The following is a 57,671-nucleotide window of genomic DNA, read 5'->3' on the forward strand; positions in this document are numbered from 1 at the left end:
CGACTTTACCTATCCGCACAACGCCGACGAACTGGCCTATGGCATCCGCGGCGAGCTGTTCCAGCCGCTGGCGCGCGAAACGGTGACGGTTCGTCACAACGTGGGCGATACCGCCGTGCCCTATCGGCAGTACGGCTCATTCTTGTTCGGCAACAACGTGGGCGGCGCGGGCATCCACTGGAATGGCCAGCATTACCGGCCTTCGCCGGAAGACCTGGAGTTCCATAGCCATATCAGCAAGCGCTACGGGCAGAAGTTCATGCCCGAGGACATGCAGATCCAGGATTACGGCGTGAGCTACGACGAGCTGGAGCCATACCTGGAGCAGTTCGAGTACCTGTGCGGTACCTCGGGCACGGCCGGCAACCTCAATGGCGAGATCAGGCCGGGCGGCAATCCGTTCGAAGGTGCGCGCAGGAAGCCCTACCCCAACCCCGCCGTGGGCGATACCTATGGTGCAAAGCTCTTTGCCGAGGCGGCGCGCAAGGTCGGCTATCACCCGTTCCCGCAGCCTTCGGACAATGCCTCGCAGCCGTATACCAACCCGCACGGCGTGCGCCTTGGCCCGTGCAACCTGTGCGGCTATTGCGAGCGCTTCGGCTGCTTCATGTATTCCAAGGCATCGCCGCAGACCACCATCCTCCCGGTGCTGATGCGCAAGCCCAACTTCGAACTGCGCACGCATAGCCATGTCACGAAGATCAACCTGGATTCCACCGGCAAGCGCGCCACCGGCGTGACCTATATCGACGCGCAGGGCCAACAGGTGGAGCAGCCGGCCGAGCTTGTGATCGTCTCGGCGTTCCAGATGCACAACGTGCGCCTGATGCTGCTGTCGGGTATCGGCACACCGTACGACCCGGGCACGGGCAAGGGTGTGATCGGCAAGAACTACGCGTACCAGATGATGAGCAGCATCGGCGTGTTCTTCGACAAGGACGTGGCGATCAATCCCTTCGTCGGCGCGGGTTCCGGTGGCGTGCAGATCGTCGACGATTTCAACTCCGATCATTTCGACCACGGCCCGCACGGGTTCGTTGGCGGTGCCTATATCTATGGGGGACAGACTGGCGGTCGCCCGATCCAGCAGCTGATCGTGCCGCCAGGCACGCCGTCGTGGGGCGCGGGCTGGAAGAAGGCAGCCAAGGACAGCTATCTGCACGCCACCACCGTGGCCACGCATGGTTCGGTGATGTCGTATCGCGACCGCTACCTCGACCTGGACCCGACCTACAAGGATGCCTTCGGCCAGCCACTGCTGCGCATCACCTTCGACTGGCACGACAACGAATACAAGATGTCGCAGTTCGTGACGGAGCGTGCGCAGGACATCGTCAGGCAGATGAACCCCAAGGCCACCTCGCTGACGCTGCGCAAACCGGGTGACCACTACGACATCCGCCAGTACCAGACCACCCACACCACCGGCGGGGTGATCCAGGGAACGTCGCCGGACCTCAGTGCGCTCAACCGCTTCCAGCAAAGCTGGGACGTGCACAACGTGTTCGTTACCGGCGCGTCGGCGTTCCCGCAGAACCTGGGCTACAACCCGACCGGACTCATCGGCGGCCTTACCTACATGTCCGTCAAGGCCATCCGCGAGACCTACCTCAAGCAACCTGGTCCCCTGGTGCAGGCATGAACACCTTCGGCAAACGTCGTCGCCGTGGCGGTGGAGGCCTGTTCCGCCTCATCGTCGTGCTGATCGTGCTGGTGGTCATCGCGTGGGTGGCCGCGATGCTGTTTCCCGGCGGTGGCGGCGACCCGGCTGCCAAGGCGGCGGAGTCCACGCCCGACCAGCTCAGGCAGGGCGAATACCTTGCACGCGTCGGCGATTGCGCAGCCTGCCACACGGCGCCGGGCGGCCAGCCATTCGCGGGTGGCCTGGCCATTGCCTCGCCCATCGGCACGATCTACAGCACCAACATCACGCCCGATCCTGACACCGGCATCGGCAAGTACACCTACGGGCAGTTCGAGCGCGCCGTGCGACGCGGCATCGATGCGCAAGGCCACACGCTGTACCCGGCCATGCCGTATCCCTCGTATGCCAAGGTCAGCGATCAGGATATCCAGGCGCTGTACGCCTACTTCCTGCACAGCGTGCAGCCGGTGAAGCAGGCCAACAAGGCCGAGGGCATTGCGTGGCCGCTCTCCATGCGTTGGCCGCTCACCTACTGGCGATGGTTGTTCGCGCCATCGGTGAAGCCGGTGGAAACCGCTGGGGCAGGCAATGCCACGTTGGCCCGCGGGCAGTATCTGGTGGAAGGCCTGGGCCATTGCGGCGCCTGCCACACGCCGCGCTCCTTCACGCTGCAGGAAAAAGCGCTGGGACCGGACCAGGGCACGACCTACCTCAGCGGCGGCGAAAGCGACAACTGGGTCGCGCCCAGCCTGCGCGGCGAACTGGCCAGCGGCCTGGGCAGCGTGCCCGAAAACGAGCTCGCCACCCTGCTGAAGAACGGCCGCTCGGATCGCAGCGCCGTGTTCGGCGGCATGAGCGACGTGGTGGAACACAGCACGCAATACATGAACGATGCCGACCTCGCGGCCATCGCCCATTTCCTCAAGTCCTTGCCGGCGGCGCGACAGGAGCAGGCGCTGACCTACAACGGGGCCACCCGCGCCACCCTGGCCAGCGGCAATGCCGGCGCGCCGGGCGCACAGCTCTACGTGGACAACTGCGCCACCTGTCATCGCACGGATGGCCACGGCTATGCGCAGGTGTTCCCTGCCTTGGCCGGCAATCCGGTGCTCAATAGCGACAATGCGGGCTCGGCGGTTCGACTGGTGCTGCACGGCGGCACCATGCCGTCCGGTCGTGATGCGCCCACGCAGTTCAGCATGCCGGCGTTCCGCGAGCGGCTGACCGACCAGCAGATCGCCGACATCCTCACCTTTGTGCGCTCCAGCTGGGGCAACCGGGGCGGTGCGGTGACGGCGCAGCAGGTGTCGCGTCTGCGCAAGCTGCCCCCGGGCGGTCAGCCGTTGATGACGGGTTATGACCCGCGCCAGCGCGGCTCCGATGATCCCGGCCCCCTTGCCGAGGACCAGGCCGGGACACCGGTAACCACCAAGTAGCGCACCAGCGTGGCGGCACTCAACGTGCCGCCACCGACGTGGTCTCCACGTTGCTGCCGGGCCAGCCGCCACCCAGTGCGCGGAACGTGGCGACCGCTGCGCGTGCATCGTCCGCGTGCACGCGCGCGAGCTGGTCGCGCGAGTCGAGCAGTTCGCGGTCTTCGTCGAGCACTTCGATCAGGCTGATCGCACCACCCTTGTAGGCATCCTGCGCGGCATCGCGCGCCATCTGGTGGGCCTGCACTTCCTGCTCCAGATCCCGGTGCTGGGTTTCCAGTTCCGCCAGCGCAACGATGGCGTTCTCCACGTCTTCGGTGGCGCGCAACATGGACTGGCGATAGACGGCCAACGCCTCGGCATGGGCGCCCCTGGCCTGCGCCACTTCCGCATCCACCCGACCGAAGTCGAACAGGCGCCAGTGCAGGCCCAGCATGGCCTGCGGCTGGAACGCCTGCGAAGAGAACAGCGAGCCGCTCTGCAGGCTTTCGAAACCGAGCAGGCCGCCCAGCGAAACTTTCGGGTAGTACTCGGCCACGGCCACGCCGATGCGTGCATTCGATGCCGCCAGCCGGCGCTCGGCAGCGATGACATCGGGGCGGCGGCGCAGCAGCATGTCGGGACCGCCGTCGGTGCCGATGGCGGGTACGGTGAAGTTCTGCGCGCTGTCCTTGAGTTCGGCGGCATAGGTGCCGGGCGCTGCGCCCATCAGCACGTCGAGGCGGTTGAGCTGTTGCTGCAGCGTGATACGCAACGGCGGCAGGGTGGCCTGCGCCTGCAGCACCAGCGCCTGCGCCTGTGCCACTTCGCGCGAGGTGGCGAGACCGCCGGCCAGGCGCAGCTTCACCAGCGCCAGCAGCTGCTTCTCGGTATCGATCTGCTGTTGCGCCAGACGGAGCCGCTCCTGTGCGCCACGTACCTGGAAGTAGCTATCCGCTGCCTCTGCCGCCACGGAAACGCGCACACCGTCCTGGCCCGCTTCCGCAGCCTTCGCTTCGTCGGTCGCCGCCTCGGCGCCGCGATGCAGTCCACCGGCGATATCCAGTTCCCAACTGGCGCCAACGCCGAGCGTCTCCAGTGTCTGCGTGCGCTGGTAACCTGGCTGATGGCTGGCGAGCTCGCCCAGCGGCCCCTTGGTGGACTGATGCATCTGCACGACCTGCCCGTCGAGGCTGCCTTGCGGCGCCAGCTGGGCACCGGCTTCGCGGGCGGCGGCGCGGGCCTGGTCGACGCGCGCCATGGCGGCGGCAAGATCCAGGTTCTGCGCCATCACGCGACTGATGATGCGCGTGAGTTCCGGATCGTCGAAGCCCTGCCACCAGGCATCCAGCGCAGGTGGCGTGCGGGTGGCGTCGCGTGCCTGCAGCAGCGGCTGGCTGGTGTAGTCCGCGTTGGCCTTGATCTCGGGCCGCACATAGTCGGGGCCGACGGTGCAGCCGGCCAGGCCGATCAGGGCAGCCGCGAAGGCGCCAAGGTGCAGCGGGGAACGACGCGACGACGTTGACGCACCGTGGGTGGACGAAATCGAAGTGTTCATCGTGATGTCTCGAAGGGAAGCAGGGAATCAGTGCGCATCGGCCGACGGACCCGCTGGCGGCGCCACCTTGCGCATCAGCGGCACCATCGCGGTGGCGACGACGAAACACACGCCGATGACGAGGAAAGCGTCGGAGAACGACAGCGTGAGTGCTTCGCGGTAAGCCAGCTGCCATAGTTGATGCAGCGAACCGTCGGCGGCGTCGCCGGCGTTCTGCCCCAGCTCGGCCAGATGACCGGTGGTGGTCGCCAGGCAGCCGTTCATGGCTTCGTTGCTGCTGTTGAGGCGTTCGGCCAGGTGATAGAAATGTGCGTTGGTGCGGTCGTTGAGAATGGTGGCGCACACGGCAATGCCGATGGCGCCGCCCAGGTTGCGCATCAGGTTGAACAGGCCCGAGGCCAGTCGCAGGCGCGCCGGTGCCAGGCCGCCCAGGGTCAATGTGACCGCCGGTGGCACGGCGAGCTGCTGCGCCATGCCACGCAGCGCCTGCGGCAACAGCAGTTCATGCGCGCCCCAGTCGTGCGTGATGGGCGCGAAATCCCACATGGAGACGGCGAAGATCGCCAGGCCCGCCATCATGATCCAGCGCAGGTCGTAGCGCTTGGCCAGGTAGGTGTACAGCGGGATCGAAAGGATCTGGAACACGCCGGTGGAGAACACCGCTTCGCCGATCTGCAGGGCGCTGTACCCGCGCACTCGCCCGAGGAAGAGCGGCGTGAGGTAGATCGTCGCGAACAGGCCGATGCCGGTCACGAAGGAAAAGAAACTGCCCAGTGCGAAGTTGCGATCTTTCAGCGCGCGCAGGTCCACCACCGGGTGCGCATAGGTCAGGCTGCGCGTGATGAATGCGACGCCAGCCAGGCCGGATAGCCACGCATTGGCAAGAATCACGCGGTCGCTGAACCAGTTCCAGCGCGGGCCTTCTTCCAGCGTGTATTCCAGGCAGCCCAGGAACACGGCGAGCAACACCATGCCCACATAGTCCGCGTTCTTCAGCAAGGAGAAGTCGGGGCGGTCGATGTTGACCAGCAGCGGCACCGCCACCGTGACGAAGATGCCCGGCACCAGGTTGATGAAGAACAGCCAGTGCCACGACGAATGGTCGGTGATCCAGCCACCCAGCGTGGGGCCGAGCGTGGGTGCCAGCGAGGCGATGGCGCCAATGGTGGCGGCGGCGACCACGCGCTGCTTGTTCTCGAAGAACACGAAGGCGGTGGTGAATACCGTCGGGATCATCGAGCCGCCGAGAAAACCCTGCAGCGCGCGGAACACGATCATGCTCTGGATATCCCACGCCGCGCCGCACAGCATGCTGGTGATGGTGAAACCCGCCGCCGATGCCGCGAACAGCCAGCGCGTGGACATCACCCGCGAAAGCCAGCCTGACAGCGGAATCACCACGATCTCCGCGATGAGGTAGCTGGTCTGCACCCAGGCCGTCTCGTCGGAGCCGGCCGAAAGGCCACCGCCGATGTCGCGCAGCGAGGCGGACACGATCTGGATGTCCAGCAGCGCGATGAACATGCCCACGCACATGGTCGCGAAGGCGAAGACTTTCTTGGTCATGTCCATCGTCGCCGGATCCATCGGCGCAGCGAATGGCGCGCGCGAGGCAACCGCGTTCATGGCGTGGCCGTCCGGGCGCGCGTATCCACGTCAGCCACCACGGAAAGCCCCGGACGCAGCACGCCGAGCTGGTCATCCGCCGTGTCCAGCACCACGCGCACAGGCACGCGCTGCACCACCTTGGTGAAGTTGCCGGTGGCGTTTTCCGGCGGCAACACGCTGAACTGCGCGCCGGTGGCTGGCGCCAGGCTGGCCAGATGGCCATGGAACACGCGACCCGGCACGACATCGGCGCGTATCGTCACCGCCTGGCCGGCACTCATGCGGGCGAGCTGGTCTTCCTTGAAGTTCGCATCCACCCACAGGCCATGCGCGGGCACCACGGAAAGCAGTTGCGAACCGGCGGCGGCGTACGCACCGGCGCGGGCACGACGGTTGCCGACCACGCCATCCACCGGCGCGCGAAGTTCGGTGTAACCCTGGTTGAGGCGCGCGATGTCCTGCTCGGCCTTCGCCTGCTGCAGGGCGGCGCGTGCCTGCTGCTTCTGCGACTCGATCACGTCGACCTGGCGTTGCGCGGCAAGCAGCGCCGCCTGTGCCTTGTCCGAATCCGCGCGGGCGCTTTTGTAGGTGGCATCGGCACGTTGCGCGCTTTCGATGGAAACCGCCGACCGGCTGGAAAGATCGCGATAGCGTGCTTCATCGTCGCGCGAGCGCTGCGTTTCCGCATCCGCCGCGGCGACACTGGCCTGCGCCTGGCGGATCACCGCCTCCTGCAGTTTCCCGGTGGCATCGAGATTGGCCAGCAGGGCTTCCTGCGCGGCGACCGCGCCATCGGCCTTGGCGAGCGCGGCGCGGTAATCGCGATCGTCGATCTTCACCAGCAGGTCGCCGGCATGCACGACCTGGTTGTCGGTAACGGCGACCTGGGCGATGTAGCCGGGCACCTTGGGCCCGATCACGGTGACGTCACCGCCGACATAGGCATCGTCGGTGTCTTCAATGAAGCGACCCACGCTCCACCAGTGGCCACCGTAGGCGATGCCGGCAATGACGCCGACACCGATGGCGATGCTGAGCAGGCGTTTCTTCCTGCTGCGCGGCGGGGATTCGACAAGAGCGGGGGTATCCGCGCGTTCGGCGGCAGTGGCGACGGTCATGGGGGTGACTCCGGAAGGTGGGGATCGCAAAGGGATGGGCGCGGCTGCGCAAGGCGTGAGTTCCTGAAAGCGATGCGCGAGCGCATGCGTTCGTCGGCGGCAGGGCCGGCACGCATCTGGTGGCGTTCGCGGGTAATGGGTTCGCCCGTGCGGCCATCGACCATCACCGGTTCCACCAGGTGGCCGGTCATCCGGTCGATGAGTTCGACGGCATGGCCATCGGGGGAGAAGTGCCGGTTGCCCCACGCCATCATGGCCAGCAGCACCGGGCGGAAGTCACGGCCGCGTTCGGTGAGCAGGTATTCGTGGCGAGGCGGCCGGCTGCTGTAACGGCGGCGCTCGAGCATGCCCGTGTCCACCAGCAGCGCCAGGCGCCGGCTGAGGATGTTCGGCGCAATGCCCATACTGGCCTGGAAATCGTCGAAGCGGCTCAGCCCGTAGAAGGCATCCCGCAGGATCAGCACGCTCCAGGCGTCGCCCGCCTGGTCGACGGCTCGGGCAATGGGGCAGGCCATGGTCTGGGTACTGTGGTGGCGCATCGAGGCGGCCTCGATCCTTTTAGATGATGCGCATCATATAAATCGCAACTTGCGGAATGCAAGTGACTTTTCGTGATGACAGCGTGAATTCACGGCATGCAAAAAAAGTCGCCATCGGCCCTTGAAAGGCTGTTGCCTGCCCGTTATATGATTTGCGTCATATCAATTGACAGTGACTCGTCGCCCCCATCCTCCAGCGGACACTTACCCATGAAAATCCAAGGCTCTACCGTTCTCGTCACCGGCGCCAACCGCGGCCTCGGCCTTGCCTTCGCCCAGGCGCTGCTCGCCGCTGGTGCGCGCAAGGTCTATGCCGGCGCGCGTGATCCGTCCACCGTCACCCTGCCCGGCGTGGTGCCGGTGAAACTGGACGTGACCAACCCGGCCGATGTCGCGGCCGCTGCAGCGCTGGCCACGGACGTGGACATCGTCATCAACAACGCCGGCATCACGGGCGACACGCCGCTGCTCGATGCAGCCCATGGCGATGCCCATCTTCGCCGCCTCATGGAAACCAACCTCTACGGCATCCATGGCGTGAGCGTGGCCTTTGCGCCGGTGCTGAAGAAGAACGGCGGTGGCGCGCTGGTGAACATGCTTTCGGCGTTGAGCTGGCTCAGCCTGGACAGCACCAGTGCGTACTCCGTTTCCAAGGCCGCGGCATGGGCGCTCACCAACAGCCTGCGCAACGAACTGCGCGCGCAGGGCACGCAGGTGCTGGGCATCCACGCCGGCTATATCGACACCGACATGGTCAGCCACGTCACCGCGCCCAAGACCAGCCCCGCCGATATTGCCCAGCGCACGCTGGAAGCACTGGAACGCGGCGATTCGGAAATACTTGCCGATGAAACTTCCCGACAGGTAAAGGCAGGTTTCAGCGCGCCGCGCGCGGCCTATCTCGGCGCGGCCTGACCACCGCACAACGGGCGCCCGGCCGCGATGGACGGCCGGACGTCCAGCCATTCGCCGCCGAATGGCCAAAAAACCCGCATTCGCTGCACTGCACTACTGGACGAAAAAGCTCAGGGGCGTCACCCTTACTGTCTCCCCATGTGCAGGATCGTCCATGAGAACACCAGCCCGCGCCGCCCCGACTCTGCTTGCTGACCTCGGTGGCACCAACGTGCGATTCGCGCTGGCTGATACGGGCCGTGCCAGCCCCTTGATGGACGACAGCGTGCGCCGCTACCGGGTCAAGGATTACAGCTCGCTGGCCGACGCCATCCGCCAGTACTTCACCGATACCGGCCTTACCGCTTCGCGCGCCGTCATCGCTGCGGCAGGTCGCGTGAGCGAGGGCGAGACGGTCAAGGTCACCAATAATCCGTGGCAGGTTGCAGCCCATGGCCTGCAGGCCGAGCTCGGCATGGAATCGGTGCACCTGGTGAACGACTTCGCAGCGCAGGCCATGGCCGTGCCGCTGCACCTGCAGCAACAACTCGCCTCGGTGGGCCCGCAGGCCATGCCGACGCCGGGCACGCATGACACGCAGACCTTCGTGGTAGTTGGCCCGGGCACCGGCCTGGGCGTGGCTGGCCTGATGCGTCGCGAAGGCCGCTGGATCGTGCTGGAAACCGAAGGTGGCCACGCCGGCTTCGCCGCGCACACGGCGGAAGACGTGGAAATCCTGCATCGCCTCAACGCGCGCTTCGGCCGCGTGTCCAGCGAGCGCATGATCTGCGGCAACGGCCTGGTGAACCTCTACCTCGCACTGGCTGACATCGCCGGCCAGCCGCCGGAGGAATACACCCCCGAAGACATCACCGCACGCGCCGAAGCAGGCACCGACGCCCTGTGCGTGCGCACGGTGGAAACGCTGGCCGGCATTTTCGGCAGCGTGGCCGGCGACCTGGTGCTGAGCCTGGGCGGCTGGGACGGCGTGTTCCTCACCGGCGGCATGCTGCCGATCCTGTTGCCGTGGCTGAAGCACGGCGGTTTCCGCGAACGCTTCGAAGCCAAGGGCCGTTTCCGCGAAACGCTGGAGCAGGTGCCGACCGTGGCGATGATGCATCCGGATCCGGGCCTGCTCGGCGCGGCCGCACTGGCCGTGCTCGATGCCGGCAAGCCGCTGGTGGCCAACGGCTGACGTTACCGCCAGCCGCCGGCTTCCCGCTCAACGGTACTGTCGCGTCACCACCATCGTGCGACGACCGCCCGCGCGGTCCACGAAATAGTCCAGCATGGCGATGCCACTGTGGCCGCTCGCCATGCCCATCTGCTCCACATACACGGCGTGCGACGAAGCCGGCGCGCCGCAAGCACCGATGCCGCCCTGCACGCCCAGCGGCGGCAATCCCGAGCTGCACGCCGGGTTGACCACGCTGCCGACAAAGACGATGCGACCGTAGGCCTCGCCGGCATGGCTGCTGCCTGCGGCCGCGCAGGCCGCGACGCCAAGGACCACGAGCTGACCGAAGTGTTTCATGGCATTCCCCTCAGAATGGATGGTCGGTGCGTCGCCCGCACGCACCGCCGGAGGGCTGCCTTCAAGACACTCGCAGGGAGGCGGATGCGTTGACCGCAACCGCCCCGTCGCGACCGGCATGCCTTGCCCCCCGGCAGGATGCGTCCGTTCGACGCGGCAGACGCTAGGCGCGATGCGGCGCGTTTTCTGTCAGCCCCTACAAGCCCCTACAACGCCACGTGCGCTGCATCACGCTTCGCGGGAAACACACGCCCCGGTGCTAGGCTTTAGTGCCCTTCCCCATCAAGCGATACCGCCATGCCCCGCGCCGACACCGCCTTCCTGTTCGATCTCGACGGCACCCTCGTCGATAGCGTCTACCAGCACGTGCTGGCCTGGAAGGAGGCGCTCGACCGCGAAGGCGTGGAGCTTTCCGTATGGCGCATCCACCGCAAGATCGGCATGAGCGGCGGCCTGTTCACCAACATCCTGCTGCGCGAAACCGGCATCGAGATCACCGAAGAACGCCTCGCCCGCCTGCGCACCTGGCATGCCGAGGCGTACAACCGCCAGGCCACGCAAGGTTCGGTGCGCCCGCTGCCCGGTGCACGCGAGCTGCTCGCCTTCCTCACCGATGCCGACATCCCGTGGGCCATCGCCACCAGCGGCCGCATGCAGACGGCTGCGCACAATCTCGAAGCGCTCGGCGTGGACCCGTCGAAGGTGCCGGTGGTGACGCGTGACCAGGTGCGCCACGCCAAGCCCGATCCCGATCTTTTCATCACCGCCGCGCAGCGACTGGGCGTGGACATCCACTACAGCCTGGTCATCGGCGACAGCATCTGGGACATGCTTGCCGCGCAGCGCGCACGCGCACTCGGCGTCGGCCTGCTCTCCGGCGGCTATGGCCAGGAAGAACTCGAAGACGCCGGCGCGTTCCGCGTCTACGAAGACCCCGCTGACCTGCTCAAGCACATCGACGAAGTCGTGGCGCGGAGCTAAGAGCGAGGAGTGAGTGGAGAGGAGTGAGTAGTGAGAGAGAGCCGGGGGACGCGACTCTCACTTCTCACTCCTCTTAACTGACTTCTCATACTCCCCGTTAGGCGCGATTCATCGCGACGGCGACGCAAGCGGTTAGTCTCGAAAGTCGTTCAGAAATACTGGAGGCCGCCATGCGCCGTTTCCTCGCCGTGCTTCCTCTCGCGCTGCTCGTCGCGTGCTCGCCGTCCACGCCGCCGCCCGACCAGAAACCGCCTCAGCCCAAGGCCACCGCGCAGAGCACACCCGACAACGCCGAACTCGGCTCGCCGCAGTGGTACGAATGGGTAGACGACCGCCTGCACATCACCGACGACGGCCACGGCCCCGATCGCGGCTCCGCCGAATGGAACGAAGCGGTGCAACGTAAGCTGGGCCAGGAAGCACCACAGACCCAACCGGGTTCGCCGCAGTGGCAACAGGCCGTGGATTCGCTGCTGCGCACGCGGCCGGCGATTGAGTAGCACAGCCATTCCACGTCGATTGTTTGTGGGAGCGCACCCTGTGCGCGACAGCCTGACGGAGTGGTATCGACAGGGCGCTGCGGTCGCGCACAAGGTGCGCTCCTACAGGGGTGTCTCGCACCGTGTGAAGTCCGTTTCTCTCTCGCCTCAGTGCTCACCCCAGTCCTCTCCCGAACGGGAGAGGACGAGCGACAGGGGATGTTCAACGTGAACACCCGAGTGGCAAGGAAGGATGTGCCTCGTGAGGCACGACGCTCCGCGTTAAGTCCTCTGCGCTTCGGCGCGTTGCGAAGCGCATCGAGGTATCCGCTGTGTAGAGGCGGAGGTTGCCAAGCAACAACGTTCCTCAGCCGTTCGGGCTTATCTCACCGGAATGCTGCCAGCTTTTAAGGCCATTTCTTTGGGTTACTTTTCTTTGGGCCAGCAAAGAAAAGTGACTCGGCCTCCGGCAGGAGGTCGAAACGCCCCCGCTGCGTAAGCGGCAACCTGGCGCCTGCGTGACTACCGAAGGCCGAGAGCAAAGGCACTGGATCCCAGCTCGACCAGCCCTCCGGCAGTTGAAAAGCGCCTCGCTGGGATGACGGTCAAAAGAATGAAGCTGTGGGGCGATAGACCAGCCACCCAGGCTCTGGATGACTCGCTGCGCTCGCCCCTTCGGGGCCGCCCTACGGGCGTTCTGCGACGCGAAGCTGGTCCCGTGGGGCGCGCTTCGCGCTCGTCCGGCCTGTGCCGGGATGACCAGATAGAAACGGTGAGGCAAGGTCACCCCTCATCCCAACCCTCTCCCCGCCGGGGAGAGGGAGCTGGGTAAGGCAAGCGCGGGCACGCCCCCCATCACCCGGCCTCCATCAGCCAAAGCCCCCTTACCTACCCCCTTCCCCATTAGCCCCCACCCATTCCCTCGCAAACCCCTGCAACTCCGGAAAAAACACCTCGAACCGCGCCTGCAGCGGTCGCTCCAGCCCCTGCAGCACGGGCATGGCCGCGCCCACCGGGTTGGCGCGGCTCAGGCGATGGGAAATGCCATCCAGCGCGGCCCCCAGCTCTTCCGGCCGCGCATAGCCACCGGGCAGCGCATGGGCATCCATGTAATGCCGGAAGCGCAGCAGCGCCGGCGGCAACAACGGTTCATAGCGATACAGCAGGGCCCGCACGCTCGCCGAGTAGGCATCCAGCGGGTGCTTGCTCCAGCGGGGGAAATCACGCGCCAGAAGATGGTCGAACCACATGTCGAGCAGGATGCCACCGTAGCGCCTGAACGGCGCTGGCAGCAGGGTTCGTGCCTCCACCACCACGGGATGGCTGTCGGTGTAGACATCGATCGCGCGATGCAGGCGGATACCGGCGATCAGCCGTTCCGGCAGGGCCGGATCGGGCTGCCCGTGGACGAAATCGCCCATGATCCCGCCCAGCCGCAGCAGCTCGTCGTCACCCGCCAGCAAGGCATGCGCGAGGTGGTTCATGGGCACCTGCCCGAACGCCGGGGGCATGTGGCGGTTATCATTCTGGATATGAACCCCGTGATCATCCCCATCCAGCCCGACCATTTTCCCGAACAGGCGGCCAGCTTCGCGCTGGAAGGGCCGGCCGGCAAGCTCGAGGCCGTCAGCGACGTGGCCGTACCCGAAGAGGCACGCCGCGGCACCGCCATCATCTGCCACCCCCACCCGCTGCAGGGCGGCACCATGCACAACAAGGTGGTGACCATGGTGGAACGCTCGCTGCGCGAGTCGGGCCTGGACACCGTCCGGTTCAACTTCCGTGGCACCGGCGAGTCGGAGGGCACCTATGACCATGGCAACGGCGAGGGCGACGACCTGGCCGCGGTGGCCGCCTGGGTGCGCGAGGTGCGCCCGGACGATGACTTGTGGCTGGCCGGCTTCTCGTTCGGCAGCTATGTGTCCCTGCGCAACGCCGTGCGCCTGCGCGCGGACGCGCTGATCAGCATCGCACCGCCGGCCGGTCGCTGGCCGTTCGAGGACATCCAGCTGCCGACCTGCCCCTGGCTGGTGGTGCAGGGCGAGGAAGACGAGATCGTCGACCCGCAGGCCGTGTTCAGCTGGATCGACGGCATGGCGCGCAAGCCCGAGCTGGTGCGCATGCCGGAAACCAGCCACTTCTTCCATCGCCGCCTCATGGACCTGCGCGGCGCCATCAAGCATGCCGTGCAGCCCTGGCTGCCGCCGCTGCGTCAGGATTGACGCCGCCAGCCCTCCCCCATGTTCGATGCCCCGTTTCCCCGCGGGGCGCCCGCAGAGTCCGCCGTACCCATGAGTAACTCCGCCCTGCTCGCGCCCAGTGCGCGATATCACGAAGGCGTCAGCGCGCACCGCTGGGAGGCCGATCCGGCCCAGCAGGCGCTGCTGCCCGAGTTCGACCGCATGCATGCCGAGCTCATCGCCTCCACGGCCATCGGCAATGGCGGTGGCCTGTTCGGCCGCCTCAAGTCCCTGCTGGGCAGTGATGCGCGCGACGGCGTGCAGGGGCTGTACCTGTGGGGCAGCGTGGGACGCGGCAAGACCTTCCTGATGGACATGTTCGTGGCGAGCCTGCCGCAGGGCATGGCGCTGCGCCGGCACTACCACCGTTTCATGGGCGAGGTGCACGAACAGTTGCGCGAGCTGGGTGAACGGCAGGATCCCCTGCTGGAAGTAGCCGCCCAGATCGCCTCGCGTTGCCGCGTGCTGTGCCTGGACGAGTTCCTGGTCAACGACATCGGCGATGCCATGATCCTGGCTACCCTGCTGCAGTCACTGTTCGAACGCGGCGTGACGCTGGTGACCACCTCCAACACCGCGCCGGCGAACCTGTACAAGGATGGCCTGCAGCGCGCACGCTTCCTGCCGGCCATCGCGCTGATCGAGAAGCACTGCCGCGTGGTGCAGATGATTTCCTCGCACGACTGGCGCCTGCGCGCGCTGACCCAGGCCGCGGTGTACCAGACCCCGCCCGGACCGGAAGCGGAGCGCGCGCTGTCGCGCATCTTCACCACGCAGGCGGAAGGTTCGGTGCAGGATGGCGGCGAGATGATCATCAATGATCGTCCGATTCCGGTGCGCAAGCGCGCGCGCAATATCCTGTGGTTTGATTTCGCCGCGCTGTGCGAAGGCCCGCGCGCCGTGTCCGACTACATCGAACTGGCCAAGGCCGGTCCCGCGGTGATCATTTCCAACGTGCCGCAGTTCACCGTCTACACCGACGATGCGGCGCGCCGCTTCGTACTGCTGGTGGACGAGTTCTACGACCGCCACGTGAAGCTGATCCTTTCCGCCGCCGCACCGATCACCGAGCTGTACGACGGCGAGCGCCTGCGCGCGGAGTTCGGTCGCACGGAATCGCGCCTGATTGAAATGCAGAGCGAGGAATACCTCGCGAGTGAGCATCTGCCCTGACCCGCCTCGCTCCCCTCTGTAGGAGCGCCCCTGTGCGCGACGGGCGCCGCACATCGGTGAATGCCATCACCGTGAAACGCCTCGTGGCTGCTGCTAACGTGTCCGCACCCCAATGGCCGGAGCCGCCATGTCGATCCTGCTCGCGCTTGCCTTGCAACTGAGCCCTGCTACCAGTGCGGATTTCCATGCGCGCGTCACCCAGGCCAAGATGGCCGAAGGTGCAGCCACGGGGCCGGCATACCAGAAGCAGATGTGGGATCGCATCGGCAACCTGACCACCGATGCTTACAAGGCCTGCCTGGCAGGCGTGCAAGCATCGGACAAGACACCCTTCACCCTGGTAGCCAACGTGGGCGCAGACGGTCGCCTCACCGGCATCGCCGTGCAGCCCGAGATCGCCGTGGCCAAATGCATGGCCAGCCACTTCACCGGCCTCACCCTGCCGGCACCGCCTGCCCAGCCCGCGCCCTATCCCATCGAGATCGATTTCAGCATCAAATCATGAACAGCGAATGGCACAACAGCGGTGCTTGGCTCCGCGCGGGCGTGCCATAGGCAAAATGGTCTCATTGCGGTCCATGAAGTCGCTGGAGTAGCCTCAGCCCCATGACAGGACACTTGTCCTGTAGGGGGCATTGAAGCGATGCGCACGACCACGGGCTGGAGTCCGGGGCAGCATGCGGCCGGGCACCAGGATGCAGCGCCCGACGCCGAGCTGCCTGTGGAGCCAGCTGCTTCAACCGATAGCTTTGCCGTACCCGGCTTCGATGCCGTGGTGCGCCTGGTCACGCGTTCGCTCGACGTGCCGCTGGTGGCGCTGGTGCTGAACAGCGGCGCGGCGTACTGGTTCGCCGATGGCAATGAAATGCCCGCCAGTGGCCCGCGCGCCTTGCACCCCTTGTTCCTGCAGGCGGCACGCAGCCTGGCGCCGCACGTGGTGCTCGATGCGCTGGACGATGTTGGCCTGCGCGACGCGACGCCACCGCTGACGGCCGGCCCTGGCCCCATCCGTTTCTTCGCCAGCGAGCCGGTGGGCACGCTGACCGGCCAGCACATCGGCGCGCTGTGCGTGATGGATCCACAGCCGCGCGCCGCGCTCAGCGAAAGCGAGCAGACCGCGCTGCGCGATGCCGCCACGCTGATCGGCACCGGCGTGGTGCTGCGCAGTTACCTGGGGCGCACCGACCCCATCACGCAACTGCCGCACCGCTATGCGTTCTTCGACGACCTGCGCAAGCACCTGCAGGATGGCGAGGCGCACGCATGGGTGATGGCCATCGACGTGGCGCCGGTACAACGCTTCAACGCGTTCGTGCGCGCCATGGGCCACGCCTACGCCGACGAACTCATGCGTGCCGTCGCAGCGCGCGCACTGACCTGGATTCCGTCCGACGTCCACCTGTACCAGGTGGGCGCGACGCGCTTTGCCGCCGTATTGCCGGACAACCATCTGCTGGACGACACCGCGCGCCTGGATGACCTGGTCGAACGCCTGCGCCAGCCGTTCGACTGCCTCGGCATTCCGCTCACCATCCAGCCGGGCGTCGGCCTGCTCAAGATGAACGCGGCCGAGTTGCGCGGCGGCGATCCGCTGCGGCTGGTGATGAACGCCTCCTACGAGGCGCAGCAACATCCGCGCGGATGGACGGTTTACAACCGCCTGCAGGACGAGCAGCAGCGGCAGGAGTTCCTGCTGGTCACCGAACTGGCCGCCGCACTCAACGAAGGCGAGGAACTGGATCTTCACTACCAGCCGCGCATCGACCTGGACACGGGACGCTGCGTGGCGCTGGAAGCCCTGGCCCGCTGGCACCACCCCACGCTGGGCGCCATTCCGCCTGCGCATTTCGTGGCGCTGGCCGAACGCGCCGGGCTGATGCACTCGCTCACGCAATGGGTGATGGAGCGCAGCGTCGCGCAGCTCGCCGTCTGGCGTCGCGGCGGTCACGACATCAAGCTTTCGCTCAATGTGTCCAGCACGGATCTGGGCGCTGACCTGGTCAACCGCCTGCGCGCGGTGGCCGAGCGCCACAAGATCGGCCTGGACACGCTGGAGCTGGAATTCACCGAAAGCACGCTGATGGAACACAGCGCGCTCACCCGGCGACACCTTACGGCGATCCGCCAACTGGGCACCGGCATTGCCATCGATGACTTCGGAACCGGCTACAGCAACCTCGCCGCGCTGCGCCAGATGCCGGCGACGAGCCTGAAGATCGACCAGTCGTTCGTGCGCGGCATGGGCACCAGCCCTCACGACGAGGCCATCGTGCGTTCCGTGGCGGAGCTGGCGCGCAACATGGGTTTCCGCGTGGTGGTGGAAGGCGTGGAAACGTCGAACATCTACGAAAGCGTGCTGGGCATGGCCTGCGACGAAGCGCAGGGCTTCCATATCGCCCACCCGCTGCCGTCGTGCGATGTGCCGAACTGGCTGAAGGCGCACGTTGGCATGCCGTCGCGACGGGCGGTGCGCTGGGCTCCGTAAGACGCGCTTCTCTGTAGGAGCGTGCTTGCGCGCGACAAACATCGTGGCGGTAACGACCAGGCGCTTCGGTCGCGCAGGAGTGCGCTCCTACATGGCCGGCGGCCGGGGAATCGCTCACCCTGACCGCAACATTTGGCCGGTTACGCCACCGGCAACTTCAGCGATTCTGCCATCGCCTCGCGCATCAGGTACTTCTGCACCTTGCCCGTCACCGTCATCGGGAACGCATCGACGAAGCGCACGTAGTGCGGCACCTTGAAGTAGGCAAGGTGATGGCGGCAGTAGCTCTGGATCTCCGCCTCGCTGGATTCGCAGCCCTCGCGCAGGCGTACCCACGCGCAGACCTGCTCGCCGAACTTTTCGTCCGGCACGCCGAAGACCTGTACGTCCAGCACCTTGGGATGGGTATAGAGAAACTCTTCGATCTCGCGCGGATAGATGTTCTCGCCGCCGCGGATGATCATGTCCTTGAGGCGACCGACGATGGTGCAGTAACCCTGCTCGTCGATCACGGCCAGGTCGCCGGTGTGCATCCAGCGCGCTTCATCGATGGCTTCGCGGGTGCGCGCTTCGTCTTCCCAGTAACCGAGCATCACCGAGTAGCCGCGCGTACACAGTTCGCCCGGCGAACCACGCGGCACGATCCGGCCCTGCTCGTCCACCAGCTTCACTTCCACGTGCGGATGGATACGACCCACGCTGTCCACGCGCCGTTCCAGCGGATCGGTGGTGATGGACTGGAAGCTCACCGGGCTGGTTTCCGTCATGCCATAGGCGATGGTCACCTCGCTCATGTGCATCTCGCTCACCACGCGGCGCATCACCTCGATGGGACACGGCGAGCCCGCCATGATGCCGGTGCGCAGCGAGCTCAGGTCGAAGCGACGGAACTCGGGATGCTCCAGCTCGGCAATGAACATGGTCGGCACCCCGTGCAGGCCGGTGCAGCGTTCGTCCTGCACCGCTTCCAGCGTAGCCAGCACGTCGAAGCCCTCGCCCGGAATCACCATGCAGGCGCCGTGCGTGACGCAGGCCAGGTTGCCCAGCACCATGCCGAAGCAGTGATAGAACGGCACCGGTATGCACAGCCGGTCCTGCTCGGTGAGCCGCATGGCCTCGCCGATGAAGAAGCCGTTGTTGATGATGTTGTGGTGCGTGAGCGTCGCGCCCTTGGGTGCACCGGTGGTGCCGGACGTGAACTGGATATTCACCGGGTCGTCGAAACTCAGTTCGCTTTCCACGGCACGCAACTGCGCCATGGCGTCGTCGTCGGCACGCGTGCCCAGCTCAAACCACGGCCGCGTACCGGCGACGGTTTCGTCGTCCAGCAGGATGACGTCGCGCAATGACGGCAAGCGCTCGGACTGCAGTTCGCCAGCGGTAGCCGTCGCCAGTTCGGGCGCCAGCTCGATCAGCATGTCCAGGTAGTGCGAACTCTTGAATCGTCGCGGCAGCACGAGCGCACGGCAACGCACCTTGTTGAGCGCGTACTCCAGCTCATGCAGGCGATACGCCGGGTTGATGTTCACCAGAATCAGCCCGGCCTTGGGCGCAGCGAACTGCAGCACCACCCACTCGTAGCGGTTGGGCGCCCAGATGCCGATGCGGTCCCCGCGCTGCAGGCCCAGCGACAACAGGCCGGCGGCGACGCGCTCCACTTCCGCATGGAATTGCCGGTAATCAAGGCGGATGCCCTGCGACCTCACCACCAGCGCCGGTTGCTCAGGATGCGCGGCCGCGATGCGGTCCAGCAGGCTACCCACGGTGTCGCCCAGCAGCGGCTGCGAACTGACACCGTGGACGTAGCTCGCAGCAGGCATGGCGGGATTCTCTGGGGCCGGGGATCGAGCATAGCACCGGGTTTGCAAGGGCCGCGAAGCTATCGACCTTGGTCGCAAACCGGCTCTCCCGACCGCGGAACGACTTGGTAGGATCGGGGCACCACCTGCGGAGACCTCCCATGCGCCTGACCTCGCTCGCCCTGGCCGTAGCCACCGTCATTGCCGGCACGGCCCACGCCGCCGACACCACGCAACTCGTGCAGGGTGAGCTGCCGCAGGTTACCGCCTGGCGACGCGACATCCACCAGCATCCCGAGCTCAGCAATCGCGAAACGCGCACGTCGGCGCTGGTCGCCGCGCAACTGAAAAGGCTGGGGCTGGAGGTGCACACGGGCATTGCGCACACCGGCGTGGTCGGCATCCTCAAGGGTGGCAAACCGGGGCCGAAGCTTGCCATTCGCGCGGACATGGATGCGCTGCCGGTGACGGAGGAAGTGGATGTTTCGTTTGCATCGAAAGCCAAGGGCGAATACCGCGGCAAGCAGGTGGGCGTCATGCACGCCTGCGGCCACGATGCGCACACCGCGATGCTGCTGGGCCTGGCCACCGTGCTCGCCGGCATGAAGAAAGACCTGCCGGGCGAAGTGATGTTCGTATTCCAGCCCGCCGAGGAAGGCGCACCGGCAGGCGAGGAAGGCGGTGCCTCCCTGATGCTGAAGGAAGGCGTGTTCCGCGACTTCAAGCCCGATGCCATGTTCGGCATGCACGTGGTCAGCTCGCTCAACGTCGGCACGGTGGCCGTGCGGCCCGGCCCCACCATGGCCGGCTCGGACTGGTTCAAGATGGTGGTGCACGGCAAGCAGACACATGGCGCGATGCCGTGGAACGGTGTCGACCCCATCGTCACCTCGGCCGAGATCATCAGCGCCGCGCAGACCATCGTCAGCCGCAAGCTCAATATCGGCGACCTGCCCGCGGTGCTCAGCTTCGGCATCGTCGAAGGTGGCGCGCGCTACAACATCGTGCCCGACAAGGTGGAACTGCAGGGCACGCTGCGCACCTTCGATGCCGGCATGCGACAGCAGGCGATGGACAACCTGAAGAACATCGCCGAACACATCGCCCAGGCGAACGGCGCCACCGTGGAAACCGAGATCCCCGTGGGCGACAGCAACCCGGTGCTGGTCAACAATCCGGCGCTGGAAGCGCGTGTGCGCAACAGCATTGCCACGGCCATCGGTGGCGATCATGTGATCGAGGCCAAGCCGTGGATGGCATCGGAAGACTTCGCCTATTTCGCCAAGGAAGTACCCAGCGTGTATTTCTTCGTCGGCGCCACGCCCACCGGGCAGGATGCGCTGAAAGCGCCTGCCAACCATTCACCGAAGTTCTTCATGGACGAAGGTGCGATGAAGGTTGGCATGACCTCCATGCTGCAGGCCACGCTCGACTACCTCAACGGCCCGGCCTCCTGAAGGAAAACACGCGCCCGGCTCCCCGGCGGTTCTGGACCCGCCGGGAAACCGGGCGACATGCCCCCTCTCAGTGCGCCACGTAGCTGGCGACCAGCTGCACGTTGGCGAAGGCTTTCACGCCGTTGACCCGGACGTACCACGTATCGGCGACAGGTGCCGTCTGCGTCACGGCTTCGTTGTTGGTGTTGGGCTTGGCCGAAGTGAAGTCGGCATTGCCGCCACTCAGCATCACGGGTACGCCCTGCTTCACGTACAACGACACATCACCCGTGCCACCCACGGTGCGAATGGCCAGGTTGGTGGCATTGGCCGGCACGGTGACGGCGTAGAGCAAAGACGTCCCCGCGTTGCCCGATATCGCCACTGCCTTGCCATTGGCCAGGGGCACCGGCGCTGCCGTCATCGCGGCGCTCACTGCGGCCTGCACGGCTGCGTTGGCATCCACCACACCTGCACCCAACGGATGGGCCATGGCCAGCGGGAACGGCCGGACCGAATTGACCAGCGCCTCCTCGATCTGCACCGGGGCCAATGCCGGCAGGCCGGCGGCCTTCACCGCTTCGATCATCAGTGCGACCACGCCCGCCACGTGCGGTGTGGCCTGCGACGTGCCGGCCATTTCACCGTAGATGGGATTGCCCGGCACGGTAGTGCCGTCGTTGAGCGTGGACCAGACGAAACCCGCATCCATCTGATTGGGATAGTTGACCGGATCGTCATTGACGTAGATGCCGCCGCCGGGTGCCGCGATGGATACGCGGTTACCGAAGTTGGAATAGAACGCCGCCTTGCCGGTAATGCCGACGGAGGACACCGTGATCACGCCGGGACAGCTGGCCGGCGAGTAGTTCTCCGTGTTGTCCGTGTTGTTGCCGGCGGCGACCACCACGGTCACGCCACGCTGAAGCGCACCGGCGATCGCGGTACCGAACGCATCGCTTGCCTCGCAGCTGCCAGGACCGCCCAGGCTCATGCTGATCACCTGCGCAGGATTGGGGTTGGCCGGCATGCCAGGCACCGTGCCGCCCGAAGCCCAGGTAATCGCATCGGCGATATCCGACGTCGCACCGCCACAATGACCCAACGCGCGCAACGGCAACACCTGCGAACCCGGCGCCACGCCCGTGACGCCCACGCCATTGTTGGTGACGGCCGCAATGGTGCCGGCCACGTGCGTGCCGTGCCAGCTGCTGTTTTCCACGCCGCAACCCATGGCCGAGCTGGTCCAGTCGCCGGTATCCCAGCCACCGGATACGCGACCATTGGTGGCGCGACCGGACGTTGCGGCGTCAGTGATGAAGTCGTAACCCGCATTGGCCAGCGCCAGGTTGAGATCGGGATGCTGCGTCACGCCCGTATCGATCTCCGCCACCACCACGCCCGTGCCATCGCGGCTCGGCCAGGCAGAGGATGCATTGCTGCCGCCGTAGTTCGCGTAGCCGGTGGTGTCGGTGCCGATGGTTTCCATCGTGCCCGTGCCAGGACGCATATGCCACTGATACGCGAAGTACGGATCGTTCGGCGTGCTGGTGCCCACGGCAGCGGTCTTGACCGTGCCGGCGAGGATGTCCTTGACGATGTGCATGCGCACGTCGGGTTCGACATGGGCCACCGCAGGATCCGCCGCGATCTGCTGCATCAGCGCGACGGCCTCGTTGCGGCTCAGTTTGCGGCTGGTATGCACCACGTCGGCACCGATACCGAGCTTGCGCTTCCACTGCACGCTTACCGCGTTGGAAGGCGTGGCCTTCTGCGAGTTGGCGTCCAGCTTCGCGCGGGCCACCGCCACGCGGACATTCTGCTCGACGGCGTTGCCGTTGCCGCGTTCCACGCTGCCGTCACGATAGGTAACGATGAAGCCATCGACCGTGTCATGGGTGCCCATGGTCGACGCATTGATGGTTGCGCCGGTGGCGGTGACGATGGATGCGGCGTGTGCCGCCGAAAAGCCCAGTGCCGCGGCCAGTACGGCCACGCGGCAGACAGTAAGGTGTTTCATGCATGACTCCCGGACAGGATGAGTGAGCAGGCAGGGGCGCCCGCGAAGGCGCCCCGACCCGTTACCAGCTGAAGCCGCCGCCAACGCCGACGGACGATTCGGACCCCGACACCGACGCACCCACCGACACGCTCGCGTGGTTGCTGGCGAATGCGCGCTGATAGCCCACCGCGAACGCACCCTGGCCGTTGTAGTTGCCGGCACCGAAGCCGACGCGGTTGTCGCCGGCCAGGTTCGACGTATTGGCCGTCATCTACGCCATGGCCGACCCCATCGCGCCCACGCGATCCAGACGCTGGTTGACGTTGTTGAACTGATCGTTCATCTGCTGCCGCAACGCACCCACGCCGGAGTTCGCGTCGTAGTTGGCGATGGCCTGGTTGGTATAGGTATTGGCCGACTGCAGCGTCTGCTGTGCGGACGCATCGGTATAAGTCTTGGCCGTCGCCAGTGCCTGCGTGACCTGCGCACCGACCTGCCCGACGTTGGCGGCATCCGTGGCGTTCACACCCGCTGCCACGTTGACGATCTGACGCTGGTTGGTAGCCGTGCCCACCGACACGGTGTTGGCCTGGCTGGCCACCGAGCCCTGGCCCAGTGCCACCGCGTTGGCCGCCGTGGCGGAAGCGCCCTGGCCGACGGCCGTGCCCGACGCTGCCGATACCGATGCGCTCTCGCCCACGGCCACGGCGTTCGTTGCCGCGGCGGCGATGCTGGTGTTGGCACCGACCGCCGTGCTGCCGTCCGCATTGACCTTCGCATTGCCACCGAACGCGGTGTCGTTCGGACCGTGCGCCAGCGCACCACCACCCACCGCGGTACCGTTGTCGCCGCTCACGCCCGTGCCCACCGCTGCGCCATTACCGATCGCCACAGCGTTGTTGCCGTTGGCGCTGGCATTGGCCGGCGTGCCACCTTGGCCGTTCACGGCGAAGGTGCCAGGCATGCCACCGCCACCCGTGCCGATCTGCTGGCTCAGCGTGGTGTAGTCGTTGGTGAGCGTGGACAGCGCACCATTGATGGCATTCGTCGCATTGGTGAACTGACCCATGTTCACCGCGTCCGTCGCCTGTACGCCCGCTGCAACGTTGTGGATCTGCGTGCCGTTGGTGCCACCCAGCGTGATGCCCGCCTTGGTTGCATCGGCATACGACACGGCAAGCGAATTGCCGTTGCTGTCGAACACGCCGGCCGATTGCAATTGCCCCAGGTTCACCGCGTCGGTCGCTTCCGTACCAGCGGCCACGTTGGTGATCTGGCGTTCCGCACCCACCGCACCCACCGACACTGAGTTGGCCCGATCAGCCACGGAACCGGCGCCGAGTGCCACGCTGTTGTCGGCGGTGGCCGTGGCACCGTAACCGATCGCCGTGGCGTAGCCATTGGTGGTCATGGTCGCGGCGCCGCTGCCGATGGCGGTATCTCCCGTACCCGCGGCGTATGCACCCGAGCCGGTAGCAAGGGAGTAATCACCCTCGGCATCGGCGTTGTAACCGCTGGACAGGCTCTGCATGCCATTGGCCATCGCGTTGTTGCCAAAGGCCTGCGATTGCACGCCGGACGCCGCCGCCCCCACGCCTACCGCCATCGCCTGATTCGCAGTGGCACTGGACGATGCACCGATAGCCACCGTATCGCTGATGTCCGGCGTGGGAAGTGGTGGGGTGGACTGGTTCTCCGTACCGCGCAACGGATCGCCTGCGGTGGCGCCATTGCCGATGGCCATGTTGTTGCTGCCGGTGCCACCGCCTGCCCAGGCGTTGGTGCCGATGGCCTGGTCATTGGTCCACGCGGCAACCGCGTTGTAGCCGACCGCCACGGCACCGGTGCCCCAGGCCACGCTCTGCGCGCCGATCGCCGTGCCCTGGATCAGGTCGCCGCCCGCCGAGCCGTTGGCAACGGCATTGCGGCCGATGGCAACGCTGCTGTCGCCGTTGGTGTAGCTCTGGTAACCGATCGCGACCGCACCCGCGGTCTGGTCGGCATTGCTGTAGCCAACCGAGCCGGGCGTGACGGCAGAGTTGGAATAACCCGTAGCCGAACCCGCCGCGGTTGCGCCAGCACCCATGGCCACGCTGAAATCGCCGATCGATTGCGCACCGGCACCGTAAGCGCTGGAACCCACGCCGCTGGAACGCGCCATGCCCTGGCCGCCTGCGCCACCCGGACTGACGACACCCACACCGTTGACATCGAGCCAGCCACCCACTGCCGTGGAACCCGGACCGATCGCATAGCTGCCTGCACCGATCGCCACCGCGCCTTCACCGTAACCAATCGCCTGCGTACCGATGCCGATGGCATTGATGCTGCCCTGTGCCAGGCCCGCGCCGTAGCCAATGGCTACGCCGTACTGGCCACCGTAGGCGATGGCATTGGCGCCGATCACCACGCTGCCGGTGGCGTTCTGCACGAAACCACCCGACGCTGTCGTCTGCACAGCTTCTGCGCCATAACCGATCACCACGGCGCCATCGGCACCCACGTCGGCAACGGCACCGCCCACGCCGGACAGCGCCGAGTTCCCCGACACCGTACCGCCGCCCGCGGAGATCGCGATGCTGTTGACGGCCAATGCCTTGCTGTTGGAGCCCATGGCGGTCGAACCATCGGCGGTCGTTTCAGCGCCGTTGCCGATGGCCATCGAATAGGCGCCGTAAGTCGTGGCACCCTGACCCATGGCCATCGAACTCGCTGCCTGCGCCTGCGCACCATCGCCCACGGCCAGCGAGTAGTCGAGCAAGGCATACGCCTGATAGCCCACGGCCGTGGCGCCGACCACGCGGGTGTTGTTGTTGTAATCACCCACGAACGAGCCAGCGCCCACCGCGGTGGACTGCGTGGCGCCCATGATCTCGCTGCCCGCACCCATCGCTGTGTTGTTGCCAAGACCCAGATAGTTGCCCGGCCCTGCGATGATCTGCGTGTTGGGGCCAATGGCCACGCTGTTGGAGATGGCGTAGCCCGTCGCACCCACGGTCGACTTGTAGCCCATCGCCATCGACGAAGAACCACCTGCCAGCGTGGAATATCCCAGCGCCATGGTGTCGCTGTAAGTCGCTTGCGCACCGTTGCCGAGTGCGATGGAGTAGCTGCCGCCCGCCGTGGTCGAGATGGCTGTTGCCGATGGGCTGCTTGCATTGCCGATGGCGATGGAACCGAGTGCCGTCGCCTGCGCACTGCCACCAATGGCCATGCTGTTGACGCCGGCAGCCGTGGTCACCGCACCATTCGCACTCGGACTGCCGATGGCCAGGGCGTAGTTGTTCGTGCTCTGGGCGCCCTGACCCACGGCCATACTGTTGGTGCCCTGTGCGCTGGCCGCCGTACCGACCGCCATTGCCGCCGCACCTGTCGCCAGCGCTGCCTGGCCCACCGCGATGCCGGTGTCCGTGGCAGCGCTGGCGCCCGCACCCAGCGCCACGCTGTTGGCGCCGGTGGCCACTGCTGCCGTGCCCACGGCTGTCGCGCTGTTGCCGACGGCGTTCGCTCCCACACCCATCGCTGCACCGTTGTCGCCCTGCGCCTGCGCACCCGTGCCCAACGCCATGCTGTTGGCACCAGACGCCGTTGCATTGGCACCCATGGCCACCGCACCGTTACCGACGGCGTTAGCGGCGCTGCCGACGGCCGTGCCGTTGTCGCCCTGCTCCTGCGCACCGGCGCCCAGCGCCGTACCGTTGCTGCCCGTGGCCACCGCGCCCGAACCCATCGCCGTGTCGCTGCTGCCAGCCACCGTTGCGTTGGTGGTGCCACCTGCCGCAGGACCCGACATGGCCCATGCACCCGAAGGATCAGCCACCACCACCGTGCTGCCGGTGGCAGCGGTGGGCGTAGGTGGTGTCACGGTCGGTGGCGTAACGGCGGCGAAGGCACTGTTTGCCACCGCGCAGCCCAGCGTCAGCGCCACGACGGCCGCAAGTTTGCGCGAGCTTCGCGCGCGACCTTTGCCTTCCATACGTGCGAGTTCGGAAGCCACCACCATGGCGCCCAGCGACGGGCTCCAGATCTTGCTGTAGATCGTGTTCACCAGTTTCCTCCCCGAATGGCCGCCGGCTGCGTAGCCGCTCCCACGGCAGGCGTCATGCGGCCTCCCCACGGCCGATGACGCCAACGCTGACCCGCGACAAGCCTTGACGTGAGACGCAACTACGTCCCGTTTGTGTGATGCGGTCCGGAGATTCGACGAGGCGCGAAGGCAAGTCACGCACGCTCCCACACCAGCAGCACGCAACTCTCCAAGCTCACCAAAATTTTCTCTTGCTCACGCGAAGCAGGCGGGGAAGAATGAATAAAAGAGGTCGTGTCATCCGATGGGGATCGGTCAGGCACGGTGGAAGTAGGCAGTTTTCAGGGGGAATGCGTGACCATTCCAGGACTACGAGCCGTCAGGGAATGGCTGGACAGGGCGCCTACACGCGACCCTGTCGACCGTCTCAACGCTCGGTTCATCCAGATACTCATGATCGCGACCGGGTTGCAGGCGCTGCTGGTGCGCGTCTACTACATCGTCGTCGAACCGGCTTTGGCATTGCCTGCGGTGTGGTCCATCGCCGACATCACTGATCTCGGCGCGGACCTCGGCATCGTGATCGGCGCATGGGTCGGCGTGATGATGATCCGGCGCGGCCGCTTCAATCGCGGCATCCAGTTTTTCCTGTGCGTTTACCTGCTCACACTGGCCGCGAACTTCGCCACGACCGGGTACCGCCACGCGCCACCCGACCCCACGCCCACCCTTCTTCTCGCCATCGGCGGCGTGGTGCTTGGGCGACGCACGCTGTGGACGGTGTACTTCGCCATCATCGGCTGCTTCGCGCTGGGACAACTCGGTGACGCGTGGTGGCTGCCAGGACCGAGGCACCCCTTCTGGTGGTCGTTTCACGCCTTGCCGATGCTGATCGTGGCGTACCTGATGGTGGGCTTCGCCATCGACTGCACGACGCGTGCACTGCGACAGATGCTGTCCGATGCCGTGCAGCGCGGCGAGGCGCTGGCACGCACCAACGAATTGCTCAAGACCGAAATGGAAGAGCGCGAACGCACGCAGAACCAGCTCATTCATTCGCAGAAACTCGATGCCATCGGCCGCGCGGCCAGTGGCGTCGCCCACGATTTCGACAACGTGCTGAACGTGGTGCTGGGTTACGCCGCGCAACGCGAACAACTGGCGGACCTCGGCACGCCTGCCCTGCTCAATGCCATGCAGGGCATCGAACTGGCGGCGCTGCGCGCGCTCACCATCAGCCGCAAGCTGCTCAACTTCAGCCGGCAGGAAGTGGGCGTAAGCCAGGTGTTCGACGCGGCCACGGCTGTGGCGGAACTGGAGCCCATGCTGCATCAGCTGCTCGGCACCTACATCCAGCTCGAGTGCCGGATGCCGGCCATCGAACTGCCGCTGCAGCTTGATCGTGGGCAGTTCGAACTGATGATCCTCAACATCGCGGCGAACGCACGCGACGCCATGCCCGAAGGCGGCCAGTTCACGCTGCATCTGGAGGCCGACAGCGGCTCTCGCTCGGTAAAGCTGACCCTGGCCGATTCCGGCACCGGCATGAGCGACGATGTGCGCGCCAAGGTTTTCGAGCCGTTCTACACCACCAAGCCATTCGGCCGTGGCACGGGACTGGGGCTTTCCGTGGTAGCCAGCATGGTTGGTGCGGCACACGGATCCATCGACGTCGTCAGTGCGCCCATGCATGGCACAACCTTCATCATCCGCCTGCCGATTTACGGCGCGCCGATGACATCTTCACTGTTGGACGTCCAAACGGAATGCGACGCTCAGGACTCGCTGGCGAAAAGATAACCCTGACCGCGCGACGTGAGCAGCGGCAGCGGCTGGCCTGCGGCATCCTGTGCCTTGCGGCGCAGGCGGTGCACCATCATTTCGAGACGGTGCGGATCGAACTCGTAGATGTCCGAGGTAAGCGCGCTGATCAGCTTTTCGCGCGACACCGGCTCGCCACGCACTGCCATCAACACACGCAGGATGCATCGCTCCGGCGCCGTCAACGGCAAGGCATGGCCTGCAGGCGTCACCAGGCACCAGTCATCCGTATCCAGGCGCCAGCGGCCGAGGCCCGCCGACGGCGGCGATGAGCCGCCCACGCCTGGCGCACCGGCAAGGCGTCGCGCCACGCTGTGCAGCGTCGCTGCAAGAACTTCGATGTTCACCGGCTTGTTGAGAAACGCATCGGCACCGCGCGTCAGCGCCGTGACGTGATCGTCCATGCCGGTATTGCCGGTGAGCATGACGATGCCAAGCGTGGAGATCTCGCGCAGGTGGCGCACCACATTGAGCCCGCTTTCATCAGGCAGGCCGATATCGAGCACCACCATGTCGAAGCGACGCGTCAGCATGTGGCGATAAAGATCCGCCGCCGAGCTCGCACCCGTCACCTGGAAGCCGAAGTAGCGCAGGCCAGGAATGATGATGCCTTCGCGCAGCTGCGCATCATCCTCCAGCACACCGACGTGCCACGCGCGGTCGAGCGTCCGTGTGGTCATTTTCTGGGTTCCGTCGTTCATGCGGCGTGCTGGCGAAAGTGGCGTGGAAAGTGTTGACACTCTGCGTGCGCGGCAACCGTCCCGTCAACAGTGAATTCAGGCCTTTTCTCGATTCCGATGCATTGCGCACAAGGACTTGCGTGCGTTTGTGTGGGCTGCGTGAGCATCGGTGAGGAAGGGTGTGGGTAGGTGCGTGTGTTGTGCGCCGCGTCTGGTGAAAGCTGGATTGAAGCCGTCACCCGGCTAGCACGTTGCGTTGCAGACCAGGAGAAGCCTCGCGGCGCGGGGCGTGATTCCCGGGATCGTCGCTAGTCGCCCGCGCTTGGGGAAGCGCGTGACGGACGTTCATTCGCATCGGGGCCGTACCGGCCCCGCACATTCCGGGGATCCAAGATGTCCAGTCGCATTCGCAAGACCCGCGCAAGCCTGCCCGCCTTCAAAGCCGCGCTGCCCGTGGCCCTCGCCCTCGCCTTCAGCCCGCTGGCGGCGCACGCCGCGGACTGGGCGCCCACGCACAGCCACGCTGCCCTGTTGAAGACCGTGACCAGCACGTCGGCCGGCGCCAACAAGGCTGCGGTTACGCACACCAGTTACAAGGTCAATCGTCGCGGCCTGCCGCAAGTGCAGTCGATGGTGACCGCGCTGGACAACAGCAAGCCGCTGCACATCGCCGTGAGCCTGAATCTGCGCAACACCGATCAGCTGCAGGCCTTCATCAAGGACGTCAACACGCCGGGCACCGCCGTGTTCGGCAAGTTCCTCACGCCCGATCAGTTCAAGGCGAGCTACTCGCCGACTGACGCGCAGGTTCAGGCCGTGATCGCGCATTTGCAGAAGTCCGGCTTCACGCATGTCTCCGTGTCGCCGAATAACACGCTGGTCTTTGCGGACGGCAACGCGGCCACCGTGGCCACGGCATTCAACGCCACCATGAAGACCTACTCGGAGAACGGCAAACAGCGCTTCGCCAATGACAGCGAAGTGATGGTGCCGCAGGCACTCGGTGGCATCGTCGGCGCGGTGATCGGCCTGCAGAACATCGAGCACAAGCACCCGATGAACTTCCTCGGCAAGCCCGTGACGGAAACGGCGAGCACCACCACCCAGGCCACGGGCACGGCGGTGACGCATCCGACCACGCAGTTCCCGACGATCTACGACGCCGGCAACACGCCCACGGCATTCAACACCACCGTGGGTATCGTGACCTGGGGTGACGTCTCGCAGACGCAGGACGACCTGAACCTGATGACCGCATCGCAGGCCATGCCCACCACCAATGTGCGCGTGGTGCCGGTACCGCTGGGCAGCGCGGTCGACTTCTCGGACGATCCGGCTTCGGACACCGAATGGAACCTCGATTCGCAATCCATCGTCGGCGCCTCCGGCGGCGTCAAGCAGCTGGTGTTCTACACCGCCGCGAACGGCAAGGATGGTGCAGCGGATGAAGAGCTCACCGACGCGGGCATCACCGCTGCCTACAACGCTGCCGTGACCGACAAGACACCCGCCAAGGTGATCAACGTGTCGCTGGGCGAAGACGAAACCGTGGCCAACCAGAGCGGCACGCAGACCGCGGACGATGCCATCTTCGTGCAGGCCGTGGCGCAGGGTCAGACCTTCTCGGTGGCCTCGGGTGACCAGGGTGTCTATGTGAGCTCGGGCGGCGAATTCGCCAGCCCCACCGGCGTCGTGTTCCCCTCCCCGTTCAGCCTTTCCAGCTATTCGGTGAGCGAACCGGCCACGTCGCCCAACGTGATTGCCGTGGGCGGCACCGAACTGATGACCAACGGCACCGCCTGGGCCGGCGAGACCACGTGGAACGATGGCGTTGCACAAGCCGATGACGGCAACCTGCGCATCTGGGCCAGCACCGGCGGCAAGAGCCTGTTCGAGAACGCGCCGGCGTGGCAGGCCTCGGGCCTGGGCGCCAGCGTGCGCCAGGTACCGGATATCGCCTATGACGCATCCTCGGTGACGGGCGCGCAGATCATCATCGGTGGCCAGCGTTACTCGGTGGGCGGCACCAGCCTTGCATCGCCGATCTTCGTGGGCGTGTTCGCGCGCGTGCAGACCTATGCGAACAACTCCATCGGTTTTCCGGCCAGCATGATGTATCGCGATTTCCCCACTCACGCGTCGGTGCTGCATGACGTGACCTCGGGCAACAACGGCCTGACCGCGAACGGCACCACCTATGGCTACAACGCTGGCACCGGCTGGGACTTCACCACCGGCTTCGGATCGCTGGACATCAGCCAGTTCAACGCGCTGGCCTACACCTGGGGCAATGGCAGCCCGGCGACCACCAACCCGCCGGTCGTACCCACCACGCTTACCAACGGCGTGGCGGTGACCACGCAGGGCCAGGCGGGCAGCAGCCAGCAATTCGTCCTCAATGTCACGGGCACGCCGACTACCCTGCTGATCCGCACGACGGGCGGCAGTGGCGACGTGTCGCTGTACGTGAAGCGCGGCAGCGCAGCCAGCGCCACCTCGTATGACTACTCGTCGGTGCATGCCAACTCGAACAACGAGTCGGTGGTGGTTCGCGCCCCTGCTGCGGGTACTTACTACATCACGGTGACGAGCCCGGCCATTTTTACCGGTGTGACGGTGCAGGGCACCTACAACTAAGTGGCCATCACCGGTCCGGCGCCCCGCCGGGCCGGTGGTTCACCACACCTCTGATTTCGAATCCGTGGACGTGCCTACGTTCACCGGCCCCGTATTCCTCGCGTGCGAGCAGACCCTTCAACGGCTGGCATCGCCGCAATCCCAGTGGGAGAACAGCATGAACACCATTCACAGCAAGGTATGGAATGCAGCGCGCGGCACGCTAATCGTAGCGAGCGAACTGGCAAAGGCGCGAGGCAAGGCCAGCCATAGCCGGCGCATGCGCGCTGCGCTTGCCGTTGCCTCGCTTACGCTTGGCACGGCGCTGTCGGGCGGCGCCATGGCCGCAGACAGCGCGGTGACGTCATCACCCACGCCATCGGTTCAGGTCACGCCGCAGATCGTCGTGACGGGTGGCAGCTACTTCGCCGCCGATGGCGCGGGCGATGGCAGCGACGATGCTTCGGTAACCGGCCCCCTGGGCGTCGCTGCGGGCGCATTGAGTTCGGCCGTTGGCAACAGCAGTGCCGCCCTCGGCTATGGCAGCCTGGCGAATGCCGACTACAGCACCGCCGTCGGCGCGCTGAGCACGGCCATGGGCAACAGCAGCGTGGCACTCGGTTATCTCAGCTTTGCCAATGATGACTACAGCACGGCGGTCGGCGGCCAGACGCTCGCCATCGGCCAGGGTGCCGCCGCATTCGGTTACCTGTCGTCCACGGGTGCGAACTACGCCACCGCCATCGGCTACGCGGCCAACGCCGGCAACCTCAACACCGTCGCCGCCTGCGCCAACGCACAGGCCACTGGCTTGAGCAGCGTGGCGATCGGCGGCTACGTGGTGGATGCCAGCGGCAATCCGAAATCGACCGACCTGTCGGGCAACCCCATCGCCGCCGTAGCGTCGGGCGACTACGCCGTGGCCGTCGGCCCCGGTGCACAGGCGACGGCGCATGGCGCCACTGCCATCGGCGTGGGTGCGAACGCCTCGGCGCAGAACAACGTGGCCATCGGTAACAGCGCAGTATCTAGCGGCAGTGATTACACGGTGGCGCTGGGTACGGCGGCGCAGGCCACGGGCGATGCCGCCGTGGCCATCGGTGCCCAGTCCAATGCCGCAGGCGCTTACGCCACCGTGGTTGGCCTGCAGGCTCAAGCCCTTGGCACGGGCGATGCTGTCGTTGGCCTCGGTGCAGTCGCCGCCGCCGACTATGCCGTGGTCAACGGTTTTGCCGCGGTATCGACTGGCGCGGTGAGCGTTGCCGTCGGTGCGGGGTCCAGTGTGTCGACTGATCAATCCGTGGCGGTGGGTGCGAACACCGCGATCACCGGCACGCAGGGCACTGCCTTGGGTTACGCCGCTGCCATCAGCGGTGCGCAGGGTACCGCTCTCGGCATCGGCACCTCGGTCACCAGCAACAACGCCGTAGCCATCGGCGCGGGCTCCGTAGCCAGCCGCGACAACACCGTGTCCGTCGGTGTCGCCGGCGGCGAACGCCAGATCACCAACGTGGCTGCCGGCACGCAGAACACGGATGCCGTCAACCTGAGCCAGCTCAACCAGGCGATTGCCGGCATCGCCGGTGGTGGTGCGAATCCCCTGGCCGTGGCCTATGACGACAACACCAGGACCGGCATCACGCTTGGCGGTGCCAGTGGCACGCAGATCCACAACGTCGCGGCGGGTACGCAAGCGAACGATGCGGTGAACATGGCGCAGTTCACCACTGCAACCAATGCCATCACTGGCCAGCTGTCGACGCTCGACACCGAGTACACCACGCTGAGCCAGCAGTTGGGCAGCGGCGGCAGCATGCCTTCGACCATGGCCATCGGCGGTTCCACCACGGCGTCGGTGGCGGCGAACTCCAATAGCGTGGCCGTGGGTTCCGGCGCGCAGGCCAACGGCAGCAGTAACGGCACCGCCATGGGTGGCGGCAGTTTCGCTGCCGGTCCGAACGACACGGCGCTGGGTGGCAATGCGCAGGTGAAGGCAGACGGCAGCACGGCGGTGGGCGCCAATACGACCATCGCAGCTGCCGCGACCAATGCGCTGGCGGTCGGTGAGAGTGCGGCAGTGAACGCCGCCTCCGGCACGGCGCTTGGCCAGGGTGCGTCCGTGGCTGCCAACGCCAGCGGCAGCACGGCCGTTGGCCAGGGCGCATCAGCCACGGCAGCGAATGCTGTTGCGCTCGGCCAGGGCTCGGTTGCCGACCAGGCCAACACGGTGTCGGTGGGCACGGCCACCCATCAGCGTCAGATCGTCAACGTTGCCGCCGGCGTGAATGCCACCGATGCGGCCAACGTGGGCCAGGTGAGCACCCAGGTGCAGGCCGCCATCGCCACTGCAAAGACGTATACGGACGCCAGTGCGCAGCAGACGCTGAACTCCGCCAACGCGTACACCAACCAGGCCATCACCAACTACGACGCGAACTCCGGCGTGGGCGCGCTGCGCCAGGAAATGAACGACCAGTTCACCCAGGTCAACAAGAAGATCAATGACCAGGGCGCGATGGGCGCGGCGTCGACGCAGATGGCGATCAACGCGGCGGGCGCCACCGGCATCGGTCGCATTGCCGCCGGCGTGGGTTACCAGGGTGCGCGCTCGGCCCTGTCGGTGGGCTACGCAGCACCGGTAGGCAGCGCCGCGCACATCAGCGTGGGTGCCACCACCAGCGGATCGCAGACCTCGGTGGGTGCCGGTTTCGGCATCGACCTGTAAGCAGCACGCGGCGGCGATGCTCTCCCTGGTCGCCGCTTTTCCGCAACCCCGGTGCCGACGCGCCGGGGTCTTTTTTTTCGCAGCGACGACCTCCCGGCCTGTTGCCTGGCGCGGCATTCCCGGGCCCCGGATCCCGAAATTCGTCAGGCGAATGCAAGCCTTCTAGTACTTTTGTCACGGTCATCACGCGGCCGTCATACGCATACTCGGGGCTTACATCGATCCAAGCCTGGGGAGTTTCATGCGTCGCCTTCTGACCCTGCTGATGGCCGGCAGCCTTGTGCTGTCGCCGTTTTCCACGACTCTGGCGAAGGATGCGCCGACTGACAAAAAAGCCGCCAGCAAGGACGACGACGGCCAGCCGCCCAGCACCGAGACCGCGGTGCGCAGCAAGCACAGCGTGAGCATCAACGGTCGTTCGGTGTCTTACACCGCCACGGCCGGCACGGTCATCATCCGCGACGACAAGGGCGAGCCGCAGGCCAGCGTGTTCTACGTGGCCTACACGGTGGACACCGGCAAGGCGGAGAAGCGTCCGGTGACCTTCCTCTACAACGGCGGCCCCGGTTCGTCGTCGATGTGGCTGCACATGGGTTCGTTCGGCCCGGTACGCATCGCCACTGCCAGCCCCGCCGCCACCGCACCGGCGCCGTACAAGCTGGTGCCCAACAGCGACAGCCTGCTCGACAAGACCGACCTGGTGTTCATTGATGCGGTGGGCACGGGCTATTCGCGCCCGCTCGGCAAGGCCGAGGGCAAGGACTTCTGGGGCGTGGATCAGGACGTGTCCGCCTTCGCACGCGCCATCCAGCGCTACGTGACCATCAACAACCGCTGGAACTCGCCGAAGTTCCTCTACGGCGAAAGCTACGGCACCACGCGTTCCGGCGCGCTGGTGGACGTGCTGCAAGACAAGGGCATGGCCTTCAACGGCGTGATCATCATGTCCTCCATCCTCAATTACGGCATGCGCATGCCGGGCTACGACGAGATGTTCATCGGCTACGTGCCCAGCTATGCCGCTGCCGCGTGGTACCACAACAAGCTCGCCAACAAACCGGCGGACCTGAAGACCTATCTCGACCAGGTGCGTGCGTTTGCCCGCGGCGCCTACGCCACCGCGCTGGCCAAGGGCCAGGACGTGCCGCCTGCCGAAGCGGACGCCGTGGCGCGCCAGCTGGCGGCGTACACCGGGATGTCGGTGGACTACATCAAGGAAGCGAACCTGCGCGTGGATCCGTCGCGCTTCCGCAAGGAGCTGCTGCGCAACGAACGCCGCACCATCGGCCGCTACGACGCACGCTTTGAAGGCACCGATGAGGATGCCGCCGGCGAAACGCCTGACTACGATGCCTCCGATACCGGCATCAGCGGCGCCTTCGTCACCGCCTTCCACGATTACGTGAGCAACGAACTGAAGTACCAGAGCAACCTGGACTACCGCCCCACCTTTGGTGACATCGGCAAGGCCTGGGACTGGAAGCACCAGGCGGCAGGCATCAAGCGCCCGCTGCAGACGGCCTACGTGGCCGGCGACCTGGCGCATGCGATGCGCACCAACCCGAACCTGCAGTTGCTCTCGGTCAACGGCTACTACGATTTCGCCACGCCGTTCTTCAACACCGAGTACGACATCTCGCACATGAACCTGGAGCCGTCGCTGCGCAACAACGTGCATTTCCTGTACTACCCGTCGGGGCACATGATCTACCTCAACACCGAGGCGCTGAAGGATCTGAAGGGTGATCTGGCGCGTTATTACGACGCGACGACGCATTCGTGATTGCCTCGCCTGACCACAGGCTTACCTAAACGTCATTCCCGCGAAGGCGGGAGGGGCTTTTCAACCGCCGAAGGGCGGGTCATCCAGTGACTTTTCCGCGCCGTCTCAAAGGCACTGGATCCCCGCCTGCGCGGGGATGACGGTGAGGAAAAACATACGCACCGAAAGCCGCGATTCGGCTTCGAGGAATCAAACAACATGCGCCAGCTTCCCCTCGCTTCTCTCGCACTCGCCACGTTGCTCGCCCTGGGCGCCCTGCCGCTGCACGCCGCCGACACGCCCAAGGACGCGCCCAAGTCCGAGCAGGGCGACAAGGACAAGAAGACCGACGACAACGACCAGCCGGCACCGCCCGAGCATGCGTCCGTCACCAAGCACAGCGTGCGCGTGGGCAACCGCACCATCAGCTACACCGCTACCGCGGGCCGCATGACCATCCGCGATGACAAGGGCAAGCCCACGGTGAGCTTCTTCTACGTCGCTTACACGGCCGACGGCGGCAAGAACAACAAGCGCCCGGTGACGTTCTTCTACAACGGCGGCCCGGGTTCGTCGTCGATGTGGCTGCACATGGGCTCCTATGGCCCGGTACGCGTGGCCAACGATGGCGACAAGCCGATTCCGCCGGCGCCGTATCGCTGGGTGCCGAACGAGCAGAGCCTGCTGGACAAGAGCGACCTGGTGTTCATCGATGCGCCCGGCACGGGCTATTCGCGCCTGGTCGGCAAGACCGAAGGCAAGGACGTGTGGGGCGTGGACCAGGACGCCGAAGCGTTCAACAAGTTCATCACCCGCTATGTCAGCGTGAACAACCGCTGGAACTCGCCGAAGTTCCTGTTCGGCGAAAGCTACGGCACCACGCGCTCGGCCGTGCTGGTGAAGTCGCTGCAGGAAAGCGGCATGGAGTTCAACGGCGTGGTCCTGATGTCATCGATCCTGGACTTCTCGGTAGCCGCACCGGGCATCGACCACGGCTACGTGGTGAACCTGCCCACCGAAGCGGCGATTGCCTGGTATCACAACAAGGTGCCGAACAAGCCGGCCGACATCAATACGTTCCTCGCTGAGGTTCGCCGCTTCGCTTCGGGCGACTACACCCTGGCGCTGGCCAAGGGCGATGCCATCGATCCGACGGAAGCCGACCGCGTGGCCAGCCAGATGAGCCGTTACCTCGGTTTGTCGCCGCAGTACATCAAGGAAGCCAACCTGCGCGTCAGCCCAAGCCGTTTCCGCAAGGAGCTGCTGCGCAACGAGCGCCTTACGGTTGGCCGTCTGGATGGCCGTTTCCAGGGCATCGACCCGGACGCCGCCGGCGAAACCCCCGACGGCGACACCGCCAGCGACGCCATCACCGGCGCCTACGTGGCCGCGTTCAACCAGTACGCCGCCACGGAGCTGAAGTTCACGGACGACCGTGCGTACCTGCCCAACAACTACGCCGCCATCGGCCGCAACTGGGACTGGAAGCGCAAGAAGAACGGCGGCTGGCTGCAGGCCACCTACGTGGGCGACGACCTGGGCGACGCCATGCGCCGCAACCCTCACCTGAAGGTGTTCTCCGCAAACGGGTACTATGACCTTGCCACGCCGTTCTATGCGACCGAATTCGACCTGACCCATCTCGGGCTGGAACCGACCGAGCGCAAGAACATCTCCTACGGCTTCTACCCCTCTGGCCACATGATCTACCTGGACCAGACGTCGCTGCAGGCGAGCAAGGCGGACCTTTCCCGTTTCTACGATGACGCAGCACCGTGACCAAGCTTCCCCCGCATTCCCCCGATGCACCTGAAGAACAACCCGTAGACCCCTCGCGACGCCGCCTGCTTGGCGGCCTTGCGCTGGGCGGCGCCGCGCTGGCACTGGGCGGCACCGACACGCTGGCGGCGGCCGAATCGGCCGCCCCCGTGGCGCCGGCCGCGATCGACGAAGCACTGCGCAAGCAGGTGCAGAAGGTGGTGGTGATCTACTTGGAGAACCGCAGCTTCAACAATCTGTTCGCCGAATTCCCGGGCGTGGAGAAGCCGCTCAGCGCACTCAAGCCCGACGATTACCTGCAGCGCGATCGCGACGGCACGGTGCTGAAGACCCTGCCGCCGGTCTGGCATGGGTTGGCGCCGCACAAGCAGACGGTGAACCATCGCACCTACCAGGTGATGGAAGACGACCTCACCGGTTTGCCGAACGTGCCGTGGGCACTGCGCACCGGCAACGGTGACCCGCTGCCGCACGGCGTGGTGACGCGCGACCTGGTGCATGCGTTCTACGAGAACCAGCGCCAGATCAACGGTGGCAAGAACGACGGCTTCGTTGCCTGGGGCGATACCGGCGCCATGGTGATGGGCCATTACGAAGACAGCGCTTCGAACCTTCGCCTTTGGCAGCTCGCGCAGCAGTACACGCTGTGCGACAACTGGTTCATGGGCGCGTTCGGCGGCTCGTTCCTCAACCACCAGTACCTGGTGGCCGCGCAACCGCCGTTCTATCCGGATGCGGACAAGAGCCCCGCGCAGTTCAACATCGCCGTGACCGAAAGCGGCAAGGCCGACGATACGCGCCTGAAGCTGGCCAGCGACTCCCCGGGCAGCGCCATGCAGGGCAAGGCGAAGTACGCCTCGCGCAGCCAGCTCACGCCCGATTTCTGGGCCGTGAACACCATGATGCCGCCCTACCAGCCGACCAGCACGGCGTCAGGCACGCACCCGGAACTGGCTTCGGAAGACAGCCCCAACACCTTGCCGCCGCAGCTGCACAAGACCATCGGCGACGCGCTGTCGGCCAAGGGCGTGGACTGGGCGTGGTACGCCGGTGCGTGGCAGCTGGCACTGGACGGCAAGGGCGATGGCGACGAACACCAGTTCCCGCAGCGCCCCAACTTCCAGATCCACCATCAACCGCTGAACTACTTCAAGAGCTTCGCGCCGGGCAGCGAGGCACGAAAGCAGCATCTGCGCGATGCCGGCGTCGGCGAAACGTCGAAGACCAACCACTTCCTTGCCGACATCAAGGCCAATCGCCTGCCTGCGGTGAGCTTCTACAAGCCGCAGGGCGACCTGAACATGCACGCGGGTTACTCGGACGTGGACACGGGTGACCGGCACGTCATGACCATCGTGAACGCGTTGCAGAAGTCGTCGGCGTGGAAGCACACCCTGGTCATCATCACCGTCGACGAGAACGGCGGCTGGTGGGATCACGTGGCGCCGCCCAAGGGCGACCGCTGGGGTCCGGGTTCGCGCATTCCCGCGCTGATCGTGTCGCCGCTGGCCAAGAAGGGTCACGTGGACCACACCATCTACGACACCGGCTCCATCGCGCGCTTCCTTACCCGCCGCTTCGGGCTGGAGAAGCTGCCTGGCCTGACCATGCGCGAGGACGCCATGGTGGCCGCCGGCGGCCCGCCGCCGGGAGATCTCACCAACGCGCTGGATCTGAAGGCGTAACACCGGCGACTCCCGTGGGAGCACCCTGTGCGCGACGTGCTCCCCCCAAGGGAACGCACGTCGCGCACAGGGTGCGCTCCTGCAGGGGCAGCGAGAAGGCTGAATCCCGGCGCAAGCGCCAGCGTGGGGAGAACGAAGTGCTCACGTTCCCGGTGACATACTCCGCCCGCCTTTCAGGGAGAGAGTTCCACCATGCGCCACACCCTACTCGTCATCGCCGCGCTCGCCGCTCTTGCTGCCACTGCCAGCCATGCGCAGACCGGCCTGGGCCCCATTGCCAACCAGGTGCAGAACGCCGCGAAGAACTTCGACATCGCCGACAAGAACAAGGACGGCCTGTTGACGAAGGAAGAGGCCGAAAAAGGTCCGGTACCGTTCATTCGCGCCCATTTCGACGCCATCGACAAGAACCACCGCGGCGTGGTGTCCAAGCAGGACGTGGCTGACTACATCGGGTCGCTGCAGCGTCCGCAGGGCGCACCGGCGCCGGCACCGGCAGCATCCACCCACTAACCCGCTTTCCTCCCTGGTGGGAGCGCACCCTGTGCGCGACAGGCCATACCTTCGGGAGTGCCCGTCGCGCACGGGGTGCGCTCCCACCGGGCTGCCCGGCGCCGGGGTGACCATCCGCACCCGCGGCCAGCCGGCCGCCAGTGGCATACTCGGCGCTTCCGTAGATGGAGTGACCCCGATGCGCCCGTTCCACCTCCTTGCCTTTGGCGCGCTTGCGCTGCCGCTGAGCGCCTTCGCCGCCGATCCGCACTCCTACGCCCAGCCTGACCAGGTCCGCGTGACCCACCTGGACCTGGACCTGAAGGTGGACTTTCCGCACAAGCAGCTCAATGGCCAGGCCACGCTGAAGCTGGACTGGACGAACCCCAAGGCGCAGTCGCTGGTGCTCGATACGCGTGACCTGAAGATCGCCAGCGTCGAGGGCATCGATGCCGCCGGCAAGGCCAGCGCGCTGAAGTACGCGCTGGCGCCAAGCGACAAGGAACTGGGCAGCAAGCTCACCATCGCCACGCCGCAGCATCCCTCGCAGGTGCGCATTGTCTATACCACTGCGCCCACCGCATCGGGCCTGCAGTGGCTGCCCCCCGAGCAGACCGCGGACAAGAAGCTGCCCTTCATGTTCTCGCAGTCCGAATCCATCCACGCGCGCTCCTGGGTGCCGCTGCAGGATTCGCCGGCCATCCGCTTCACCTATGACGCCCACGTCACCGCACCGAAGAACGTGCGCGTGGTGATGAGCGCGCTGAACGATGCCAACCATCCGCTGGATGGCGACTTCAAGTTCAGCCAGCCGCACCCGATTCCCTCGTACCTGCTGGCCATTGCGGCAGGCGACATCGCCGCGAAGGAAACCGGCCCGCGCTCGGCCGTGTATGCCGAGCCGAGCATCGTCGGCAAGGCCGCCAAGGAATTCGAGGACACGGAGAAGCTGATCAAGACCGCCGAGTCGCTGTATGGCCCGTACGCCTGGGGCCGCTACGACTTGCTGGTGCTGCCGCCCTCGTTCCCGTTCGGCGGCATGGAAAACCCCAACATGACCTTCGCCACGCCGACCCTGCTGGTGGGCGACAAGAGCCTGGTCTCGGTGATTTCGCATGAACTGGCCCACTCGTGGTCCGGCAACCTGGTGACCAGCGCCGCGTGGCGCGACATCTGGCTCAACGAAGGTTTCACCACCTACGTGCAGGGCCGCATCACCGAAGCGGTGTACGGCAAGACGCTGGCTGACGAGGAGGCGCTGATTTCCGCACGCGGCCTGGAAAAGTCCATCAAGGACAAGGCCATTGCCGAGAACGCGCAGCGCCTCGCGCCCAAGCCGGGCATCGGCGCGGACGATTCCATCTCCGAAGTGCCGTACGACAAGGGCAGCTGGTTCCTGCGCACGCTGGAGCAGCGCTTCGGCCGTGAAACGTTCGATGCGTACCTGAAGGGCTATTTCGCACACTTCGCCTTCCAGAGCATCGACACCGAACAGATGCTTGCGTACCTGAAGGCCAATCTGTTCGACAAGAACCCGGGCAAGATGAGCTGGGACGAAGTGCAGCAATGGGTGTACGAACCGGGCGTGCCCAAGGATGCGCCGCTGCCCGATTCCCCGCGCTTCAACGCCATCGACAAGGAGCGAGCCTCGTTCCTCGCCGGCTCGCTCGCAGCCGACAAGCTCGATGCGAAGAGCTGGAACACGCAGGAATGGATGTACTTCCTCGACGGCCTGCCGGACGTGACGCCGCTGGAGAAGATCAAGCAGATCGATGCTGCGTGGCATCTCACCGGCACGCCAAACGCCGAGATCGGCATGCGCTGGTACAAGCACGCCATCGCCGCGGGCGACAAGGATGTGTGGCCGGCCGCCGCCGAACACATGACGCGCATCGGCCGCCTGTACCTGACCATGCCGCTGTACAAGGTTTTCGTGAAGACGCCCGAAGGCCTGGCCTTTGCCGAGCAGGTGTATGCCAAGGCCAAGGGCGGTTACCACCCGTTGACGCAGGAAGCGGTGGAATCGGTCATCGCCAAGGCGAAGAAGGGCACCACCAAGTAAGCCTTGCGCGCGCCTCCTTGCAAAAGGGGGCGCGCGTCGCCATCGATAGCTGCGTTTCCTACTGACGGTTTCCCCATGGCTAACAAGAAAACGACGCCCGCCACGTCCGCCCCGACGCGCCCGCTGTGGCAGCGGCTCGCGCTGCGGCGGCTCAAATTCCTCGGCTACGTTGCCCTCGTGATTGCCGTGCTGCTGGGCGGCTCTTACCTGTTTGCCCCGCAATGGCTGATGAGCGCCGAAGTGAAGCGCGAAGCCATGGCCGCGCACGTGGACAAGCACTCGGTGCAGGTGGGTGACACCAAGTGGGTGTACTTCGAAGGTGGCGAAGGCCCCACCCTGCTGATGCTCCACGGCTTTGCCGCCAGCAAGGAGGTGTGGCTCAAGCAGATGGAACAGCTGACGCCCCACTTCCACGTGATAGCGCCGGACCTGCCGGGCTGGGGCGACTCCAGCCGCGTCGACGGTGCGAGCTACAACATCGATGCACAGGCCTCGCGCCTGCAGGCCTTCATTGAAGCGCTGCACCTGCCGAAGGTCGTGCTGATCGGCCATTCGATGGGCGGCGCCATTGCCGGCGTGTACGCAGCGGAGCACCCCGAGCATGTGGCCGAACTCGCCCTGCTCGACTCCTTCGGCCTCAAGAGCAACGAAAACGACTTCTCGCGCCTCGCCATGGCAGGCACCAACCCGTTCGTATTCGACAACCGCGAGCAGTTTGCCAAGGCCACGGCATGGGCTTTCGCCAAGCCGCTGGATATTCCCGGCCGCTTCCAGGACGTGCTGATCCAGCGCAACCAGGAAAACCGCGCGTTCATCGATCACACCTTCAACGAACTGCGCGACCCGTCGCAGTACCTCGCCCTGCAGAACCGCCTGGACAAACTGCAGATGCCGGTGCTCGGCCTGTGGTGCCATGACGACAAGATCATCGACATCTCCGCACTGGACAGCCTGCGCAACGGCCTGAAGAACGCCGCCGCCATCAGCGCCAGCACGCTCACCGGCTGCAACCACATGCCGATCCTGGAGAAGCCGGAAGAGACGGCACGCATCATCACGATGTTTGCGTTGTCGCATTGAGGTCGCGTCAGAGCTGGTGATGATTCGCGGGTCGTCGGTGTACAGGCACCGGCGGCTCACGGCATCGCTGCCTTGACGACCCGGAACCCACCGACCTAGCCTCCCACGAACGGCAGTGCTTCACCCAACCGGGCAGCGAGGCCCGCGACATTCGGTGAGTTCGATGAAGACATGCAGGGTTTGCCTGGGCGCGCACTGACAGCAGGCCATCGACCCGTCGCACCGACGGTTATAAGAAACGTCTTGTTTCCTCGATACCGAGCGGCATCCGAACCACGGTGAAATCCTGTTCTTGTAGTGTCCGTCGCCTAGCGATTGGCATGCCAAGGATTTCACCTCATGACCCCTGCGGAACCGCGGACGGATGCACCGTCCATCCCGACCGGCGACGAACGCGCGGGAGCACAAGACCCGCATTCCTCCGACGCTCACTTCCATCGCGGCCTGGTGCTTTCGCAGCAGGCGCGGCATGAAGAGGCCCTGGCCGCTTTTCAACAGGCGGCCGCGCTTGCCCCGGATTGGGCCGATGCACAGAACAGCGTTGGTGCTGAACTGGCGGTGCTTGGAAGATCCCGCGATGCCGAGCTTGCTTTCCGCACGGCGCTGACCATCCAGCCGACGCTCGCCGCATCGTGGTGCAATCTGGGTCAGTTGCTTGCGGAGGCAGGGCGGTGCAACGAGGCCGTGGATGCACTTCGGCAGGCGATCGCGCACGGCGCCGTGTCGGCCCATGTCTACCACCTTCTTGGCAGCGTTCTCATCACCCTCGGTGAACATGCAGAGGCGGAGCAGCAATTACGCCGGACACTCGAGCTCGATGCGCATCACGCCCTGGCCGCCCTCAAGCTGGCGGATTTGCTGCGCATGTCCAATCGGGTAGACGAAGCAGAGAGCTATGCAAGCGCTGTCGTGGAACGCCATCCACACTGGGCGATCGCCCACTTCGCGCTCGGCAATGTAGCCATGTCCAAGGGCATCGGCAATCCGGGCCTGGCGGTGGGCCATGTGCAGCACGCCGTCCAGCTCGACCCGGACAACCTCTCCTGCCGCGTCAATCTGGCCTATCTGCAGATCTTCGCAAGCGAGGATGGCCACGCCGTATTGAACGAATGCCGTGCGCTGACGGCCCACTTTGAAGAACCTTTTCTACGCACCACCATCGCGTACCCGAACGATCCCACTCCATCACGGCGGCTCCGCATTGGTTATGTGTCGCCGGATTTCCGCGAGCACTGCCAGAGCCTGTTCATGACGCCGCTGCTGAAACACCACGATCATGCCGAGGTGGAAGTGTTTGGCTACGCCAGTGTCAAGAACCCGGATGCAGTCACCCAGCAGCTCGCGGCCCTTGTCGATGTCTGGCGTGACGTGTCATCACTGGACGACGACCGGCTTGCGCTGCAGATCCTGGATGACCAGATCGACATCCTGGTCGACCTGACCATGCACATGTCCAACGGGCGCCCGCTGCTGTTCGCGCGCCGTCCCGCGCCGGTGCAGGTGGCCTGGCTGGCGTATCCCGGGACCACGGGCAGCAAAGCCATCGGATACCGGCTCACCGACCCCTGGCTGGACCCGCCCGACGACGCGGGTGCCGATGGCCGCTATAGCGAACGTTCCATTCGATTGCCCGACACGTTCTGGTGTTACGACCCGCTGACGACGGAATCCGAACCCGGCCCGCTGCCGGCGACACAGAATGGCTACGTCACGTTTGGTTGCCTGAACAATCCACACAAGCTGACCGACCGTACGTTTGCGCTGTGGGCGCAGGTGCTGCACAACGTTCCACGGTCACGCCTTCTGCTGTTGCTGCCCGATGGCAGCGCCCGCGACATCGTGCAGAAGAAATTCGAGCAGCTCGGTATCGATGGCTCACGCCTTACTCTGGTGCGCTTCCAGAAGCGCGAGGACTATCTGCGCACCTACCAGAGCATCGACATCGCACTGGATGTCTTTCCCTACAACGGCCACACCACCAGCCTCGACGCACTCTGGATGGGCGTGCCGGTGGCGACGATCATCGGCACGATGCCGGCCAGCCGTGCCGGCTACTCGTTGCTTTCCAACATCGGCTTGTCGGAACTGGCCGCCGCCACCGATGCCGGATTTGTTACCTGCGCAACGCGACTGGCATCGAATCTTCCAGCGTTGGCCGAGCTGCGCGCCGGACTGCGTGCACGCATGGAAGCCTCACCACTGATGGATGGCGTGCGCTTCGCGCGTGGCATGGAGGCGGCTTATCGCCAGATGTGGACGGAGTGGTGCGGCACGCAGCATCACTGAGGATCCGCGACGGAGGCTTTCAACCGGGAAGACCTACCCGCGAGAAGACCCACTTCCGGTGCAAGCCAGTTCCGTTCTTCGACGGGTGTTGATATGTCCATTCTGTTTCTAGTCACTTCGGCCATCCATACGAAGCATGGCATCCACACCGCTGACGAACGTCTGGCGCAGACAATTCGAACGCTTGAAAGCATTCGCACCCACGCGCCCGGCGCAAGGATGGTGCTGCTCGAGTGCAGCGGCGAACGCTCCATCAGCGATGATGAGACTGAAATCCTTCAGGCCCATGCCAACGATATCTTCAACTTCCACCCCGACCCCAGGGTCCGCGACATCTATGCGGCTTCCGGGGACAACTGGGATATCGTCAAGAACGCCACTGAGCTGGTTGTTTTCTGCAGCGCGCTCCAGCTGCTGTTGAATGATCACGCGCCGTTGCTTGACGGCATCGGGCGCGTATTCAAGATGAGCGGCCGTTACGTTCTAAATGAAAACTTCAGTTTGGCTGCGCACCTGGGTCCGTCGGTCGACGACGCTTATGTCTTAGGTCATCGCTGGCCAAGTCACTTCACCACCCAGAGCACCGGCGGACTTTCCGAGCAGGTCATGAGCCGTTGCTGGTCATGGCCGGCGAGCAAGACGCGCCTGGTCTATTTTCGCTACAACCTCATGGTCGAGGACTTCATGGGCTGCCATCAGCAGGGACAGTACCGCGATATTGAGCACTTGCTTCTGAAGTATTTCGATGGCCCTTACCTGCGAGAAATCCCGATCGTGGGCGTTGAAGGAGCAACCGGTCCGGACGGCCTGTTTATCCGGGAGTGATCCTTTACCCGCGACGTCGGGAAATCGACGGCCAGGGCATGTCGATACCAGCGGGCAGTGCCTGTCAGTCCGCTACGTCGGCAATCAACCGATCCAGTTCCGTCTTCAGCCACGCGCCATTGAGGCGCAGCCAGTCGCGCTGCTCTTTCCATTCGGGAAACAGCGCTTCCACCTGCGCCCAGAAGCGCGGCGCATGGCTGCGTACCTTGAGGTGGCAGAGTTCGTGCGCCAGCACGTATTTCAGTGCGTTGGGCGGCGCGAGCGCCAGGGCGAGATCAAGGTTGATGCGATCACGCGTATCCAGGCTGCCCCACAGGCTTTTCATGGGGCGCACGCGCAACGCGGTGGGTGCCAGGCCAAGCTGCGGCACGTAGGTCGCGAGCCAGCGCGACACGTCGCGACGCATCTGTGTTTCGAGATACGAGGCGAGCAGTCCGCGCGCCACGGGCAGCGCGCGCGTATGCGGGCGTGGAATCACCAGGGTGAGCGTGCCGTCGCCGGCTTCCACTTTCGGATACGCACCGTCGGCCCAGTCCAGCATGACGGTTTCGCCGCGCAGCGGGAATTCCGTCGGCGTGCCCACGTGCAGCGGCGGCAGGGGTTTGACGATGAGGTGCAGCTCGTCGAGCTTGCGTTCGAGCCAGTCGGCGTGATGCCGGAGGAACGCACTCACCTGCGCGGGATGCGTGCCGTGTGGATACGACACGCGCGCGCCCTTGGGCGTTACGGTGAGGCGCAAGCGGCGCGCGCGCGGATGCGCCGCCTTGAGCACACGGATGGTGCTGCCACTTGCGGTGGCCAGTTCGAGCCAATCGCCTTCAAGATGCTGCGTCATGTTCCCCGCCCTAGTACTTCTTGGCGTCCAGGCCCATTAGTTTCCCAAAGGAAATGTGGGGGGAGCATGCAGGGTTCGCAAGACGGCCCGGTGACCGCCCCGACCATACGGCCGGGACGGGTCCCTAGGGCTCAGGCCTCGGCCGGGCGCGGCAGGCCGAACCACTCTTCCAGCTTGCCCAGCAGGCGCTCCAGCTCCAGCGTGAGCAGGGCGAAGGTGGCATCCGCCTCGGCGGCGGCATCGGGGTGGCTGTCGCCCAACTCGTCCACCACCACGTCCAGGAACTTCAGCTTGCGGACGATCAGGTCCTCGCCCAGCACGAAGCTCATGCGCTCATCGAAGGTGAGACCCAGCTGGAACACCTGCTTGCCGTTGCGCAGGTGCTCTTTCACTTCTTCGCCGTCCAGATCCTGGCGGCGGCACTTGGCGATGGCGCCGGTGGCCGAAGCCGGGTCGCGCAGCTCCACTTCGTCACCGAAGGCCAGACCGGCCGGCAGGTTGCCGTTGGCGAGCCAGTCGGTCATCAGCACGCGCGGGCCTTCTTCCGGCGCGAGCGGGACGGCCGGGAAGCTGCCCAGCGCCTCGCGCATCTGGGTGAGCGTGTTCTCAGCGGACTTGCGACTGGAGGTATCCAGCACCAGCCAGCCGTTTTTCTTGTCCACGTAGGCGCGCTGGCGGGAGCTGCGGATGAAGGCGCGCGGCACCAGCTCGTTGAGCACGTCTTCCTTGAGGCGCTTGCGCTCGCGGCCACCGACCTTGCGGCCTTCTTCTTCGGCGATCTTCTGCACTCGGCGGTGAAGTTCGTCGTTTACCACGGCGCCCGGGAGCAGCTTGTCCTCGCTGCCCACGGTGACCATGGTGCAGGCGTTCACGACGTGGGTGAGCGCGGCTTCCTCGCCCTTGCCCACCGGCGGCACGAAGCCCTTGGTGCCCATTTCCATGGGACCGCAGGGGCGCAGGCGGTATTCGCCCAGGACATCGTCCAGGCGCTTGAGGTCGTCGGCAACGGCGGGGGAAAAGCGGAACAGCGTGAGATTGCGGAAGAACATTCGGTATCCGTGCTTGTTTCTTTGCCGTCATCCCCGCGAAGGCGGGGATCCAGCGTCCTTAAGGGGCACCCAAAGTCACTGGGTCCCCGCCTTCGCGGGGACGACGGTGAGGGAGGTTGGAGCTTAGCGGCTGACGGCAGCCACCGCGTTCACCACCGTGTCGAGGTTGTTGCAGTTGAGCGCGGCAACGCAGATACGGCCGGTGCCGATGGCGTAGATGGCGTATTCCTCGCGCAGTCGGTCGACCTGGGCCTTGCTGAGGCCCGAGTACGAGAACATGCCCGCCTGCTGCTGGATGAAGCCGAACTGCGGGGCACCCGCGGCGGCCAGCTTCTCCACCATGCCGGCGCGCATGGCGTGGATGCGCTCGCGCATCTCGCCCAGCTCCTGCTCCCACATGGCCTTCAGCTCCTTGCTGTTGAGCACGCCGGAGACCAGCGCGCCGCCGTGCGTGGCCGGGCTGGAGTAGTTGGAGCGGATGGTGCGCTTGACCAGCGACTGCACGCGCAGCGCTTCGTCACGGTCCTTGCCCACCACGGAGAGCGCACCCACGCGCTCGCCATACAGCGAGAACGACTTGGAGTACGAGTTGGCGACCACGAACGCGTCGATGCCGGAAGCCGCGAACAGGCGCACCGCGGTGGCGTCGGCGTCGATGCCTTCGTCAAAGCCCTGGTAGGCCATGTCGATGAACGGCATCAGGCCGCGGTCCTTCACCAGGTCCACCACCTGCTGCCACTGTTCGGCGGTGAGATCCACGCCGGTCGGGTTATGGCAGCACGCGTGCAGCAGCACGATGGTGCCCGGCTCCAGCTTGCCCAGGTCGGCCAGCATGCCGGTGAAATCCAGGCCGTGCGTGGCAGCGTCGTAATAGGCGTAGTCCACCACCTCGAAACCGGCGGCATTGAACACCACGCGGTGGTTTTCCCAGCTCGGGTTGCTGATGGCGACCTTGGCGGTGGGCAACACCTTCTTCAGCAGGTCAGCGCCAATGCGCAGCGCACCGCTGCCACCGATGGTCTGCGAGGTGGCCACGCGGCCGGCGGCCAGCAGCGGGGAATCGTCGCCGAACACCAGTTTCTGGGTGGCGGTGTTGTATGCCGGCATGCCGTCGATGGGCAGGTAACCGCGCGGCTTGGCTTCCAGCGCCAGCGCTTTCTCCACCTCGCTCACGGCGCGCAGCAGCGGAATGCGGCCCTGCTCGTCGTAATAAATGCCCACGCCCAGGTTGACCTTGTGGGAGCGGTTGTCGGCCAGATAGGCCTCGGTGAGTCCCAGGATCGGATCGCCCGGGGTCATTTCAACGGATGCAAAAAGGGACACGGCGTTACTCGACTGGTTTTTGTTGGAGTGACGACTCGTCCGGCGTACCGGCAAGCCACTGATGCGCATCGGCGCGGTCGACACCTTCGCGTGCGCCCAGCGACGCGAAGTCGAACAGATTGCGATCGGCGAGCTGGGAGGGTGACACGCTGCCCAGCGCACGGAAAATATTCTCGGCGCGGCCGGGCTGGGTCGTTTCCCAGTCCTCCATCATGCGCCTTACTGCCTTGCGTTGCAGGTTTTCCTGCGAACCGCAGAGATTACAGGGAATGATCGGGAACTCGCGCGCCTCGGCATAGGCGGCGATATCGCTTTCCCTGCAGTAGGCCAGCGGGCGGATCACCACATGGCGGCCATCGTCCGAGCGCAGCTTGGGCGGCATGGCCTTGAGCTGCGCCTGGTAGAACAGGTTCAGGAAGAAGGTGCCCAGGATGTCGTCGCGATGGTGGCCCAGCGCGATCCTGGTGACGCCGTTGGCCGCCGCCCATTGGTATAGCGCGCCGCGCCGCAGGCGCGAGCACAGGCTGCACATGGTCTTTCCTTCCGGAATGACGCGGGTGACCGTGCTGTAGGTGTCCTGCTCGATGATATGGAACGGCACGCCGCGGGCGGTCAGGTACTCCGGGAGCACGTGCGCCGGGAAACCCGGCTGCTTCTGGTCCAGGTTCACCGCGACCAGCTCGAAATGCACCGGCGCCTTCGCCTGCAGGGAAAGCAACAGGTCCAGCAGGGTGTAGGAGTCCTTGCCGCCAGACAGGCACACCATGACCTTGTCGCCCTCTTCGATCATGTTGAAGTCGGCAATGGCCTGGCCCACCTGGTGACGCAAGCGCTTGACCAGCCTGGCGGCCTCGTGTTGCTGCTTGCGGGGGGCGTCAGGCTGGGCGGACATGGTCGATCAGGACGGGGGGGCTCCCTATTGTAGCCGCCTGACCCGGGATGCTCTGCCCCATTCGGCAACGGAGCCACCGCATCGGTTTGCCGGCAGAGGGTGGCTGCGACAGCGACGGCAGGCCGGCGGCCCGTGGCGATGGCGCGACGCTGAGCCGCGGGCAAACAGACCGGCCGTCCGGGTGATGGCCGGAAGGCCCCCGGGGGCCCCGCGGAGTTACACTGTCGAGGTTTCCCCAGCCAAACCGCCGTCATGCAGGTCCAGGACCAAGCCGATATCGCCCATCTGCTGGCCGAGTTGCGCGTTGAACATCGCGACCTCGACGTGGCCATCGAGCATCTCGCCGCGTCGTTCAGCCGCGACGAGCTGCAGCTGACCCGTATGAAGAAGCGCAAGCTGCTGCTGAAGGACCACATTGCGCGGCTGGAAAGCAAGCTGATTCCCGATCTGGACGCCTGAACGTTTCCTCCCCGGAGCACCGATGCCCGCGCTGACGCCTGTCCTGCTGGAAGACGCCCACGTTGCCCTCGAACCCATGACGCCCGACCACGCCCCGGCCCTCGAGGCCGCCGCGGCCGATGGCGAGCTGTGGAAGCTGTGGTTTACCAGCGCGCCCGCACCGGGAGACGCCGCGGGCTATATCGCCAAGGCGCTGGAAGGCCAGAACGCCGGGCTGATGTTGCCATTTGTCGTGCGTGAAAAAAGCAGCGGCGACATCGTCGGCACGACGCGCTTCTACGACTTCGTGAACGATCCGCGTCGCGTGGCCATCGGCTACACCTGGTACGCCAGGCGCTGGCAGAAAAGCCACCTCAACACCGCCTGCAAGCGCCTGTTGCTGCAGCATGCTTTCGAACAACTGGGCTGCGTCGCCGTGGAGTTTCACACCGACCACCGCAACCTGGATTCGCAGCGCGCCATCGAACGCCTCGGTGCCGTCCGCGAAGGCGTGCTGCGCAACCACAAGCGCCGCCCCGACGGCACGCTGCGCCACACCGTGTGCTTCAGCGTGATCGACAACGAGTGGCCGGATGTCGCGCGCTGGCTGGCGATGCGGCTGGCGCGCCTGGCGGGCTGATCAACGCGCCACCCGAGGCTTTGAAGCTGGTGGAAGCGCACCCCTGTGCGCGACGGCGGCGCCACGATATCTCCGCTCCGTCGGTCTGTCGCCCGCAAGCGGGCTCCTACAGAAAGGCCATGCACCCTTCAACGCGCGAAGCCCTTTTTTTGTAGGAGCGCACTTGTGCGCGATCGCAGCGCACCGGCAACGCCGCTCCGCAGGATGGTCGCCCACAGGGTGGGCTCCTACAAAGAAACCGCACTCGTTCAGCGCGCTGCATCCGTTTTTTGTAGGAGCGCACTTGTGCGCGATCGCACCGCCGTGATGTTTCCGCTCGGCCAGGATGTCGCCCGCAAGCGGGCTCCTACAGAAAGGCCATGCACCCTTCAACGCACGACGCCCTTTTTTGTAGGAGCGCACCCTGTGCGCGATCGCGGCGTACCGGCAACGCCGCTCCGCAGGATGGTCGCCCACAGGGTGGGCTCCTACAAAGAAACCGCACGCCTTCAGCGCGCTGCATCCGTCTTTTGTAGGAGCGCACTTGTGCGCGACCACACCGCCGCTGTGTTTCCGCTCGGTCGGGGTGTCCCCACGCAAGCGGGCTCCTACAGGAAGATCTGTCGTCTGTTTTCGGTCAGAGCAAACGCCCGATCAACCGATCCAGCCGCACGCGCGTCAATCGCTTCAGCAACTTGCGCACTTCCGGCGGATAACTGCGGGCACCCGGCAAATCACGGTAGTGCGCCACCCGCGTGGCGTGGCTGCGCAGCGCAAGCCATTCCGCTTCGTGCTGCGCCATGAGCTGGCGCGACTGGTCACGCAGCAGCAGGCCGTTCTCCAGATCGAGCGCCCAGGCGCGGGGATTGAGGTTGTTGCCGGTGAGCACGGCAATCTCCTCATCCACGAACAGGCCCTTGAGGTGATAGGTGTTGTCGCCGTCGCGCCACAGCCACAGATTGAGCTGCCCGCTGTCGATGGCACGCTGGTGCGAGCGGGCGAAGCGGCGCAGGTTGGCCTCGTACAGATAGGGCAGCAGGCCGATGCGGCTGAATGGCTGCTCGGGCGGGATGTAGAAATCGTTGGCGGTCTTGTCACCCACCATGATGTCCAGCTGGCAACCCCGGCGCAGCAGCTGGCCGATCACGGCACGCACCGGGCGCGGCAGGTTGAAGTACGGCGTGAGCAGGATCACCCGGCGCTGCGCGCCACGCAGCAGGTCCAGCAAAGTTTCATTGAGCGCGTTGTCGTCGCGCCCCAGACCCGCGAGCGGAATGACGGTGACGTCGCCATGGCGCGGCACTTCGGTCGTGCCGGTGTACTGCGCCTGTTGCAGTGACTGGCGCAGGCGGCGGATGGGTTCCTGCAGCTCGCGGGAGCGCGGTTGCGGCAGGCGATCCAGTCGCGGCACGGCCTCGGCATCGCCGAACTGCCGGTGCACGAAGTCCACCATGCTGTCCGCCAGCGCCGGGTGGCGGATGAGATGGTAGCGATCGAGGCGGTAGCGGCCGTGCTTCGCCAGATAGACGTCGTTGAGGCTGGCGCCGCTGTAGAGCACCGTGTCGTCGATCACGAAGCCTTTCAGATGCAGCACGCCGAAGAGTTCGCGCGTCTGCACCGGCACGCCGCGGATCACTACGCCATCGCCGAAGCGTTCGGCGTACTGGCGATACATGGCGGCATTGCCTTCGCTGCTGCCCTTGCCGATCAGGCCGCGACGCGCGCGATGCCAGTCGACGTAGACCTCCACGGAAAGGTCGGGCCGCGCGGCGCGGGCGGCGTGCAAAGCTTCGAGCACCTCGCGACCGGCGTCGTCGTCCTGCAGGTAGAGGGCCACCAGCACGATGCGCCGTTGCGCCTGGGCGATCAGCGACAGCAGCGTTTCACGGAACGCGGAAGGACCGTCGAGGGTGGTGATCGCCTCCGCCGGCACGGCGAAACTCACGCGCGCGGACAGGTCGGGCCCACGCCGCCGGCGCAGGGCGAGCAGTCGGCGGGCAAGGCTGCGTGGCGAGGGTAGCGGTCGATTCATGGGGCGCCATGGTATCAACCTCGCGCCGGGGTGTAGGAGCGTGCTTGCACGCGACCGCGACGTCGCCGTCACGATTTCGTAAGGCAGCTGCGCACAAGTGCGCTCCTACGGGGGTTTTGCGTTACTTCTGTGCCTGCTGGTCCTTGTCCAGCACGCGGCGCGGCTGCACGTCGATGCTGGCGGTCATGCCGGCGGCGAGGATCACATCCTTGGGAATGCTGTCCTCGTCGATCTGGATACGCACCGGCACGCGCTGCGCAAGGCGCACCCAGTTGAAGGTGGGGTTCACGTCCGCCAGCAGGTCGCGGCCGGTCGGGTTGTCGCGATCGGTGATGCCGCGCGCCACGCCGATGATGTGGCCCTTCAGCTGCGTGCCGCCGCTCATCAGGCGGATCTGCACCGGATCGCCGATGCGCAGGTGCGGCAGCTTGGTTTCCTCGAAGTAGCCGTAGATGTAGTAGCTGTGGCGGTCGATCAGCGCCAGGCGCGGGCTGCCGGTGGCGGCGTAGTCGCCCACGCGCACATCCAGGTTGGTCACGTAGCCGTCCACCGGTGCGCGCACTTCGGTGCGCTCCAGGTCCAGCTTGGCGCGGTCAAGCGCGACCTGGGCCTGCACTACGGCGGCCTCGGCCTGCTCGCGCGTGGCGTGCGCCTGGTTGCCGCTGGCCTGGGCCTGTTCCCACACGGCGCGGGCCGTGGCAGCAGCGGACTTGGCGTCGGTGCGTTCTTCCTTCGGCACCACGTCCGCCAGATCCTGGCGGCGTTGCGCCTGTTCCTGGCGCATGTCGTACTCGGCCTTGCGCGCGGCGGCGCTGGCCAGCACGGCGTCGATGTTGGCGCCGGCGGCACGCGCGGCGGCCTTGGCGGCGTTGAGGTTGGCCTCGGCCTGCTGCTCGGCGATCTGGAAGCGCTGCGGGTCGATCTCGAAGAGCACCTCGCCCTTCTTCACTTCCTGGTTGTCGATCACCGGTACGCGGGTGACCAGGCCGGAGACGTCGGGCGCGATGCGCACCACTTCGGCGCGGACGCGACCGTCACGGGTCCAGGGCGAGTACATGTAGTGCCGCCACAGCAGGTGGCAGAGCACGAGTGCCACGATCACGACAACCGCGGTGATGGCAAAGCGAAGCAGGGCTTGGGGCTGGATTTTCATGGTCATGGGTACAGGATCAAGCCGGCCGCGCCGAACAGCACGAAGAACACGGCGACACGGAAAAGGGAGGGATGCCAGACGTAGCGGTACAGGCCGTAACGGCCAACGATGGTATCGATCACCCAGAGCACCAGCAGGCATCCTGCATAGACCAGCAGGATGCCCGGCACGAGCGCGTCGGCGAGGGCGATTTCACGCGGCATGGGGGTTCTCCGGTGCCTTGACGATATAGGGCGCCAGCGCGGACTCATCGTCGCGCAGCGCAATGCGCAGCTGCAGCAGGTGGCCGAGTGCCGGCTGGCAGCTCGCACGCGCCTGCGGCAGTGTCTGGGAAGTCAGCGTGATGGCATGGTCAACAGCCTCGTCGGCCCGCTGCCAGCGCGTCTTGTCGGGGCTGTCGTAGAGCGCGGCCAGGCTGTCCACCGCGCGTTGCATGGAATCAATCAGCGGCGGCGGCAGGTCGGCATGGGCCATGTCCTGGCGCAGTTCGATGATGGCGCGACCGCAGTCGTGCACCGCCAGCGCCCAGGTGAACAGGTCGCGCGACTCCTGGCTGCCCTGCTGGGTGAACTGCACGATCTGGTGGTACAGGTCGCGATTGACGCTCTCGAAAGTATAGAGAATGCCCTCCAGCGGCGCCGTCGCGGCGAACACCACCTGCCGGCGCAACTGCGCCAGCTGGCGGCGGCGCAGCCAGGCCGAGCCGATCACGGTGGGGATGATCATGAAGGCCGCACCGCTCATCATCAGGCCGAACAGCGAGGCGATGGCGTCGTTGAAGAAGCTCTCCGGCGCGTACACCATCGGGTTCTTCACCGCGAGGATGTAGACGAAGCCCAGCGTGTAACCCGCGCCGACGCCCGGCAGCGTGGCATTGCGCGTGGTGAGGTAAGGCCCGATGGCGAGCAGTGGTCCGGTGACCAGCATGAACATCAGGAAGCCATCGCTGCCCGGCATGAACCAGAACACCACGAAGTACGCGGCGATCATGCCCAGGGCGTAGCCGATCCAGGTGTTCGCCGTGGCGGCCAGCGGCGACGGCGAGGTCGCCAGCAGGCCACTGAAAATGGTGGCCAGCAACATGGCGCTGGGCCCGAACGGCCAGCCGGTGGCGATCCAGAACACGCTGAGCGTGATCATGGTGAGGAAGGTGCGCACCACGGCAATCGCCGGAGCGGCAAAGTCGTTGGCACGCTTGAAATCCACGCGCTCCACGGTGCCGCCCAGCACGCCCTGCGTCTCGCGCAGGGCAGCTTCCAGCGACGTGAAATCGCGCAGCTCGCTCGCGAAGCGACGCAGCATCATGCTGCCGCTGTCGAACTCCATCAGCAGCTCGGGATCCTGCCGCAGTTCTTCGCGCAGCTCGGCGGCCAGTGCCGGCAGCCTGGCTTCGCAGGCTTCCAGCCGCGTGGCGAGCAGGCGCGGTTTGGCCTGGTCGCCGGGTTCGGGCGAAAGCGCCTCGCCCACGGGCGCGTAGAGCTTGATCAGCGCGCCGGCGGTGCGCGGATGGTTGTTGCGCTGCAGGCGGTTGATCAGATGGTGCAGCGACTGGAAGCTGGTGGCGGCCGCCATGTAGCGCAGATTGAGCAGCTGCATGCGACTGCTGCGGGCACGCGCCTCGGGATCCTCGAAGATCACGGAGGAACGCAGGTCTTCGATCTGCACCGCGGCGCGCACGAAGCGCAGGTGCACTTTTTCCATCTCCGCGCGCGGAATGGCGCCGCCCAGGCTGCCGCGCGCAAAATCGATGAAGTGCTGGTAGTGCTCGCGCGCAATGCGACGCAGCAGCTGGCGCAGGCGTTCGGGCAACACCACATCACTGACCAGGCCGGCCACCACGATGCCGAGCAGCACTTCGCTCACGCGCATCATGGCCGAGTCGAACACGCGGTACGGGTTGCTGATGGCCGGCAACGCCACGATCGCCGCCGTGTAACCGGCCAGCACGAAGCCGTAGGACATGAAATTGCGATACAGCACCGCGCCGCCCGAGCAAATGCCCACCCACAGCGCCAGCGCGGTGAGGAACAGTTCGCGCTGCTGCGGGAAGGCCGACATCAGCAGCAGGCCCACCAGGCTGCCGGCGCAGGTGCCGATGGCGCGGTAGAAGCTTTTCGCCAGCACCATGCCGCTGTGCGGGTGCATCACGATCGACACGGTGATCATGGTGGTAGCCGGCTGTTCCAGCTGGAACAGCATGGAGAACCACGCGGCGATGTAGAACGCCAGCATGCACTTCACCACGAAGACCCACGCCAGGCGCTCTTCCGTGGCGAACTCGCGCAGCCATGGCGGGTGTCGCCAGGACGAGAGGTCGGTAGGCACCGCCGACATGGTCAGGCACTCTCCAGATGATCGAGGAATTTCTTGAGCAGGCGCTCAAGCTGCGCGACATCGCGCTCGGGAAGGCCACCCACCTGCTTTTCCAACAGGGCGCAGACATCGGGCAGGAAGCTCTCGATGAGCGCGACGCCATCGTCGGTAAGGGTAAGCGTGACCTTGCGACGATCCTCCTCGCTGGCGTTTCGCGCAATCAGACCTTTGTCGGCCAGCTCATTGGTGAGGCGCGTGATGTTGGCCGACTTCT

The 57,671-nt window shown here is 65.8% G+C and carries 44 protein-coding genes (2 of these 44 cut by a window edge); 24 read left to right on the plus strand and 20 right to left on the minus strand.

Translation table 11 applies throughout. The annotated features are described in order from the left end of the window. Positions 1-1,642 carry the 3' portion of a GMC family oxidoreductase gene (locus H8F01_RS08810; protein ID WP_187058656.1) on the plus strand. Its footprint begins 134 nt before the window's first position, so the window shows 1,642 of its 1,776 coding nt (coding positions 135-1,776); its start codon lies beyond the left edge, outside the window; the stop codon is at positions 1,640-1,642. Then, positions 1,639-3,081: a c-type cytochrome gene (locus tag H8F01_RS08815; protein ID WP_187058657.1), complete on the plus strand. Its 1,443-nt coding sequence runs from the start codon at positions 1,639-1,641 to the stop codon at positions 3,079-3,081. The genes H8F01_RS08810 and H8F01_RS08815 overlap by 4 nt, the downstream gene beginning before the upstream one ends. Before the next feature lie 19 nt (positions 3,082-3,100). On the opposite strand, the gene H8F01_RS08820 is transcribed toward H8F01_RS08815, so the two are convergent. Genes H8F01_RS08820 through H8F01_RS08835 form a run of 4 tightly spaced genes read right to left on the minus strand, consistent with a single transcriptional unit; the run spans position 3,101 to position 7,880 of the window. Next, complete coding sequence (locus H8F01_RS08820) at positions 3,101-4,615, minus strand: efflux transporter outer membrane subunit (protein ID WP_187058658.1); 1,515 nt, start codon at positions 4,613-4,615, stop codon at positions 3,101-3,103. Between the two features lie 27 nt (positions 4,616-4,642). Then, positions 4,643-6,241, minus strand: a complete 1,599-nt coding sequence (locus H8F01_RS08825; RefSeq protein WP_187058659.1) for a DHA2 family efflux MFS transporter permease subunit — start codon at positions 6,239-6,241, stop codon at positions 4,643-4,645. After that, positions 6,238-7,341, minus strand: coding sequence for an HlyD family secretion protein (locus tag H8F01_RS08830; protein WP_187058660.1), 1,104 nt, complete (start codon positions 7,339-7,341; stop codon positions 6,238-6,240). Before H8F01_RS08830 ends, H8F01_RS08825 begins: the two co-directional genes overlap by 4 nt. Then, entirely contained in the window at positions 7,338-7,880 is a 543-nt protein-coding gene (locus H8F01_RS08835) for a winged helix-turn-helix transcriptional regulator (RefSeq protein WP_187058661.1), read from the minus strand. The genes H8F01_RS08830 and H8F01_RS08835 overlap by 4 nt, the downstream gene beginning before the upstream one ends. Before the next feature lie 210 nt (positions 7,881-8,090). Here H8F01_RS08835 and H8F01_RS08840 point away from each other — a divergent pair, with 210 nt between their 5' ends. Both H8F01_RS08840 and glk read left to right on the plus strand, forming a co-directional pair. Then, positions 8,091-8,795 (plus strand): SDR family oxidoreductase, encoded by a 705-nt coding sequence (locus H8F01_RS08840; protein WP_187058662.1) that lies wholly within the window; start codon positions 8,091-8,093, stop codon positions 8,793-8,795. Positions 8,796-8,949: 154 nt separating this feature from the next. Then, complete coding sequence (gene glk / locus H8F01_RS08845; RefSeq protein ID WP_187058663.1) at positions 8,950-9,969, plus strand: glucokinase; 1,020 nt, start codon at positions 8,950-8,952, stop codon at positions 9,967-9,969. 27 nt (positions 9,970-9,996) lie between these two features. On the opposite strand, the gene H8F01_RS08850 is transcribed toward glk, so the two are convergent. Then, positions 9,997-10,308 carry a hypothetical protein gene (locus H8F01_RS08850; protein ID WP_187058664.1) on the minus strand — a complete coding sequence of 104 codons (312 nt, stop codon included), beginning with the start codon at positions 10,306-10,308 and terminating at the stop codon, positions 9,997-9,999. 297 nt (positions 10,309-10,605) lie between these two features. Here H8F01_RS08850 and H8F01_RS08855 point away from each other — a divergent pair, with 297 nt between their 5' ends. Both H8F01_RS08855 and H8F01_RS08860 read left to right on the plus strand, forming a co-directional pair. Then, entirely contained in the window at positions 10,606-11,289 is a 684-nt protein-coding gene (locus H8F01_RS08855) for an HAD family hydrolase (RefSeq protein WP_187058665.1), read from the plus strand. A gap of 170 nt (positions 11,290-11,459) precedes the next feature. Further along, entirely contained in the window at positions 11,460-11,789 is a 330-nt protein-coding gene (locus tag H8F01_RS08860) for a hypothetical protein (protein WP_187058666.1), read from the plus strand. Positions 11,790-12,652: 863 nt separating this feature from the next. On the opposite strand, the gene H8F01_RS08865 is transcribed toward H8F01_RS08860, so the two are convergent. Further along, a complete protein-coding gene (locus H8F01_RS08865) occupies positions 12,653-13,252 on the minus strand; it encodes an acyl carrier protein phosphodiesterase (RefSeq protein WP_187058667.1) in 600 nt (199 codons plus the stop codon). 48 nt (positions 13,253-13,300) lie between these two features. On the opposite strand from H8F01_RS08865, the gene H8F01_RS08870 reads away from it, so the two are divergent. The 4 genes from H8F01_RS08870 (at position 13,301) to H8F01_RS08885 (ending at position 17,666) form a co-directional block, all read left to right on the plus strand. Continuing rightward, a complete protein-coding gene (locus tag H8F01_RS08870) occupies positions 13,301-13,990 on the plus strand; it encodes an alpha/beta hydrolase (protein ID WP_187058668.1) in 690 nt (229 codons plus the stop codon). A gap of 69 nt (positions 13,991-14,059) precedes the next feature. Next, positions 14,060-15,181, plus strand: coding sequence for a cell division protein ZapE (zapE, locus tag H8F01_RS08875; protein WP_187058669.1), 1,122 nt, complete (start codon positions 14,060-14,062; stop codon positions 15,179-15,181). Positions 15,182-15,308: 127 nt separating this feature from the next. Continuing rightward, positions 15,309-15,686: a peptidase C13 gene (locus H8F01_RS08880; protein WP_187058670.1), complete on the plus strand. Its 378-nt coding sequence runs from the start codon at positions 15,309-15,311 to the stop codon at positions 15,684-15,686. 138 nt (positions 15,687-15,824) lie between these two features. Further along, positions 15,825-17,666, plus strand: coding sequence for a sensor domain-containing phosphodiesterase (locus H8F01_RS08885; RefSeq protein WP_187058671.1), 1,842 nt, complete (start codon positions 15,825-15,827; stop codon positions 17,664-17,666). A 140-nt stretch (positions 17,667-17,806) separates the two neighbouring features. Here the strand turns inward: H8F01_RS08885 and H8F01_RS08890 are convergent, their stop codons facing one another. Continuing rightward, on the minus strand, positions 17,807-19,486 hold the full coding sequence (locus H8F01_RS08890) for an AMP-binding protein (RefSeq protein WP_187058672.1): 1,680 nt from the start codon (positions 19,484-19,486) through the stop codon (positions 17,807-17,809). A gap of 140 nt (positions 19,487-19,626) precedes the next feature. Here H8F01_RS08890 and H8F01_RS08895 point away from each other — a divergent pair, with 140 nt between their 5' ends. Next, complete coding sequence (locus tag H8F01_RS08895; RefSeq protein ID WP_187058673.1) at positions 19,627-20,922, plus strand: amidohydrolase; 1,296 nt, start codon at positions 19,627-19,629, stop codon at positions 20,920-20,922. A 67-nt stretch (positions 20,923-20,989) separates the two neighbouring features. Here the strand turns inward: H8F01_RS08895 and H8F01_RS08900 are convergent, their stop codons facing one another. The 3 genes from H8F01_RS08900 to H8F01_RS21955 all read right to left on the minus strand — a co-directional run bounded on the left by H8F01_RS08900 (position 20,990) and on the right by H8F01_RS21955 (position 26,951). Next, the gene (locus H8F01_RS08900; RefSeq protein WP_187058674.1) at positions 20,990-22,921 is read right to left on the minus strand and encodes a S8 family serine peptidase; all 1,932 of its coding nucleotides are present in this window, start codon (positions 22,919-22,921) and stop codon (positions 20,990-20,992) included. 61 nt (positions 22,922-22,982) lie between these two features. Then, complete coding sequence (locus H8F01_RS08905) at positions 22,983-23,174, minus strand: YadA-like family protein (RefSeq protein ID WP_187058675.1); 192 nt, start codon at positions 23,172-23,174, stop codon at positions 22,983-22,985. Then, complete coding sequence (locus tag H8F01_RS21955) at positions 23,175-26,951, minus strand: ESPR-type extended signal peptide-containing protein (protein ID WP_187058676.1); 3,777 nt, start codon at positions 26,949-26,951, stop codon at positions 23,175-23,177. It abuts the gene before it with no gap. A gap of 432 nt (positions 26,952-27,383) precedes the next feature. Here H8F01_RS21955 and H8F01_RS08915 point away from each other — a divergent pair, with 432 nt between their 5' ends. Next, entirely contained in the window at positions 27,384-28,730 is a 1,347-nt protein-coding gene (locus H8F01_RS08915) for a sensor histidine kinase (RefSeq protein ID WP_187058677.1), read from the plus strand. Here the strand turns inward: H8F01_RS08915 and H8F01_RS08920 are convergent. Next, a complete protein-coding gene (locus tag H8F01_RS08920; protein ID WP_238481199.1) occupies positions 28,706-29,431 on the minus strand; it encodes a response regulator transcription factor in 726 nt (241 codons plus the stop codon). The two genes, H8F01_RS08915 and H8F01_RS08920, sit on opposite strands and share 25 nt — an antisense overlap. A gap of 393 nt (positions 29,432-29,824) precedes the next feature. Between H8F01_RS08920 and H8F01_RS08925 the strand changes: the two genes are divergently transcribed. From H8F01_RS08925 to H8F01_RS08970, 10 genes are all read left to right on the plus strand, one after another. Beyond that, entirely contained in the window at positions 29,825-32,068 is a 2,244-nt protein-coding gene (locus tag H8F01_RS08925; RefSeq protein WP_187058679.1) for a protease pro-enzyme activation domain-containing protein, read from the plus strand. Between the two features lie 157 nt (positions 32,069-32,225). Continuing rightward, the gene (locus H8F01_RS08930; RefSeq protein WP_187058680.1) at positions 32,226-34,772 is read left to right on the plus strand and encodes an ESPR-type extended signal peptide-containing protein; all 2,547 of its coding nucleotides are present in this window, start codon (positions 32,226-32,228) and stop codon (positions 34,770-34,772) included. 241 nt (positions 34,773-35,013) lie between these two features. Continuing rightward, a complete protein-coding gene (locus H8F01_RS08935) occupies positions 35,014-36,555 on the plus strand; it encodes a S10 family peptidase (RefSeq protein ID WP_187058681.1) in 1,542 nt (513 codons plus the stop codon). A 198-nt stretch (positions 36,556-36,753) separates the two neighbouring features. After that, positions 36,754-38,313 carry a S10 family peptidase gene (locus H8F01_RS08940; RefSeq protein ID WP_187058682.1) on the plus strand — a complete coding sequence of 520 codons (1,560 nt, stop codon included), beginning with the start codon at positions 36,754-36,756 and terminating at the stop codon, positions 38,311-38,313. Then, a complete protein-coding gene (gene acpA, locus H8F01_RS08945; RefSeq protein ID WP_187058683.1) occupies positions 38,310-39,998 on the plus strand; it encodes an acid phosphatase in 1,689 nt (562 codons plus the stop codon). The genes H8F01_RS08940 and acpA overlap by 4 nt, the downstream gene beginning before the upstream one ends. 192 nt (positions 39,999-40,190) lie before the next feature. Then, positions 40,191-40,511 (plus strand): EF-hand domain-containing protein, encoded by a 321-nt coding sequence (locus H8F01_RS08950; protein WP_187058684.1) that lies wholly within the window; start codon positions 40,191-40,193, stop codon positions 40,509-40,511. A 178-nt stretch (positions 40,512-40,689) separates the two neighbouring features. Beyond that, entirely contained in the window at positions 40,690-42,552 is a 1,863-nt protein-coding gene (locus tag H8F01_RS08955; RefSeq protein ID WP_187058685.1) for a M1 family metallopeptidase, read from the plus strand. A 75-nt stretch (positions 42,553-42,627) separates the two neighbouring features. Beyond that, the gene (locus H8F01_RS08960; protein ID WP_187058686.1) at positions 42,628-43,632 is read left to right on the plus strand and encodes an alpha/beta fold hydrolase; all 1,005 of its coding nucleotides are present in this window, start codon (positions 42,628-42,630) and stop codon (positions 43,630-43,632) included. Between the two features lie 339 nt (positions 43,633-43,971). Continuing rightward, positions 43,972-45,918, plus strand: a complete 1,947-nt coding sequence (locus H8F01_RS08965) for an O-linked N-acetylglucosamine transferase family protein (protein ID WP_187058687.1) — start codon at positions 43,972-43,974, stop codon at positions 45,916-45,918. Positions 45,919-46,011: 93 nt separating this feature from the next. Beyond that, complete coding sequence (locus H8F01_RS08970; RefSeq protein ID WP_187058688.1) at positions 46,012-46,743, plus strand: hypothetical protein; 732 nt, start codon at positions 46,012-46,014, stop codon at positions 46,741-46,743. A gap of 64 nt (positions 46,744-46,807) precedes the next feature. Here the strand turns inward: H8F01_RS08970 and H8F01_RS08975 are convergent, their stop codons facing one another. From H8F01_RS08975 to ttcA, 4 genes are all read right to left on the minus strand, one after another. Further along, a complete protein-coding gene (locus tag H8F01_RS08975; RefSeq protein ID WP_187058689.1) occupies positions 46,808-47,578 on the minus strand; it encodes a M48 family metallopeptidase in 771 nt (256 codons plus the stop codon). Positions 47,579-47,709: 131 nt separating this feature from the next. Next, complete coding sequence (locus H8F01_RS08980; protein ID WP_187058690.1) at positions 47,710-48,627, minus strand: recombination-associated protein RdgC; 918 nt, start codon at positions 48,625-48,627, stop codon at positions 47,710-47,712. Between the two features lie 123 nt (positions 48,628-48,750). After that, a complete protein-coding gene (locus H8F01_RS08985) occupies positions 48,751-49,950 on the minus strand; it encodes an amino acid aminotransferase (protein ID WP_187058691.1) in 1,200 nt (399 codons plus the stop codon). A gap of 4 nt (positions 49,951-49,954) precedes the next feature. Further along, entirely contained in the window at positions 49,955-50,842 is an 888-nt protein-coding gene (gene ttcA, locus H8F01_RS08990; protein ID WP_187058692.1) for a tRNA 2-thiocytidine(32) synthetase TtcA, read from the minus strand. Positions 50,843-51,094: 252 nt separating this feature from the next. Between ttcA and H8F01_RS08995 the strand changes: the two genes are divergently transcribed. Then, positions 51,095-51,301 carry a YdcH family protein gene (locus H8F01_RS08995; protein ID WP_187058693.1) on the plus strand — a complete coding sequence of 69 codons (207 nt, stop codon included), beginning with the start codon at positions 51,095-51,097 and terminating at the stop codon, positions 51,299-51,301. A 22-nt stretch (positions 51,302-51,323) separates the two neighbouring features. After that, complete coding sequence (locus H8F01_RS09000; RefSeq protein WP_187058694.1) at positions 51,324-51,920, plus strand: GNAT family N-acetyltransferase; 597 nt, start codon at positions 51,324-51,326, stop codon at positions 51,918-51,920. Positions 51,921-52,536: 616 nt separating this feature from the next. Here the strand turns inward: H8F01_RS09000 and pssA are convergent. The 5 genes from pssA to H8F01_RS09025 form a co-directional block, all read right to left on the minus strand. Beyond that, positions 52,537-53,931, minus strand: a complete 1,395-nt coding sequence (gene pssA / locus H8F01_RS09005; RefSeq protein WP_222615740.1) for a CDP-diacylglycerol--serine O-phosphatidyltransferase — start codon at positions 53,929-53,931, stop codon at positions 52,537-52,539. A gap of 121 nt (positions 53,932-54,052) precedes the next feature. Further along, a complete protein-coding gene (locus H8F01_RS09010) occupies positions 54,053-55,084 on the minus strand; it encodes an HlyD family secretion protein (RefSeq protein WP_187059224.1) in 1,032 nt (343 codons plus the stop codon). Between the two features lie 2 nt (positions 55,085-55,086). Continuing rightward, the gene (locus H8F01_RS09015) at positions 55,087-55,287 is read right to left on the minus strand and encodes a DUF1656 domain-containing protein (protein WP_187058695.1); all 201 of its coding nucleotides are present in this window, start codon (positions 55,285-55,287) and stop codon (positions 55,087-55,089) included. Further along, positions 55,277-57,418 carry an FUSC family protein gene (locus tag H8F01_RS09020; protein WP_187058696.1) on the minus strand — a complete coding sequence of 714 codons (2,142 nt, stop codon included), beginning with the start codon at positions 57,416-57,418 and terminating at the stop codon, positions 55,277-55,279. Before H8F01_RS09020 ends, H8F01_RS09015 begins: the two co-directional genes overlap by 11 nt. A 2-nt stretch (positions 57,419-57,420) precedes the next feature. Next, positions 57,421-57,671 carry the 3' portion of a MarR family winged helix-turn-helix transcriptional regulator gene (locus H8F01_RS09025; RefSeq protein ID WP_187058697.1) on the minus strand. The gene runs 244 nt beyond the window's last position, so only the last 251 of its 495 coding nucleotides appear in the window; the start codon falls outside the window, past its right edge; it ends in the stop codon at positions 57,421-57,423.

The organism is Dyella telluris (assembly GCF_014297575.1).
GTDB classification, from domain to species: Bacteria; Pseudomonadota; Gammaproteobacteria; order Xanthomonadales; family Rhodanobacteraceae; genus Dyella; species Dyella telluris.

Coding starts and splice junctions, on each gene's coding strand:
- H8F01_RS08815 (WP_187058657.1), top strand. CDS start 1,639: ATGAACACCTTCGGCAAACGTCGTCGCCGTGGCGGTGGAGGCCTGTTC.
- H8F01_RS08820 (WP_187058658.1), bottom strand. CDS start 4,615: ATGAACACTTCGATTTCGTCCACCCACGGTGCGTCAACGTCGTCGCGT.
- H8F01_RS08825 (WP_187058659.1), bottom strand. CDS start 6,241: ATGAACGCGGTTGCCTCGCGCGCGCCATTCGCTGCGCCGATGGATCCG.
- H8F01_RS08830 (WP_187058660.1), bottom strand. CDS start 7,341: ATGACCGTCGCCACTGCCGCCGAACGCGCGGATACCCCCGCTCTTGTC.
- H8F01_RS08835 (WP_187058661.1), bottom strand. CDS start 7,880: ATGCGCCACCACAGTACCCAGACCATGGCCTGCCCCATTGCCCGAGCC.
- H8F01_RS08840 (WP_187058662.1), top strand. CDS start 8,091: ATGAAAATCCAAGGCTCTACCGTTCTCGTCACCGGCGCCAACCGCGGC.
- glk (WP_187058663.1), top strand. CDS start 8,950: ATGAGAACACCAGCCCGCGCCGCCCCGACTCTGCTTGCTGACCTCGGT.
- H8F01_RS08850 (WP_187058664.1), bottom strand. CDS start 10,308: ATGAAACACTTCGGTCAGCTCGTGGTCCTTGGCGTCGCGGCCTGCGCG.
- H8F01_RS08855 (WP_187058665.1), top strand. CDS start 10,606: ATGCCCCGCGCCGACACCGCCTTCCTGTTCGATCTCGACGGCACCCTC.
- H8F01_RS08860 (WP_187058666.1), top strand. CDS start 11,460: ATGCGCCGTTTCCTCGCCGTGCTTCCTCTCGCGCTGCTCGTCGCGTGC.
- H8F01_RS08865 (WP_187058667.1), bottom strand. CDS start 13,252: ATGAACCACCTCGCGCATGCCTTGCTGGCGGGTGACGACGAGCTGCTG.
- H8F01_RS08870 (WP_187058668.1), top strand. CDS start 13,301: ATGAACCCCGTGATCATCCCCATCCAGCCCGACCATTTTCCCGAACAG.
- zapE (WP_187058669.1), top strand. CDS start 14,060: ATGAGTAACTCCGCCCTGCTCGCGCCCAGTGCGCGATATCACGAAGGC.
- H8F01_RS08880 (WP_187058670.1), top strand. CDS start 15,309: ATGTCGATCCTGCTCGCGCTTGCCTTGCAACTGAGCCCTGCTACCAGT.
- H8F01_RS08885 (WP_187058671.1), top strand. CDS start 15,825: ATGCGCACGACCACGGGCTGGAGTCCGGGGCAGCATGCGGCCGGGCAC.
- H8F01_RS08890 (WP_187058672.1), bottom strand. CDS start 19,486: ATGCCTGCTGCGAGCTACGTCCACGGTGTCAGTTCGCAGCCGCTGCTG.
- H8F01_RS08895 (WP_187058673.1), top strand. CDS start 19,627: ATGCGCCTGACCTCGCTCGCCCTGGCCGTAGCCACCGTCATTGCCGGC.
- H8F01_RS08900 (WP_187058674.1), bottom strand. CDS start 22,921: ATGAAACACCTTACTGTCTGCCGCGTGGCCGTACTGGCCGCGGCACTG.
- H8F01_RS08905 (WP_187058675.1), bottom strand. CDS start 23,174: ATGACGGCCAATACGTCGAACCTGGCCGGCGACAACCGCGTCGGCTTC.
- H8F01_RS08915 (WP_187058677.1), top strand. CDS start 27,384: ATGATCGCGACCGGGTTGCAGGCGCTGCTGGTGCGCGTCTACTACATC.
- H8F01_RS08920 (WP_238481199.1), bottom strand. CDS start 29,431: ATGACCACACGGACGCTCGACCGCGCGTGGCACGTCGGTGTGCTGGAG.
- H8F01_RS08925 (WP_187058679.1), top strand. CDS start 29,825: ATGTCCAGTCGCATTCGCAAGACCCGCGCAAGCCTGCCCGCCTTCAAA.
- H8F01_RS08930 (WP_187058680.1), top strand. CDS start 32,226: ATGAACACCATTCACAGCAAGGTATGGAATGCAGCGCGCGGCACGCTA.
- H8F01_RS08935 (WP_187058681.1), top strand. CDS start 35,014: ATGCGTCGCCTTCTGACCCTGCTGATGGCCGGCAGCCTTGTGCTGTCG.
- H8F01_RS08940 (WP_187058682.1), top strand. CDS start 36,754: ATGCGCCAGCTTCCCCTCGCTTCTCTCGCACTCGCCACGTTGCTCGCC.
- H8F01_RS08950 (WP_187058684.1), top strand. CDS start 40,191: ATGCGCCACACCCTACTCGTCATCGCCGCGCTCGCCGCTCTTGCTGCC.
- H8F01_RS08955 (WP_187058685.1), top strand. CDS start 40,690: ATGCGCCCGTTCCACCTCCTTGCCTTTGGCGCGCTTGCGCTGCCGCTG.
- H8F01_RS08960 (WP_187058686.1), top strand. CDS start 42,628: ATGGCTAACAAGAAAACGACGCCCGCCACGTCCGCCCCGACGCGCCCG.
- H8F01_RS08965 (WP_187058687.1), top strand. CDS start 43,972: ATGACCCCTGCGGAACCGCGGACGGATGCACCGTCCATCCCGACCGGC.
- H8F01_RS08970 (WP_187058688.1), top strand. CDS start 46,012: ATGTCCATTCTGTTTCTAGTCACTTCGGCCATCCATACGAAGCATGGC.
- H8F01_RS08975 (WP_187058689.1), bottom strand. CDS start 47,578: ATGACGCAGCATCTTGAAGGCGATTGGCTCGAACTGGCCACCGCAAGT.
- H8F01_RS08980 (WP_187058690.1), bottom strand. CDS start 48,627: ATGTTCTTCCGCAATCTCACGCTGTTCCGCTTTTCCCCCGCCGTTGCC.
- ttcA (WP_187058692.1), bottom strand. CDS start 50,842: ATGTCCGCCCAGCCTGACGCCCCCCGCAAGCAGCAACACGAGGCCGCC.
- H8F01_RS08995 (WP_187058693.1), top strand. CDS start 51,095: ATGCAGGTCCAGGACCAAGCCGATATCGCCCATCTGCTGGCCGAGTTG.
- H8F01_RS09000 (WP_187058694.1), top strand. CDS start 51,324: ATGCCCGCGCTGACGCCTGTCCTGCTGGAAGACGCCCACGTTGCCCTC.
- pssA (WP_222615740.1), bottom strand. CDS start 53,931: ATGAATCGACCGCTACCCTCGCCACGCAGCCTTGCCCGCCGACTGCTC.
- H8F01_RS09010 (WP_187059224.1), bottom strand. CDS start 55,084: ATGAAAATCCAGCCCCAAGCCCTGCTTCGCTTTGCCATCACCGCGGTT.
- H8F01_RS09015 (WP_187058695.1), bottom strand. CDS start 55,287: ATGCCGCGTGAAATCGCCCTCGCCGACGCGCTCGTGCCGGGCATCCTG.
- H8F01_RS09020 (WP_187058696.1), bottom strand. CDS start 57,418: ATGTCGGCGGTGCCTACCGACCTCTCGTCCTGGCGACACCCGCCATGG.